Here is a 53,873-nt window from a genome sequence, read left to right as displayed (position 1 = left end):
CCCGGCAGGTGCGCTGGACCACGTAGAACGAGGTCGCGATCAGCGCATTGCCTCCAAAAGCGAAGATGACCGCGGAGGTGTGCAGCGGCCGGAGCCGGCCGAAGGTGGTGTACTCGGTGCCGAGGTTGAGCACCGGGTAGGCCAACTGCAGCGCGATGAACAGGCCGGCGGCGAAACCGGCCATGCCCCAGAACACCGTGGCGATCACGCCCCAGCGGATCGGGTCGTCATCATAGCGGCTGTGATCGGGGCCCTTGAGCGCCCCGCGGGCGATCGCCGCGTAGTCGGTCTTGGACAGGGTGACGAACAGCCCGATCGCCGCGGCGAGCGCGACGATCGTCATGTGGACCGCGAAGCCGGTATCAGCGGCGGCGGCGATGGCCAGAATGGCGAGGAACAGCACGACCAGCCAGATGCCGGCGCGCCCAGTCAGGGTAACCATGAGCCTTCCCTCTCATGTTGCAATCGGGAAGCCCTTGGGCCCGGCGCGACCGGGCGACATTGATGACGATCAAATTCTCTGAAATCGCTGACTTTATTAGACCAAAGTCTAAATGTTGCGCTCGATCAATGTTCCCAAGTAACGATCGCGCCATCCGCCCTGTCGACGCCGCCCGGATCAGGGTCTGCAAGGGGCAGTCCCGCGGCGCGAAGGATGAGGGACATGAAAAAGTTCGCGTATCTGGCCGCAACTGTCGCTGCCCTGGCCATGACCGGCACCGCCCACGCGGGCAATCCCGATGGCAAGCTCCAGGTCAAGCTGCTGGGCACTGCGGTGCTGGTGGACGGCAAGGTCAGCCAGGTGATCAGCGACGGCGCCCGCCTGGTGGCGACCGGCGGCGTGACCAACACCGACATCAACGACAACGTCGTCCCGACCGTGGCGGTGGAATACTTCTTCACCCCCAAGGTCTCGGTCGAGACGATCTGCTGCGTCACCAGCCATCACGTGACGGTGTCGTCGGGCACGCTCAAGGGGGTGGACGCGATCGACAACGTGCAGATCATCCCGGCGACCTTCACCGCCAAGTACCACCTGCCGCTGGGCGCCATCAAACCCTACGTCGGGGCGGGTCCGACCCTGTTCCTGATGATCAACGACCGCCCCAGCGCCGCGGTCCGCGGTCTCGGCGTGACCCGCACCAAGCTGAGCAGCCAGCTCGGCTTGGCGGTGCAGGCCGGCGCCGACGTGGCGATCGGCAACGGCTACAGCCTGACGCTCGATGCGAAGAAGTACTGGGTCAGCACCGAAGCCACCTTCTACACCGCCACCGGCACCGCCCTGCAGACGCGCCACAAGCTCGACCCCTGGGTGCTGAGCGCCGGGCTTGCCTACCGCTTCTAGGGGCTATCGCTTCTGACGCTCCATCGGGGCTGACAGGAAGGCGCTCCGGGGGAAGGCCCGGGGCGCCTTTTTGTGTGCGGAACAGCAAGCGGATGGCTGATTTGGGTGGGGAGCGGACATCTTCGATCCTCCCCTGTTTCATCCGCAGGATGCAACGGGGGAGGTGTCAGACGGCGAATGCCGGCTGACGGAGGGGGCCGGTTGCTGTCCCCCGCCACCCCGCTGCCTGCGGCAGCGCGGTTCCCCTCCCCCGTTGTGCTTCGCAAAACGGGGGAGGATCGGAATGTCCGATCCCGGGCGAGAACGGCCTTTCGCAGTTGGCCAAACCGTCTAAGGCTCCTGGTCGTGCAGCCTTCGCCGTGCCGCAGCAGCCGCGCTTTCCGTCTCGTGATACTCTTTGCTCAGACGGAACTTGCCGATGCGATCATAATGCCTGTCTCCCCGTCGCGACAAATCCTTCATTCGCGAAGATGTAGACCGGAAGAGCCGCCAGAAGACAAACGCGGCCCAAAGCCCACACCAGCCCAAAGCGGCATAATGCAGCCAAGCTGCGTTGCCCGATGCTGAGACAACGAAGAACGGGACTAAAACTGGCAGCAAAAGGAGCTTAACGCGCTGGCCCGATCCATCCCAACATCAGTCAACCCCGTTTGCGGCATGCCAGATACAGCCGGTTCATGCTTGCCCGGGTTCCACCGGACAGGCCCCTAGCCCGCCTCGGCCACAAGCGCGTGCCGATTGCGGATCACCACTTCGCGGCGCGAGGGAAGGTCGATCACGCCTTCGCCCTTGAGGCGGGTGAACTGGCGGCTGACGGTTTCGATGGTCAGGCCCAGCACGTCGGCGATCTGCTGGCGCGAAACGGGCAGGTCGAGACGGATTTCGCCGGCGGGCTCATGATGCTCGCAGCCCGGGCTGGCGGTCCGTTCGGCCATTTCCAGCAGGAAGCTTGCCACCTTCTCGCTGGCCGACTTGCGGCCGAGCAGCAGCATCCAGCGCCGCGTGCGGTCCAGCTCGGTCAGGGTCCGCTGCAGCAGCTTGTGTTCCAACGCGGGGTGTTCGCGGGCGAAGGCATCGAAATCGCGGCGGTTGAACACGCAGACGGTCGCCTCGGTCAGGGCGGTCACGCCGTGGCCGGTGGTGGCGCCGAACGGGCGGCCGATGAAATCGGACGCGAAGACCATGCCGACGATCTGTTCGCGACCATCCTCCGTGCCCGTGGACAGCTTGAGCACGCCATCGATCACGTTGGCGACAAGGACCGAATCGTCCCCTTCCCAGATCAGCGCCTCGCCCGGGGTCAGCGTGCGGGTGCGACCGATGGCGTTGAGGGCGCCGATCTCTTGCGCATCAAGCGCGGCACAGATCGCACGGTTGCGGACGACGCACGTTTCGCAGGAAGCCATCCCTATCCGGTATCACCACCACCCCGCAGACGCAATCCGCCGCCGCCAACCGATTGCCGCAAAAGCCCTTTCCCGCCAGGCGCGACCCGACACCGGCCACCGGGCCGGCGCGGGGGGACTCACAGGATGTCGGCCACACCCGCCAGCCCCTTGCGCAATTGCTCGAGCGCCTGGGCCTTCAACTGGTGGACCCGCGGGATCGACACCCCGAGCACCTCGGCGATCTCGGACAGGTTGAGCTCTTCGACGAAGTACAGCGAGACGACCAACTGAAGCCGTTCCGGCAGGGCGGCGATCGCCCCGGCCACGGCCTCGCGCATCTCGGCGTCGGCCAACTGGTTGAGCACGTCCGGGCGCTGGTCGGCGAAGGCCAAGTCGCTGTCGGAATAGGCATCGTCGATCGATTCGAACCGCATCGGCTCGCTGGCGGCGCGCAGGTCGGCCAGTTCGGTCTCGCTGATCTCCAGCGCCGCGGCGAGTTCCGCCGGGCTGGGATCGCGCCCGAGCTTGCCGCGCAGGGCATCTTCCTGCTCACGCAGTTGGCGCCGCCGCTCGGTGGCGCCCCGCGACAGCGGGATCGAGCGGCGGATCAGATCGACCATGGCCCCCCGCACGCGCATCTTGGCATAGGCCGCGAAGCCGTCCTCGCTGGGGCCCGAGTGGCGCTGGGCGCACTCGGTCAGGGCGACCAGGCCGGCCTGGATGAGGTCCTCCAGCTCGATGCCGGGACGGCCTGAACCATGGACGTGCCAGGCCAGTCGCCGGACCATCGGGAGGAAGCGGCGGACCCGGTCGTTCACGTCACCGCCATAGGCGGCACCGATCGCGGACTTGGCGCCAAAGGATCTGCTGCCAAAGGATGTGGGGTCGTGTTTCATGCGGCCAGCTCTTCTGCGAAGGGGCTATCGGAATGGGACTGGTGGGTCAGCGCGGGCGCCGGCGGTTGTTCGCCGCCGATCACCGCGATGACCTCGATCGGCTGCGCGGGTGGCAGCTCGGCGATCGACAGCACGGTGCATTGCGGGCAGCGCAGCCGCAGCAGGGCGGACAGCGCGCGGCGCGCACGCGGTTGCACGATCAGGGCTGGCGGCAGGGCCATGGGGCCCCGCCCGTCGATGATCGCGCCGATCTGTTCGCCAATCGCGCGGGCCAGGTCCGGCTCGACCATCGGCTGGCCTGTGGTCGGATCCTGCAGGCCCTGGACGATGGCGTTCTCCAGCTTGGCGTCGAGCGTCAGGACCGGCAGCCGTTCCTGCGGGCCGCACAGCCGGCCGACGATCAGCGCGCCAAGGTCGGCCCGGACCAGATCGACCAGGCGATCGTGCTCCAGCGTGATCTGCACCGCCTGCGACAGGCTCTGCAGGATCGGCACCGGATGGCCGAGGGGCACGCCGTCCTCGAGCAGGCTGCGCAGCAGGCGGGTGATGGCGGCAAGCGAGAGCGGTTGCGGATAGACCGTCTCGACCAGGCCGGCCGAATACTCCTTGACGCCCTCCAGGATGGCACGGACCTCGTCCGGGCCCAGCAGGGCCTGCGGCCGTTCGGCCAGGAGCTGGTTGAGGTGAGTGGCGATCACCGTGCTGGCATCGACCGTCAGGAACCCCTCGGCGATGGCATGGTCGCGCGCGGCCGGATCGATCCACAGCGCCGGACAGCCGAAGCTGGGGTCGCGGGTCGGTTCGCCGACCAGGGTGTGATTGTCGCGCGCCTCGCCGGCGTCGATCGCCAGCACCTTGTCCGACCGGATCGTGGCCGTGCCCAGCGGCACCCCGCCCAGCACGATGCGGTAATCGTGCGGCGCCACCTCCAGCGCGTCGCGCACGCGGAACTGGGGCACGATGAAGCCGAACGTCTGGCTGAGCTGCTTGCGCACCCCGGTCACCCGGGTCACGAGCGGCGAACCGCGCCGGTCGTCGACCAGATGGACCAGGCCATAGCCCAGCTCGATCGTGACCAGGGTGTGGTCCGACACGTCGCCCAGCGCGATCTTCTGCGGATCGACCACGGGGGGCAGTTCGAGCACGGGTGCGGGTCGCCGGGCCCGTTGTTGCAGCGTGCGATAAAGCCAGAAGGCGAGCCCCGCCGCGGGCAGGAAGATGGTCTGCGGCATGGCCGGGATCATCCCGATCGCGCCCAGGATCACCGCCACCGGGAGCCAGGTGCGCGGATCGGCGAACTGGCCGCCGATCTGGCCGGCCAGGTCGCGGGTGTCGGACACGCGGGTGACGATCACCGCCGCCGCAATCGACAGCAGCAGCGCGGGGACCTGCGCGACCAGCGCGTCGCCCACCGCCAGGGTGATATAGCGTTCCGCCGCCTCGCCTGCGCTCAGCCCGTGGCTGATCATGCCCAGCACGAAGCCGGCGATGATGTTGACCCCCAGGATCAGCAGCGCGGCGACCGCATCGCCCTTCACGAACTTGCTGGCACCATCCATCGAGCCATAGAAATCGGCCTCGGTCGCCACCTCGCGGCGGCGGGCCTTGGCTTCGTCGGCGGTCAGCAGCCCGGCGGCGAGATCGGCGTCGATCGCCATCTGCTTGCCCGGCAAGGCATCCAGGGTGAAACGCGCGGACACTTCCGACACGCGCCCGGCGCCCTTGGTGACGACCATCAGGTTGATGATCATCAGGATCATGAAGACGAACAGGCCAACCGCGAAGTTGCCGCCGACCAGGAAGGCACCGAAGGCCTCGATCACATGGCCCGCGGCGGCCCCGCCCTCGTGCCCGTTGACCAGCACGACGCGGGTCGAGGCGACGTTGAGCGCCAGGCGCAGCAAGGTGGCGAACAGCAGGACCGAAGGGAATGACGAGAAGTCGAGCGGTTTGGCCGCATTCATCGAGGCCATCAGCACCGCCACCGACAGCGCGATGTTGAGCACGAAGAACACGTCGAGCAGGATCGTCGGCACCGGCACGATCATCAGGCTGATGAGCGTCAGGATTCCTGCCGGAAGCGCGATTGCCGAAGGATTGGAGAGCCGGGCCAGCATTTACAGCCCCAGCGCCGAAAGCCGGCCATAGGCCGTACGGACATGGGCCGGCACGGCCGCGCCCGACGCCTCACCGATCGCGAAGGTCTGGCGCAGGGTCTCGGCCATCGACGGGCGGGCTCCGCTGTCGCTGCCCCCGCCGGCCGCCGCCTGGGCCGCCTGGAAGGCGCGCGCCATCGGACCGCCACTGAACGCCGGCGCGGACGATGGCGCCGCCATGGCGGGATAGGCGGCCCACTGGCCAGCCCACTGCGCGGCATCGCCCCCTTCCATGGCGCCCGCCAGGCGGGTGCGCATCAGGGTCATCACCTCATCGAGGGTGCGCGGCGCGCCATCGGCGCCAAAGAAGATCGCACGGTTGCTCGCCGCCGCCGTGGGCACCACCGAGGCGGCGCTCTGCTGGGGATCGACCGACAGCGCGGAGAGAAACTGGGTGGCGCCCTGGGCCCCCAGGAAATGGGCGAGGTAGAGCTCGGAGGGATCGGGGGCGCGCCCGAGGGCCGAGGTCAGGGCGACCTGGTTGTCGCCGGCCAGCTCCGCCGCCATCAGGGCCGAGGCCTGGGGATCGTGGCGCAGCGCCATCACCTGTGCCCGCATGGCCGGATCGCTGGCCGCCGCCCCGGCCCAGCCCAGGCCATGCTCGGCGCCGTGCTTGCGCAGGGTATCAACCCAGGTGCTGCCCAGGAACTGGTACAACCCGGTCGCGCTGGAGGTGCCGGCCCGCGCATTGGGGTCAAGCCCGGATTCGAGCTTGGCCTGGGCGAGCAGGAAGTTGAAGTCCACGCCAGTGGCCCGGGCAGCCCGCGCGATCGCGGCCCTTGCTGCAACCTGAGGGGCTGCGACCTGAGGGGCTGCGACCTGCGGGGCCGCAACCCGCGGCAGTGGGATGGAACTGTTTGCGATCTCGCTCAAGCGGCTTCCCCGGTTGCGTCGACCGCGGGAAGGCTTGGGCAGCATCCTCGCGACCATCGTCTGCGAGGCTCTTCAGCAAGGGTCGTGCCAAATGCCCTTGGCTCAGGCGTGGGACCCGGCGTAAGCGTAGGCCGGACGGGCGCGATAGAGTTGCGGCGAGCCGACCAGAGCATCGAGGCGCTGAGCCACATTGGCCGCGATCAGGTTGCGAACCTGCCGGTTTACCTCATTCAGACGGCGCGCCGCCTCAAGCAGGCCGCGGCACTCATCGTCGACCTGCGACGGATCACTGCCCTGCAGCAGATCGCACAGGCCCTGCTTGCTGACGGCCGCCCCCATGATGGCGTCCAGGTCGAGCCCGGCAAGCGCCTGCCGTTCTTCCTGCAGCACGGCAACCATCTGCCGGAGGCTGTCGCGCAGCGTGGGAGTCTTGCTCATGCAGGGGTCCTCAGCAGCAGGCCGGCCGCGATCATGGCGTCGGCGATCTTCGCAGGGATCAGGGGATAGTTGCCGGTCTCGATCGCGCGCCGGATGACCTGCACGCGGTCGGTGTCGACCGGGGCCTGGCCCGGGTCGAGCGCCTGGCTGGGCTGGAAGGTCGCCGCCGCGGTGGCTGCCGCGTCGGGCGCGCTTCCTACGGAAGCCTGATCCTTGGCGCCAGCCGTCAGTCTGACGGTTCGCGCATCGATCGTGCCGACTTGCCGCAGCCCAGCGACGCCGGGGCTCGGGATGTTAGGGCTGGATTCGATAGGCATGGTGCCGCTCCGTGTTCTCCACTGAGGCAGAACGGTGGGTTGCAGCGGCTTTTAAGGGGGTCCGACAATTTTTGCCGGAAAGCGGCAATGGCGTGCCGCAGGCCGGCCGACAATGGCCGACCGAGTCTCTGCAAATCAATACCTTGGGCTAGGTATCATTCCCCAGAGAGCTGAACCTCGACCAGGCCGGGACGGACAATCCGGGCGCGCATCGGCTGGCCTCCGGCGGTGGTCGACTTGACCCGGATCCAGGCGCCCACCGCACCTCCATCAAGCGCTTCGCCCGGTTGGGACACGCTGAAGCCGGGGCCGGTGACCGCGATGGTCACCCCTTCCCCGCGCAGCACGGCCGGCGCATCGGCCGGGCCGGCGGTGACCAGCAGCGGCACGAACAGGCGCCAACTGCCGACGTCGGGGCACTGCACCAGCACGGTGTCGCGGCGCGATCCGTACCAGCCGATGCTCAGCGGATTGGCGCAGGGCCGGAGCCGCAGGCGCCGGTCGACCGGCTGGGCTGCACCGCCGGTCGAGCCCAGCGGCACCCCAGTGAACTGGGCGACGGCGGCATCGATCGCGGCCGGATCGGCAAAGGGCGCGGCCCTGGCGGTCGGGACAGCGATCGGAGCCAGCAGCAGGGCGGCGGTGAAGACGAAGGGCTTCATGGCAGGATGTCCTCGCAGGGTCATGCCCGAGCCTGAAGCAAGGGTCATGCCATCAGCGCGACCCGACATCCCAGGTCAGCGTGGCGGACAGGCCATCGCTGGCGGCCGGCTCGACCACGATGCGCGTGGCGGGGGGCAGACGGGGCTGTTCACGCAGCGCGGTTTCGGCGCGGGCGAAGGCGGCCTGCGCCCGGCCCGCCGTGTAGTGCGCGACGATGGTCAGGCGCTGGCGCCGATCGATCGTCTGCGAGGCCAGCCACTCCTGCAGGCTCGGCATATCGGGCCCGGCGCGCCACACCGCGACCGGATCGGCCAGGGCCACGGCCTGAACCGCGGACGGCGGCGGCGGGGGCGGCACGGCGCGGGCATGGCTCTTCTGCTCGCGCGCGAGGGCGGCGGCACAGACCATGAAGAGGATCAGCGACAGGTCGGCCAGGGCAAATTGCCAGCCGACCCCGGCCCGCACCCGCATCACGCCACCTTGCGCGGTTGGTCGGCGCGGCTCTCGCCCCGCCCTTCGCGCCCATGCGGCAAGGCTCCGCCAACCTGTTCGGACAGCCAGTCGATCACCACCTGCCGCTCGCGTTCCTCGCGTTCGGCGGCGCGTTCGACCCAGCGCGCCAGGGGGGCGAGCACCAGATTGGCGGCGAGAATCCCGTACAGCGTGGTCACCACCGCCATGCCGATCGCTCCGGTCACGGCATCGCCGGTGGCCAGTTCGGCCGGCATGCGGTTGAGCGCGACCAGGGTTCCGACCATGCCGAACACCGGCGCCAGCTCGGATGCCTGCGCCAGGACGCGCACCCCGGTCTCGGCCTCGTCGCGGCGGGCCTGGCGATGCCGGGCATGGGCCTTGACCAGCGCCTCGAGCGAGCGGGTGTGGAACAGCGCCTCGGTCGCCTCGGCGAGTTCGCGGTCATCCAGCTTGCGCGGGTTTGCCCGGAGCAGCCCCTCACGGCGGATCTCGCGCACCTGCGGGGCCAGTTCGGCCTTGCCCGCATCGGCGCTGTAATGCGGGCCCCAGGCACGCCGCAAGGCGCGCAGGGTCGCGCCGATTTCGGCAAAGCCGCTGCGCAGCACGGTCGCCAGCACGGTTCCACCGAACACGATCAGCGCAGCCGTTCCATCGATCAGGGTGAGCGCCATCGTGCGGGAGGTCCTTCCGTTGCCCTCCTAAGAACGGCAGCGGCAGGCCGGTTTCAGGCGGGCCCGGCGATTTTTTGCCGCCTTCCGGCACCGGCTTGCCGTCCGCCCCGGTACGGACCGCGCGAACGCCCCTGTCATGAAACTTGGCACGGCCCTTGCAGACCCTCTTGGCACGCGGCGCGCCCGTCGCCCGCACCGGAGAACGCGAATGAGTGAAACCCTGTTCGGCATCCACGGCACCGCCCTGGCATTGCGCTCGCAACGCATGGGCCTGCTCACTTCGAACATCGCCAATGCCGCGACCCCTGGCTACAAGGCCCGCGACATCGATTTCGGCGCCGCACTGAAGGCGGCCGAAAGCGGCCAGAGCCAGAGCCAGGCGGTGAGCGGCGCGATCCGCTATCGGGTTCCGACCATGCCGAGCATGGACGGCAACACGGTCGAGATGATGACCGAGCAGACCGCCTTCGCCGAAAACGCGGTCGGCTACTCGGCAACGCTCCAGTTCATCAAGGGCCGGGTCGAAACCATCACCCGCGCGCTGAAGGGCGACTGACCATGGCCGGTCCCGCCCAGCTCTCGCTGTTCTCGCTCGCCCAGCGCAGCCTCTCCGCGCAGCTCGTGCGGATGAACGCCGCGGCCTCCAACCTGGCCAATGCCGGGACCGTCTCGGGCAGCGACGCCAGCGCCTACAAGCCGCTCCGCCCCGTGTTCCAGACCACGCTCGACCAGACCACCGGCCTTGCCGCCGCCGAGGTGCGGGGCGTGGTGCGCTCCACCGCCGCCGCGATCCGCCAGCACGAACCCGATCACCCGCTGGCCGATGCCAACGGCGATGTCTGGACCGCGCCGGTCGATGAGAATGCCGAGATGGTCGAGATGCTCGATTCCTCGCGCCAGTACCAGAACCTGGTCGAGGCGCTGTCCACCGCCAAGCAACTGATGCTCGAAACGATGAGGATGAAATGACCTCTGTGCTCTCCACCGCCACCGCCGCCGCCGCTTCATCCTCTTCGGCCAGCAAGTCGAAGAACAGCCTGAGCTCGCTGGGCGCAAACGACTTCCTCAAGCTGATGACCGCCCAGCTGCGGCAGCAGGATCCGACCAACCCGACCGACAACTCGGCCATGCTGGCCCAGATGGCCCAGTTCACCTCGCTCTCGCAAGCGACCGAGATGAACAAGGGCATCGCCGAGCTCAACCTCAAGATGGGCGAGATCGCCACCAAGCTCGATGCGGTGCTGACCGCGCAGCAGGCCGCCCAGACCACGTCAACCACTTCACCCAACACCTGACCGGAGACCTACGATGTCCTTCTACACTTCGCTGAACGGCCTCAAGAACGCTCAGGTCGAACTCAACGTGATCGCGCACAACATTGCCAACACCGAAACCAACGGCTTCAAGAAGAGCCGCGTGGAATTTGCCGACATCGTTGCAGGCAATTCGTACATCAACCCCAAGATGATCCAAGGAATTGGCTCATCGGTCGAGGCCATCAACCAGAACTTCACGCTTGGCCCGGTCGAACAGACCGGCGCAGCGCTGGATATGGCGATCAACGGGGACGGGTTCTTCTCAACGGTCAACGCCGTGACCGGCCAGACCTACTATACCCGCAACGGCAGCTTCGAGCTGGATGAATCCGGCTACGTCTCGGACAGCGGCAAGAATCGCCTGCAGGTCTTCGCGACGACCGGTACCGGTTTCGCGACGACCCCCAGTTCGGCCCGGATCAGCTCCACCAATGCGGCGGGCGCCCAGTTCGCCGGGGTCACGGTCAGTGCCACGGGCGAAATCAGCGCATCCTATGCCGATGGCACCAACACCATCGTGGGCAAGGTGGCCCTGGCCAGCTTCGTCGCGCCGGGTGGGCTCAAGCAGGTCGGATCGTCCAACTGGATTGCCACCGGGCTGTCGGGCGTGGCCACCTATGGCGATCCCGGCGACGAGCTTTACGGCGAACTGATGTCGGGCGCGCTCGAGCGGTCGAACGTCGACGTTTCGGAGGAACTGGTCGGCCTGATCACCGCCCAGCGCAACTTCCAGGCCAATGCCAAGGCCATCGATACCGCCACGCAGATCTCGCAGACCGTGATCAACCTGCGGACCTGAACCCCCGCCTGATCCCTGGCCTGATCACCCCCTGACCGTGCCGCCTGACGGAGCCAACCCATGGACCGCCTGATCTACACCGCCTTCTCCGGCCTGAACGCATCGATGGTGCGCCAGCGGGTGATCGCCGCCAACATGGCGAACACCCAGACCATCGGCTACCGCGAGGACACGCTGCAGTTCACGCCGATGACCGTGAAGGGCGACAGCATGGAGGTGCGCGCGCTGAGCGATGGCGAGGTGCGCGGCGCGAACATGGCCGAGGGTTCGCTGACCGAAACCGGGCGCATGCTCGACATCGCCATGGTCGGCAAGGCCATGCTGACGGTCCAGGGCCAGGACGGCCAGGAAGCCTACACCCGCCGGGGCGATCTTTCGATCTCCCCCAGCGGCGTGCTCGAGAACGGCGACGGGCGGCCGGTGATCGGCGAGAACGGACCGATCTCGATCCCGCCGGGCGGGCAGGTTAGCATCGGTCCCGACGGCCAGGTGCTGGTCCGTGATCCGGCAACGCCCAACGCCCCGCCCAACCGGGTGGACCGGCTGAAGCTCGCCACGCCCAACGGCACCCGGATCGAAAAGGGGCTCGACGGCCTGTTCCGCGTCTACGGCGGCGGCGCCCTGCCCAACGATCTCGAAGCCAGGGTCCTGCCCGGCTCGCTCGAGCAGTCCAACGTCAAGCCGAGCGAGGTCCTTGTCCAGATGGTCGAGGCCCAGCGGCTGTTCGATATCCGCACCAAGCTGATCAGCACCGCCAAGGACGTCGACCAGTCCAGCTCGGCCCTGATGCGCCTTACCTGACGGAGTAGTACCCCATGCCTTCCAGCGCCCTTCACGTCGCCCGCACCGGCCTCGAAGCCCAGGACCAGCGGATGCGCGTGATCGCCAACAACCTGGCCAACGTCGGGACCACCGCGTTCAAGCGCGACCGGGCCAACTTCGCCACACTGGCCTATCAGGACGCCCGCGTCGCCGGGCAGCAGTCCTCGACCGAGACCGCCTATGCGACCGGGCTCAACCTGGGCACGGGCGTGGGGGTCCAGTCGACCACCCGGATCGACACCCAGGGCACGCTGCAGACCACCAACAACTCGCTCGACCTGGCACTCGACGGTGACGGCTTCTTCCAGGTCGCCATGCCCGGCGGAGCGCTTGCCTATACCCGCGCCGGCAATTTCAGCCGCTCGGCCCAGGGCCAGCTGGTGACTGCGCAGGGCTATGTCGTGCAGCCGGCGATCACCATCCCGGAAGGGGCGATCTCGCTGACCATATCGGGCGACGGTCTGGTCACGGCCATCGCCCCGGGGCAGACCGAACCGACCCAGCTGGGCCAGCTCACTGTCGCCAGCTTCACCAATCCGGGCGGTCTCAAGGCCCTGGGCGATAACTTCCTGAGCGAGACCGCCGCCAGCGGCCAGGCCCAGATCGGCCTCGCCGGCACCCTGGGCCGCGGCAACATCCGCCAGGGGATGCTCGAAGCGTCAAACGTCAATGTCGTCGAGGAGCTGGTCGACATGATCGAATGCCAGCGCGCCTACGAGGTCAACTCGAAGATGATCTCGGCGGTCGACGAAATGCTCAGAAACGCGAACCAGACGCTGTGACCACCATGACCATGCCCTTCAAGCTCCACCTGCGCCTCTCGAGCGTCCACCTCGCCGGCCTGATGGCCCTGGCGCTTGCCGCCCCGGCCCTCGCCGGCAAGCCGAAGCCCGGGTTCGAGGCCGCCGTGCCGCCCGCGCCGGTCGCCGCCGCGCGCCCGGCCACCGGGGCGATCTTCGACAGCTCGCTCGGCTATGCCTCGCTGATCCAGGGCACCGTGGCCCGGCGCGTGGGGGATCCGGTGACGATCCTGCTGATCGAAAACACCATCACCAACAAGACCGCCGGCTCCAAGACCGGACGCAACGGCAACGTCTCGGTGACCCCGCCCTCGGCCGGGCCGCTGTCCTTCCTCGATCCCAATGCCCTTAATGCTGCCGGCCAATCGTCGTTCAAGGGCGATGGCAGCGCTACGCAGACCAGCCAGTTCAACGGCGCGGTGGGAGTCACCATCGCCGAGGTTCGGCCCAACGGAACCGCGCTGGTCAGAGGAGAAAAGCGCTTGCTGCTCAGCCAGGGTCAGGAATGGATCCAGTTCTCGGGGATCGTGCGCCTGATCGATATCGATCAGCAGAACCAGGTTCGGTCGAACCAGGTGGCCGACGTGCGCGTGGAGTATGCCGGCAACGGATCGATCCAGCGCGCCAGCCGCGAAGGCTGGCTGAGCCGCTTCTTCAACCTGATTACGCCGTTCTGATGGGGCCCGCGATGAACACTGCCCATCCCACCACCCATGTTTCGGCCGTCACCACCCTGCGGCGCAGCCTGGCCCAGGCCATTCGCTGGCTGGTCCTGTCGATCGCCTTCACGCTGATGGCCGCGCCGGTTCATGCCGAGCGTGTGCGCGATCTGGGCGAATTCCAGGGCGTCCGCTCGAACCAACTGACCGGCTATGGCATCGTCGTCGGGCTCGACGGCTCGGGGGACGACAACCTCGAATACCTGACCCAGGCGATGCGGGGCACAGCCGGGAGGATGGGCGTGCAACTGCCGCCCGGCATCTCGCCGGGGCTCAAGAACGCGGCGGCAGTGATGATCACAGCCGATCTGCCCGCCTTCGCCAAGCCCGGCCAGCACATCGATGTCACCGTCTCCGCCATCGGCAAGGCCAAGAGCCTGCGGGGCGGCGCACTGATTCTGTCGCCGCTCTATGGCGCCGACGGCCAGATCTACGCGATGGCCCAGGGCAACCTGGCGGTCGGCGGGCTCGGCGTATCGGGCCGCGACGGCTCGAAGCTGTCGGTCAACGTGCCCACCGTCGGGCGCATTCCGGAAGGGGCCAGCGTCGAGCGCGCGGTCGCGACCGGGTTCGACAGCAGCGCCGAACTGCGCTGGAACCTGTACCAGGCCGATTTCCTCACCGCCGCGCGGGTCCGTGACGCGATCAACGCGCGCTATCCCGGCACGGCCCGGGTGGAGGACGGGGTAACCCTGTCGCTCGCCCTGCCCGCCACGCCCGACAGCCGCGCCTCGGTGATGGCGGCGATCGAGATGCTCAACGTGGTCCCGGCCGAAACCCAGGCCAAGGTGATCGTCAACAGCCGCACCGGCACCGTGGTGATCAACAGCGCAGTGCGCCTGGCGCCGGCCGCGATCAGCCACGGCAAGCTGGTGCTGAAAGTGGACGAGAAGGTCCAGGTCAGCCAGCCCGCGCCGTTCAGCCAGGGTCAGACCGCGGTCACCCCGAACAGCCAGGTCAATGCCGAGGAACAGGGCAGCCACCTGGTCCTGACCAAGGGCGGTGCCTCGCTGGCCAAGGTGGTCGATGCGCTCAACCTCCTCGGAGTGGGGCCGTCCGACCTGGTCGAGATCCTCCAGGCGCTCAAGCAGGCCGGTGCGCTCAAGGCCGAGATGGAGGTGCTATGACCCCGCTCTCCGCCACCGCCAGCCCGCTCTCGCTGCAGCCCAGGGTCCCGAGTGACCGGGAGAAGCTGTCGCAGGCTGCCCAGCAGTTCGAGGCGATCTTCGTCCGCCAGATGCTGGCCAGCGCCCGCGCCGCGAAGCTGGGCGGCGACGATGCGCTGTTCGGTGGCCAGGGGCTCGACACCTTCCGCCAGATGCAGGACGAACACTTCGCCGACATCGCCGCCCGCCAGGGTGCGCTGGGTTTTGCCAAGTCGCTCGAAACCCAGCTGGCCGCGGCCGCCGGACTGGCTCCGGCCGCCCCGGCTCCGGGCAAGCAGGAGGGCTGACGCATGGCCTCCGATCTTCTCGCCATCGGCCGCAGCGGTGCCCAGGCGGCACGGGTGGCGCTGGACGTCACCGCCCAGAACATCGCCAATGCCTCGTCCGAAGGCTATGTCCGCCGCTCGGCCCGGATGGCCGAGGTCAGCTCGACCGGTGGCTTCGGCCGGGTTGGCGACGTTTCGCTGTCGGGCGTGCGGCTCGACGCTGTGGTCCGCAACGCCGACCTGTTCCGCCAGGCCGAAGTCCGCCGCACCGGGGCCGACGCCGCGCGGGCGGGCGCCGAAGTGGCCGGACTGGAGAACACCGAGGCCGCCATCGAGCAGTCGCGGGTCTACGATGCCGTGGTCAAGTTCGAGGGCTCGCTCCAGCAGCTCGTCGGCAACCCCACCTCGGAATCGCTGCGCGCCAGCGTCATCGAGGAAGCACGGACCATGGCCGGCAGCTTCAACATCGCCTCAAAGGCGCTGGATTCGGCCGGGGCCGGGCTGCGCTTCGAAGCCACCGACGGGATCGGTCAGGTCAACACCCTGGCCGCGCAGCTCAGCCAGGTGAACCTGCGGCTGGCCCGCGCGTCCGACGCCAGCAGCGACCAGACCGCCCTGCTCGACCAGCGCGACCGCCTGCTGCAGCAGCTGTCCAATTTCACCGACGTGACCACCACCGTGGCGGTGGACAACACGGTCAGCGTGCAGATCGGTGGCAGCACCGGACCGTTGCTGGTCCAGGGGGGAACCGCGCAGACCCTGGCCATGACCACGGCAACCGATGGCACGATCACCTTCAACCTGGGCGGCACGCCCGTGGCCCTGGTCGGGGGTTCGCTGGCCGGCAAGGGCCAGGCCCTGACCAAGCTCGCCGCGATCCGGACCAATCTCGACACGATCGCCAAGTCGGTGATCGATACGGTCAACGCGGCGCAGACCGCGGGTGTCACCCTGAATGGCACCGCCGGGCAGGCGATGTTCAGCGGCACCACGGCGGCAACCATGTCGCTGGTGCTGACCAACGGCACCGGGATCGCAACGGCTCCGGCCGGGGCCGCCGCCAACAGCCGCGACGCGACCAACCTCAACGCGCTGCGTTCGGCACTGGCCGCCAACGATCCGGCCAAGGCGCTCGACGCCTTGCTGTTCGACATCTCGGGCACGGTCGCCGGCCGCAAGGTCACGCGCGACGCGCTGCAGACCATCGCCAACACCGCCTCGGTCAGCCTCCAGTCGCAGGCCGGCGTGGATCTTGATCAGGAAGCGGTAAACCTTGTCCGCTATCAGCAGGCCTTTCAGGCTTCGGGCAAGGTCATGCAGACCGCCAAGGACATCTTCGACACCCTGCTCGCCATCCGCTGAGGACTAGACTGCCATGCCCATCGTCAGCACCAGCACCAGCGCCTTCTACGATCGCTCGACGATGGACATCGCCGATCTGCGCAAGCGTGCCGAGGGCCTCCAGGCCGACCTGTCGCGCGGGCAGCGGATCTCGCGGTCGTCCGACGACCCGGTCGGCGCCTCGCGCCTGCGCCAGCTGCAGCGGGCCGACTCGCTGTCGCAGATCGATGTCGCCAACGCTGCCAAGGCCACGGCCGACCTGCAGCTCACCGATGGCGCGCTGGGCTCGCTGGCCGACTATGTGATCCGCCTGAGGGAGCTCACCACCCAGGCCGCCAACGGCACGATGACCGCGGCCACCCGGTCGGGCATCGGCACCGAGATCGAGGCGATCCGCAACAACATCATCCAGCTTGCCAATTCGCGCGATGCCGCAGGGAACGCGCTGTTCGGCGGGCAATCGGCCGGCGATGCCTACAGCATCGACGCTGCCGGCAACGCCACCTACATCGGGACCGCCACGGCCGGCGACCTGCCGCTCGGCGATGGCCAGAACGTGACCCGCGCGCTGACCGGGCCGGAGGTGTTCAACTTCTCGGTCAACGGCAATCCGACCAACCTGCTCGACGCGTTGAAGACCCTGGCCGATGCGTTCAAGGCCGGCGGGGCGGGGGCGCAGCAGGCAGCGCAGGATGGCCTTGCCGCCCTCAACCAGGGGCTGGACGCGGTCACCACCGCGCAAACCGTGGTCGGCAGCCGGTTGTCGTGGATCGATCTCACCACCGAACGCCGGACCAACCTGGGCGAACTGCGCGCCAACGAGGAGAGCGACGTCGGCGGGACCGACATCGCCGCGACGGTGGCCAAGCTGCAGGAAACCATGACCGTGCTGGAGGCCAGCCAGGCCAGCTTCACCAAGCTGGCCAGCCTGTCGCTGTTCCAGCTGCTCCGCTGATGCCGGCCGCCCAGGCTGCGTGATCCTCTGACTTACGGGAATCTGATCGAATGTTCGCTGGTATCGGTATCGTTGTCCTGCTGGTCATGGTGTTTGGCGGCTTCGCCATCACGGGCGGTGCGCTGGGCCCGGTCATGGAGGCGATCCCGCACGAGATGCTGATCATCGGCGGTGCGGCGATCGGCGCGACGATCACCGGCAACTCGATGCACGAGCTCAAGCTGATCGGCGGCGCCTTCGGCAAGATCTTCAAGGGTCCCCAGCACACCAAGCAGGACCACATCGACGCGATCATCCTGGCCACGCGGCTGATGAAGCTGCTCCGCTCGGAAGGCCCGGTCGCGCTCGAAGCCCATGTCACCGATCCCAAGTCGTCGACCCTGTTCGCCGAGTTCCCGCGGCTCCTCGCCAACAAGGCGCTGATCGACCTTGTCTGCGACACGCTGACGCTGATCGTGGTCAGCTCGGGCACGCTGGAAGTCCATGCCGTGGAAGAGGTCATGGACAACGCCATGAAGACCCATTTCCACGAAATGCACGAACCGCAGCACGCGCTGCAGAACCTGGCCGATGCTCTCCCCGCCCTGGGGATCGTCGCGGCGGTGCTCGGCGTGGTGAAGACCATGGGCTCGATCGACAAGCCACCGGCGATCCTGGGGGCGATGATCGGTTCGGCGCTGGTCGGCACCTTCATGGGCGTGCTGCTCGCTTACGGCATGGTTGCGCCGATGGCCGGACGCCTCAAGCAGGTGATCGAGCAGGACGAGCAGATCTTCCACGCGGTCAAGCAGGTGATCATCGCCAGCCTGCACGGGTGGCCGCAGCCGCTGGTCGTCGAAAGCGCGCGTTCGGGGCTGGGCCACGCCTTCCGGCCCGGCCTGTCCGAGCTGCTCGACAGCCTGCGCGGCCGGTAAGGGGAACGCCCAGTCATGGCTGGACCCGCCAAGCGTGGCAAGAACGAGCCGCCGCCACCAATCATCGTCAAGAAGGTCACGGTCATCGCCGGGGGGCACCACGGTGGTGCCTGGAAGGTCGCCTATGCCGACTTCGTGACCGCCATGATGGCCTTCTTCCTGCTGATGTGGCTGCTGGGCGCCACAACCGAAAAGCAGCGCAAGGGCATCGCCGACTACTTCACCCCAACCCTGGTCAAGATGCGCCAGCAGAGCGCCGGGTCCAACGGGCTGCTGGGGGGGAGCTCTATCACCGATGCGGATAACTATCCTCATCGTGCGGGCCAAACTGGCATAAAAACCATGACCATCCCGCGGGACACCACCGGCGGGCCCAAGGAAGGTGCCGGGCGGATCAAGCGGATGCAGCAGAAGCTGGCGGAAAAGCTGGCCAAGTCGGACAGCCTGCGCCGGCTCGCCAACCAGGTGAAGATGGTCCAGACCGCCGAGGGAATCCGCATCGATCTGGTCGACAATGCCAACTTCTCGATGTTCCGGCTCGGCACCACGGTCCTGACCCCGGACGCGACGCAGCTGCTGATGGCGCTGGGCCAGACGATCTCGCCCGAACCCGGCACGCTGATGATCCGCGGCCACACCGATGCCATGCCCTACAAGGCGGCCGATCCGCTCGCCAACAACTGGTCGCTCTCCGCCGGCCGCGCCGAAGCGACCCGCCAATCGCTGATGCGCAACGGCATCCGCGAGGACCGCTTCAAGCGGATCGAGGGCGTGGCCGACCGCGAGTTGTTGATTCCCACCGATCCGCACGATCCGCGCAACCGCCGGATCTCGATCGTGATCGCGAACTGAGCGGACCAGACCGGGAACAAACCCGTCTTATTCTCACCTCTGCCCGGTTGCGCTACCGGTCGTCCCGTCAACGGGGGACCGGACCATGGCACGACGCAAGACAGCGCAGGATCACCTGAACAGCGGGCGCCAGCCGCACATCGTCGAGATGATTCCGCCCGGCGCACCCGGCTTCCGCGAGGCGGCCGGCGGGGCCATGGTGGTCTCGTCCCCCCACGAGGTCGATGGCCTGGTCCGGCAGCTGCGACCGGGCGAGGTGATCACCCTGGACGCGCTGCGCGCGGCCCTGGCGCGCCGCCACGGGGTGGCCGTGGCCTGCCCGGTCTCGACCGCCATTTTCCTCAACATGGCGGCCCGCGCGGCCGAGGAGCGGCGCGAGATGGGCGTTTCCGATCACGAGCTCACTCCGTGGTGGCGGGTGCTCAAGACCGGGGGCTTCCTCAACCCCAAGTTCCCCGGCGGGACCGATCGTCAGGCCGAGCTGCTCGCCGCCGAAGGGATTCGCGTCTCGCCGCTGCGCCGCCAGCCGGCCGTGTTCGACTTCGCCGAACGCCGGCCCTCCGATCCGATCGAGGAACGCGGATGACCTGGCCGTCCTCCGCCCGCGGGACTCAGTCGTAGATCGGCCGCAACACCTTATCGAGGTGGTAGCGGGTCAGCGCCATCGAGCCGAGCAGATCGGGCGAACCGTCGTACTCGATCGACATCCAGCCCTGGAAGCCGTGCTCCTTCAGCAGGCGGTACAAGCCGGGCAGGTCAAGCTCGCCCAGGCCCGGCTCCCAGAACCAGCGCGTGCCATCGTCGGTGATCTCCGGATCCTGGGCATAGCGCACGCTGTCCGGCTGCCGGGCCGAGGCCGTATCCTTCAGGTGGAACGTGCTGATCCGGTCATGATAGTCCGAATAGAAGGTCAGCAGGTCCTCGCCCATGATCGAGATCTGCGCGGTATCGATGCAGTAATGGACCAGGGCGGGGTCGGTCAGTTCGATCAGTTCGCGGTGGTTGGGCAGGTTGATGGCGCAGAAGAACTCGTTGTGCAGGCCGATCTTCACCCCGTGATCGGTGGCATAGCGGCCGATCTCGTTCATCACCCGCGCGCAGTGTTGCACCTCCTCGCGGCTGAGCGGCCCGGTGCCGAAATAGTTCTGGGTGGGGCAGGTGTTCATGTGGGTCCCGCCGAACCGCACGATCGTATCGACCGCCTCGCGCCCGGCGCGGACCGCTTCGTCAAAGTGGTCGGCAGCGTGCGAGGCGTGGGCCCCGTGGAACATGCCGATCACCTCGACCCCGCGCTCCCGGGCAAAGTCGGCGAAGGCCTCGGGCGAGCCGAACAGCGGCAGAATGTCCGCCAGGTCCCACGGCGCGATCTCGATCCCTTCGAACCCCAGCGCGGCCTGGTACTTCAGGATGGAGTCCCAGTCCGAATAGTAGGCGGTGTTGGTCTTGTCCTCATAGTAGAAGTCGCGGAAATTGGGGATCTGGCGATAAGGGATCGCCTTCCAGTGGCACATATTGGCGTAACGGATGTTGGGCATCGCGGGATCTCCGTACGGCGTTAGCGCGGCAGCTGGTCGAGCAGGTGCCGGATCCGCAGCAGCGCCCGGAACGGATCGCGGGTCTGGCGTGCGCTGCAGGTGATCGGACCGTCATAGCCGAGCGCATCGAGCCGGGCGGTTATGCCGGCAAGATCGACCGAGCCGGTGCCCGGATCGCGAAACACCTGGGTGGCCCGCTCGCGCGGGAATTCGGGGTTGGGACTTTTCCAGACCTCGCCGGGATCCACGAAGTCGGTGTCGGTCAGATGAACGCACCCGATCCGGCCGACATGCGCGTCGAGAAACGCGGCGGGATCGATCCCGGCGACGAACAGGTGGGCAGTATCGAGATCGATCCGGACCGAGGAGGGCAGGGCATCGGCCAGCTGCAGGATCCGCTCACCGCCGAACAGGCCCCAGTAGTCCGGACGCAGCGCCAGGGTGACCCCCAGCCCCTCGGCCCGCTCGGCCAGCCCCGTCAGCCAGGTCACGGTGCGATCGGTGAAGGCCGAGCGCTGGGCCTCCAGATCGGGGTGGTACTGCGCGATCCGGCCATAACCTGGCGTCGGGCTGATCGCGAGATAGTCGGCGCCCAGATCGGCGGCATGGGCCAGGGCCTCACCGGCGAAATGGCCACCGGCGCCGAAATAGAAGTCCAGGCTGGCGTTGCGCATGAACAGGTTGGGGTCGAAACAGACGCCGCGGACCCGATCAATTCCGCTCTCGGCCAGAACCCGGCGGTAACCGGCGGCGTCGCCATACTTGGCATTCACGCAATAGCGGTTGAACGGGACCCCGCTGCGGCCACCGAACTGCCAGACCGGCTCGTAGGGCAACTCGATTGCCGCAAACCCCGCGGCGGCGACCAGCGGATAGAGCTCTTCCCAGAAGTACCGGCTTTCGAAGCGGTTGCGGTTGGGCTCCTGGTAATGACGATTGATCAGGTCGAGGCTGATCGCGATCGCGGCGGTATCCATGGGCAGGCCTCGGGCTCCTCGGACGGGCCTGCTCGACCGGCGGGCCATCTGGTGGGACGGGCCGCGTTATGGGCGCCTCCCATCGCATCACATACAAATCAGAATTTTTATACTAATCTGAGGCGCGGGACAGTCAAGCCGGAAGCGGTGCGGCGACACTGGCCGGGCGGCGGCGTCCCGCCTACGCCCGCAGCGATGGCAGGTCGGCAAGGCCGCACCAAGAGAAGCCCGCCCGGCGCGCGGCCGGACGGGCTTGCCTGGTCTCCCCCGGAGACGGTGATGACTTTGCGGGAGCCGGGCTCAGCCGGCGAACGAACCCGTCGTGCTGCACTTGCCGAGGATCGCCGCGGCCAGCTCTTCGAGCGGGAGCGGGGTCTGCACCGCGCCGGCGGCGATCGCCGCGGCCGGGGCCTCGCCCACGGTGGCGCTCGCCGGATCCTGGGCGAAGGTGGCGGCGCCGGCATCGCGCAGCAGCTTGAGCCCCTTGGCGCCGTCCTCGCCCATGCCGGTCAGCACGGCGCCCACGGCGGGAACCCCCGCGCGGGCCATGGTGCCGAACAGCAGGGTGGCCGAAGGGCGCGCGCCTTCCACCGGATCGCGCGCGACCAGGCGGACCTTGGGCGGCTGGCCAGCCTCGATCAGGGCGTGGCAGCTCGGATCGGCGGCGATGTGGATCGTTCCCGCGGTCAGCGCAGCCCCATCGGTGGCGGCCTTGACCGTACAGGGCAGCTGGTCCGACATGCGGTTGACGAAGGCATCGACCACCATCGGTTCAAGCCCGAGGGTGATGATCGTCGGCGGGCACTGGGCCGGCCACGAGGCCAGGAGGTCACCCAGCGCGTCGATCCCGCCCATCGAGGCGGACAGCGCCACGACGTGGCCGTTCCAGTCGAACTGGGCCCCGGCCGCCGCGGCGACCTTGGCCTCGGCCGCGCGCTTGCGGGTGTTGGCATCCTTCACGTTGCTGTTGGCCGCGGCGAGCACGATCTTGCCGAGCTTGCCGACGGTCTTGGCGAACTGTTCCGGGGTGGCCTTCAACGGCTTGGGGAAGCATTCGACCGCGCCCAGCTCGTAGGCCTTGAGCGAGGTGTCGGTGCCGGCCTGGGTCAGCGAGCTCAGCATGACCACCGGCATCGGCTTGTCTTCCATGATCTCCTTGAGGAAATCGATCCCGCTCATCCCCGGCATCTCGACATCAAGGGTCAGCACGTTGGGCTTCAGCTCGACGATCTGCTTGCGCGCCTCGTCGGCGCTGGCGGCGGTGCCGACAACCACCACGTTCTTCGTCTGGTCGAGCAGATCGGAAAACAGCGCGCGCATCGCGGCAGAATCGTCGACAACGAGAACTCGGGCTTCGTGCATGGAATCACCTTGTTGGTCCGGGCCCCGGGCGAGCGGGGCACATGTCCAGCGTGTATCTGCGCAATTCATTCCATCCGCTTGCCCGCCCCCCCGCAAAGTTCCTTAACATGGGCGTAAGCCAGCCTTTGTGTCCCTTTTCCTATGACCCGTCGGAATGCCCGCCCCCGGTCCGGCCGGTGGCGTGGCAGAGACGGACTTAAGGCGGCCGCATCCAGCGGCCGAACACAGGGGTATTGATGCAGACGATCACCCTTCCCGAGCGCTGCGATCGCGCTGCCGCTGAGGCGCTGTTGCCCGAATTCGTCGCCGCGATCGGCAGCGGGCCGCTGCGCGTGGACGGCACGGGCACCAAGCAGTGCGGACAGGCCATGTTGCAACTACTGGTCAGCGCCCGCCGCACCGGCGAGGGCACGCGGATCGATCCCTCGCCCGCGCTGATCGACATCGCCCTGCTGACCGGGCTCGATCGCGAACTGTTCGACGAAGGGGCCGCGGCATGAACCCCGAGGAAATCCAGGGCATCTTCTTCGCCGAGTGCGACGAATCGCTGCAGGCCGCCGAGGCGGGCCTTGCCGCGTGCCAGGCCGGCACCCACGACAGCGAAACGATCAACGCCATCTTCCGCGCGGTCCATTCGATCAAGGGCGGCGCCGGGGCCTTCGGGTTCGAGGCCCTGCAGGGCTACACCCATGTGTTCGAGACCCTGCTGTCCGACGTGCGCGACGGCACCGTCGCGCTCACCGCTCCGCTGGTCGACCTGCTGCTGCGCGCGCTCGACACGCTGAGCGACCATGTCAGCGCCGCGCGCGGCGAGGGTGACACCCCGGCCGACGCCCGGCTGCTGGCCGAACTCGAGGCAGCCCAGGCGCGCAACGCCGGAGCCGCTCCGGCCGTGGTCGCCGAAGAGCCGGCCCCGACTTCCGCGCCGGTTGCGACGCCCGCATCATCGGGTGCGATCGCGATGGGGGATGACGACAATGCCGTGGCGGTCGATCTCGATTCGCTGCTGGATTCGCTGACCGACGATTTTGCCCCCGCGCCCGCGGCCGAGCCCGCCGAGGCGCCCGAATGGCTGGTCCATGTCCGTCCCCATGCCGGGGCCATGACCAATGGCGGCGAACCCGTGCTGCTGCTGCGCGAACTGGCGCGGCTGGGCGGACGCTGCGTCCAGGTCGATTGCGGCGCGGTCCCGGCGCTCGATCTGCTCGACTGGCGCACCGGCTACCTCGGCTGGACCTTCGCCATGCCCGGCTCGGTCGATGAGGCCGAGGTCCGCGACGTGTTCGACTTCGTCGGCGACGACTGCGGCGTGGCGATCGGCGCCGATGCGGCGATGCCCGCGGTCCGCCAGGCCGCGCCGGCTGCCCCGGCCGCGCCGCCCGTCGCCAGTGCCCCGGCCGCGGAGGCCGTGACTCCGGTCCCGGCCCAGCCGGGTGCACCCGCCAGCGAACAGGCCCAGTCGGCCGCCAACACCCCGGCACCGCCGGCACCGCCGGTCGCCGGCCAGTCGATCCGCATCGATCTGGTCAAGCTGGACCGGCTGATCGACACCGTGGGCGAGCTGGTGATCGCCCAGGCCATGCTGGCCCAGCGCCTGTCGAACGAGAATGTGACCGCGATCGAGGAGCTCGGCATGCTCGAGACCCTGACGCGCGACATCCAGGAAAGCGCGATGGCGATCCGCGCCCAGCCGATCGGATCGGTGTTCAGCCGCGTGCCGCGCATCCTGCGCGAACTGGCCGCGACTACCGGCAAGCACGTCCGGCTCGAGGTCTCGGGCGAGAGCACCGAGCTTGACAAGACCGTGATCGAGAAGCTGGGCGAGCCGCTCACCCACCTGATCCGCAACGCGGTCGACCACGGCATCGAAAGCGCCGAGGAGCGTGTCGCCGCGGGCAAGCCGGCCGAGGGCACGGTCTCGCTGTCGGCCGAGCATCGTTCGGGCCGGATCCACATCCGCATCGCCGACGACGGCAAGGGCATCGACCAGAAGCGCGTGCTCGCCAAGGCGATCGAAAAGGGCATCGTGGCTCCCGACGCGCAACTGACCCGCGAGGAAATCGATCACCTGATCTTCGCCCCCGGCTTCTCCACCGCCGAGCAGGTCTCGAACATTTCCGGCCGCGGCGTCGGCATGGACGTGGTGCGCCAGTCGGTGAAGGACCTGGGCGGTCGCATCACCATCGAGAGCGAACAGGGCAAGGGCACGGCCTTCATCCTGACCCTGCCGCTGACCCTCGCCATCTCCGAGGGCATGATCATCAACGTCGGCGATCAGTCGCTGGTCGTGCCGCTGGCCAATGTCGTGGAAAGCCTGCGCCCCGGCGCGGGAGACGTGAAGGGCCTGGGCGTGGGGCGGCAGATGCTCAACGTCCGCGGCAAGTTCCTCCCCATCCTGCCGCTGCACGACCTGGTCGGTGCAGCCGGCGAGCCGGCCTCGCCCGAGAACGGCGTGCTGGTGGTGGTCGAGACCGAGGCCGCGGGCCAGGCGGCCCTGCTGGTCGACGGCATTTCGGACCAGCGCCAGTTCGTGATCAAGAGCCTGGAGACGCACTACCGCTCGATGGAAGGCGTCGCCGGCGCGACGATCCTGGGCGACGGCTGCGTCGCGCTGATCCTTGATGTGGACAGCCTGGTCGCCAATGCGGCCATGACCCTGCTGCGCCAGCCGCTGCGGGACGCGGCCTGATGCTGGCAGACGATCTCTCGGGCGCGCTCGCCGGGATCAGTCCCGGCGTGTACAGCGCGCGCGACTTCGAGGCGATCAGCGCGATCGTCTACCGGGGTGCGGGAATCGTCCTGGCTCCGTCGAAGGCCATGCTGGTCTATTCGCGGCTCGCGCCGATGGTGCGCGACACGAACTGCGGCACTTTCGCGAACTATGTCGAGAAGATCGAGCATGACGCCACCGAACGCACCCGGGCGATCGAGGCGCTGACCACCAACCACACCTTCTTCTACCGCGAGGCCCATCATTTCGAGCATTTCGCCGCCGAGGTCCGCCCCGAACTGCTCCAGCGGATCGCCGCGCGCGAGCCGGTGCGGATGTGGAGCGCGGCCTGCTCGAGCGGCGAGGAGGTCTGGTCGCTGGTCCTGACGCTGCTGGGATCCGATCGCGCCGCGGCCCGTCCGATCCTGGGCTCGGACACGCTGGTGCTGGCCACCGACCTGGCCAGCCACGTGATCGCCAAGGCCAATGCCGCGAGCTATGCGGCGAGCGATCTCGAGCCGATCCCGGCCGAATTGCGCAACCCCTGGACCGAAGTGCGGGGCGCCACCGCGCAAATCTCGGGCGAGGCGCGCAACCTGGTGCGGTTCAAGCTGCTCAACCTGCTGGGCGAGTGGCCCCTGTCGCGTCCGTTCGACGTGATCTTCTGCCGCAACGTGATGATCTATTTCGACCAGCCGACCAAGGAACGGCTGGTCGCCCGCCTCGCGGCCCAGCTGCGCCCGGGCGGCTTTCTCTACATCGGCCATTCCGAGCGCGCCACCGGCCCCGCCGAACGCGAGCTCGTGCAGGTCGGACCCACGATTTACCAGCGGAGGGCTGCATGACCATTCGAGTCGTTGTCGTTGAGGATTCGCCCACCATGCGCGCGATCCTGATGGCGCGCCTGTCGGAGGAACCCGACATCAAGGTGGTGGCGACCGCCGCCAACGCCGCCGAGGGGCGCGAGCTGATCCGGCAGTTCGATCCCGACGTGGTCACGCTCGACATCGAGATGCCGGGCATGAACGGGCTCGACTTCCTCGACAAGATCATGGCGCTGCGGCCCACCCCGGTGATCATCATCTCGGGCGCGACCCAGGAGGGCGCCGCCACCACCGCCGAGGCGCTCGCCCGCGGCGCAGTGGCCTGCTACGCCAAGGCCCAGGGCGGCAGCGCCTTCAAGGACGGCCGCCTGGCCGACATGATCCGCGAAGCCTCGCAGGTGCGGTTCCAGCGTCCGGCCGTGGCACCGCGCCCGGCGGCGCCGGCCCCCGCCCCGGTCAGCAATGTCACCGCCATGCCGCGCCGTTCCGGTCCGCCCAGCCTGGTGGCGATCGGATCGTCGACCGGCGGGGTCGAGGCGCTCCACGCGGTGCTCTCGGCCTTCCCGATCGATTGCCCGCCCACGGTCATCGTCCAGCACGTCAACGCGCGCTTTGCCCCGTCGATCGCCCAGTCGCTGGACCAGGCCTGCCCGCCGCGCGTGCTGATCGCCGAGCCGGACATGCCGCTGCGCCCCGGCCACGTCTATCTTGCCCCCGGCGACGATCGCCACCTGACGGTTTCCGGCACGTCGAGCGGGTTCCACGCCCGCCTGCGGCCGGGCCAGCCGATCAGCGGCCACATGCCCAGCGTCGATGCCCTGTTCCTCTCGGTGGCCGAGCGGGTCGGCGCCGCCGCGGCCGGCATCCTCCTCACCGGGATGGGCAGCGACGGGGCCCAGGGCCTGCTCGCCATGCACCGCGCCGGGGCGCTGACTATCGCCCAGGACGAGGCGACCTGCACCGTGTTCGGCATGCCGCGGGCGGCGATCGCCCTGGGCGCGGCCGGCGTGGTCGCGCCGCTCACCAGCATCCCGGCCCAGATCTTCCGGATGGCAGCCTGATCCCATGAACATGATGACCCCGCCCCCGACGGCACCGGGCCTGCAGCCGACCACACGGCTGACCGTGCTCCAGGGCCAGGCGCGCGTCAGCGCCGGTCCGCGGGTGGAATTCTCCACGGTGCTCGGGTCCTGCGTCGCGACCTGCCTGTTCGATCCCGAGGAGCAGGTCGGCGGGATGAACCACTTCCTGCTGGCCGAGCCGCCCGCCGGCGGCCAGACCGTGGACGAGCATTACGGCGTCTACCTGATGGAGCTGCTGATCAACGAGATGCTCGCCAACGGTGCCGCCAAGCACCGGCTGCGCGCGAATCTCTATGGCGGCGCGAACCTCTATCCGGGCATGGCCCAGATCGGCAGCGCCAACGCCAGCTTCGCCAAGACCTTCCTGCTGCGCGAGCGGATCACGCTGGTGCGCGAGGATCTGGGCGGCAACAGCGCCCGCCGAGTCGATTTCCGCCCCGCCTCCGGACTGGTCCGGTGCCGGACCGTCGCCAACACCCTTGCCCCCGAGGAACGTCCGGTCGCCCGGCCGGTCGCCGCGGTCGGCGAGGTGGAACTGTTCTGACCTGCCGAGTGAGTGTGACCATGACCAAGACCACCCGCGTATTGACCGTGGACGACAGCGCGAGCATGCGCGCGCTGCTCAACCACGCCCTGACCACCCACGGCTTCGACGTGGCCCAGGCCGACGATGGGCAGTCCGCCCTCGAATGGCTCCAGCTCAACGAGGTCGATGTCGTCATCACCGACATCAACATGCCCCGGCTCGATGGCTTCGGCCTGATCGAGGCGCTGCGCAATGGCACCCGCCACCGCGACCGCCCGATCCTGGTGCTGACCACCGAAAGCTCGGACGAGAAGAAGAACCGCGCCCGGCAGATGGGCGCGACCGGCTGGATCGTGAAGCCGTTCGACGCCACCAAGCTGGTCGCCGCGGTCCGCCGCGTCTCGCACTGATCCGCGCCAACAAGGAGAACGCTCATGCTGCGTGAACTCATCACCTTCCAGGTCGAAGGCCAGGTCTTTGCCCTCGACATCATGGCGATCCGCGAGATCCGCGCGTGGACCCCGGCGACCCGCCTGCCGCGCGTGCCCGGCTATGTCGCCGGCGTGGTCAACCTGCGCGGGACGGTGCTGCCGGTGATCGATCTGGCCGCCCGGCTCGGCTGGACCCCGGTCGAGGCGACGCCGCGCCACGCCATCATCGTCACCCAGCTCGGCACCCGCCAGACCGGCCTGATCGTCGAATCGGTCAGCGATATCGTGACGATCGACACCGATACGCTGCAGGCGCCGCCGGCCACTGCCGACAGCTCGGTCCTGCCGTTCCTGCAGGGTCTGGCCGCGCTCGAGGACCAGATGGTCATGGTGCTCGATCTGACGGCTCTGGCGGACAACGAGACCCTCGAACTGGCGGCGTGAGTCCATGGTCACCTCACCCAGCCCTGCGACCGGCCCGGCAGGCGGGCCGCCCCCGCACCTGAAGGCGGCGGCCGGCATCCTTGCCGAGCTGGCCGCCCAGGTCGAGGCGCTCGGCGCGCAGCTCTGCACCAATCCCGAGGTGGTGGCGCACCACATCACCGAGCTTCAGGCCATCGACCTGATCGCGCAGAAACAACTGCATCTCGCCGATCTGCTGCTCGCCGACTGCCCGCACGCGGCGGTCGAGGCGATGCGCATCGAGGAAGTGAAGCGCCGCATCGGCAGCGCCTTTCCGGCCAAGGTGGCCTGACGCCCCTCCCGGCGCAGGCCCGCCCGGCCGCCTGGCGCCGCTCCCCACAGGTCCCACTGCGAACAGGCAGCGCGCTCGCTCCGATCGGGGCGGGCGCGTTGACATACGCGTCAATACTTATCGATCCGGATGGAATTCCCCCTGTTGTTACCGCCACGCCCATGAGACGCTACATCTAGGGTTTTCCGTGGGGGGACGATCGCGATGCAGGATGCGCGTACCCGGGCTCGCGGCCGCAAACGGTCCGTCGCCCGTCGGCTCGAGACCGAACCGGACGCCACCGTCGCCGTGTCCGCCCCGGCGCCTGGCGGCCCCAAATGGGCCCGCGGGCCGGCAGCCTTTCCCACCGAGATCCGCGTGCCGCCCCACCGCGGGGCGGTGATCGTCGCCGCTCCGCTCGAAGCCCGGCCCGATCAGCCCGCGCCAGCGACGGAGGGCGGTGCGGGGACCAAGGCCACCCCGCGGCGCCGGACCGGCCAGACCGCGGCCAGCGCTCCGACCAAGAAAACCGCGCCGAAACGGACAAAACCCACTCAGCGATCGGCAGGGAAACAGACCAATTCAGCCAAAACGGACCGGTCGACGCGCAAGGTCGCCAAAGGGACGCCCCGCACGGCATCGCGCCAGACCCGGGCCGCCGCCACGACTCCGGCGCTGCCCCTTCCCGCCGCGCCCGAAGCGCTGGTCCAGGCTCCGCCGGCCCCATCTGTCCCGGCCACCGAGGGCGCCCGGCCGGCTCCGATCGTCACACCAGCCGGGGCCGCGCCGGCCGGGCTCGCTCCCGCCGGGCTGCCGCGCAGCCGGGCACTGGTCCGTCCCCAGTCCAGCCTGGTCGCGCGGGTTGTCGCCTGGCTGGATCGGCTGATCCCGCGGCGCAAGCGCGCCGCCCTCCCCAAGGCCCGGACCCGCCTCGAGCGCAAGGCCGTTGCCCCGCCAGCCGCGACCGAACCGGCCGCCATGACCCCGGATCCCGCAGCTCCGCCCGAAAGTGCCAGCGATCTGGCCCGGCGGATGCTGCTGCAATTGTCGGAAGAGAACGAACGCCTGCGGCGCGAGATCGATCGCCTGCGGGCAGCGGCCAGCCAGCCGCAATCCTGACGCGGACCCCGCCCTCGATCCCGGTTCCCCAACGCCAAGCGGCGCCGGACGGGATCGTCCGGCGCCGCCGTGGGACCATGTCGAAGCCCGCGCTCCGGACACCCTAAAGCCCGGCGGCGATTGGCGCGCCGCCGGGCCAGGACGCCCGGGAGAGGGCGGTAGGGCGACTTAACGCAGCAGCGACAGCACGTTCTGCTGGCTCTGGTTGGCCTGGGCGATCATCGCGGTCGAAGCCTGCGAGAGGATCTGGGCCTTGGCCATCTGGGTCGTTTCAGCCGAGTAGTCGGCATCTTCGATCCGCGAACGGGCGTCGGACAGGTTGACGATGTTGTTGGTCTGGGCGTTGACCGCCGATTCCAGCTGGTTCTGGCTGGCACCGAGGCTGGCGCGGGTGTCCGACACCACGCCGAGGGCCGTGTCGATCGCGGTCAGGTCAGCCGAGGTGGAGGCCGAGAGGTCGACCGTGGTCGCAGCCGTGGTGCTGATGTTCGCGAAGGTCATCGTCACGGTGTCGGTGGTGTTCGCACCAGTCTGGATCTTGACCGCACCCGCGGTGCCGGCGGTGCCGTCGAACAGCTTGATGCCGTTGAACTGGGTCTTGGTCAGCACGTCGGTCATCTGGGTCTGCAGGGCGTCGGCTTCCGACTTCATGCGGGCCTTGTCGGCCGTGTCATAGGTGCCGCTGAGCGACTGGACGGTCAGCTCACGAACGCGCTGCAGCATGTTCGACACTTCGCCGAGCGCGCCTTCCGCGGTCTGCGCCATCGAGATGCCGTCGTTGGCGTTGCGGATGCCCTGGGCCATGCCCTTGATCTGCGAGGTCATCGAGGTCGAAATCGCGAGGCCCGCAGCGTCGTCCTTGGCGCTGTTGATGCGCTTGCCGGTCGACAGGCGCTCCATCGCCGTGCCCAGCATCTTGCCGGCAGCGGTCGAGGCATTCGAAGCGCGGATCGCGCTGACATTGGTGTTGATAACCGACATGGTCTACTCCCGTGTACGTTCCGGAATGATCCCGGCCGAGAAGGTCCCGGCGCCGACCGGCCCATCCGGCACGGCAACCGAGGCTAAGAGCGGCAACCGGGCGGCAAGTTTAAGCCGGGGCGGCAACGCGACCGGCAAGAAGCTGCCGGAATCCACGGGTTTCCACATACGCAAATATACAAGGACTTAAATTACCGAAGCCTTTGACGTTCCCGCGCCAAAACAAGGCCAGGGGATGGTTAATCCGCTTGGGGTCTCAAACGATGTCCGCTGTTGAATTTTCTGCTGCCACTGCTGCCAACCACGCTCCGCTGGTTCAGCGCGTCGACGGCATTTTCGCCGCAATGGGCATGATCACGGGGGGTCCCGGGCCGGATATCGTCCTGGCCGACCGCACCGAACCGGGCCGCGCCAGCGTGCGATTGACCCGCGGCCCACGGCCCGCCCTGCGCCGCGCCGAATCGGGTCTCGAGCTCGATTACCTCGATGGTTCGAACGAGACGACCCTGGCCGCCCTGCTCGCCGCGGCGACGCCGGCCGGGCTGCCGATCGCCGCGGACACCGAAAGCCTGACCGTGCTGGCCCTGGCCGAGCGCCTGGCCGCCAGCGACATCCCGGTCCTGATCAACGGCCCGACCGGCACCGGCAAGGAAGTGCTGTCGCGCTTCATCCACGCCCGCAGCCCGCGCCGCGATGGCCCCTTCATCGCGGTGAACTGCGCCGCCATGCCCGAGGCCATGCTGGAAGCGCTGCTGTTCGGCCACCAGAAGGGCGCCTTCACCGGCGCCAGCCAGTCCTCGGAAGGCTTCTTCCGCGCCGCAGACGGGGGCACGCTGCTGCTCGACGAAATCGCCGAGATGCCGCTGACGCTGCAGGCCAAGCTGCTGCGCGCGCTGCAGGAAGGCGAAGTCGTGCCGATCGGGGCGACCTCGCCGATCAAGGTCGACGTGCGGATCATCGCCTGCGCCAACCGCGACCTGCCGCTGGAAGTGCAGGAGGGCCGCTTCCGCGCCGACCTGTTCTATCGCCTCAACGTGTTCCCGCTGGCCCTGCTGCCGCTGCGCGAGCGCGGCGAGGATATCGCGCCGCTCGCCTTCGCCCTGCTGCTGCGCCATGCCGCGCCGGGCCAGCCGATCCCGTGGCTGTCCGAATCGGCGCTGGCCCTGCTCAAGGCCCATTCCTGGCCGGGCAATGTGCGCGAACTGGAGAATGTCATGCGCCGTGCCCTGCTGCTGGCCGGCAACGCGGACGAGATCGCTCCGCACCACATCCACTTCGACGGGATCGCCCGCCTGGTCGAGGCCGGTGCCACGGCCCAGCCGGGCGCACCGGCTGGCGGCTTCGGCGGCCTGCCTGGCGGTGGTCTGCCCGGGGGTGGCCTGCCGACCGCCGTGCCCGGGGCCGGGGGCAAGACCCTGTCGAACATCGTCCAGATGCACGAGGCGCGCGCCATCATGCAGGCCCTCGCCGAATGTGGCGGGAGCCGGGTCGCGGCGGCGCGGCGGCTCGGCATCTCGGAACGGACGCTGCGCTATCGCCTGGCCTCGTTCCGCGAGGCCGGGCTTGAAGTCGCGGCAGCGGGTGGCCGGTCATGAGCGGGGTCAGCGGGATTGGCGGCGCCGGGGGTCTTCAGCAGATCCTCGCCATGCGCCAGCAGATCATCGATCGCTCCAACCTGCTGCAGCAGGTCAAGGATGCGGCCCCAGCTTCCCAGGCGGCGACCCAGCCGGCAGAGGCCCAGGGCGATAGCTTTGCCGGGGCGCTGAAGAACGCGCTGGATAGCGTCAGTGCCACCCAGCAGAAGGCCTCGGCCCTGTCGGCCGCCTATGAACGCGGCGAGGAAACCGATGTCGCCAAGGTGATGCTGGCCCGTCAGGAAGCCGGGGTGGCATTCGAAGCCACGCTGCAGGTGCGCAACCGCCTGCTCTCGGCCTACCAGGACATCATGCGGATGGGGGTCTGATAGATGGCCGATCTCGTCGCCGCGGGGACCGCCCCGCTGCCCGCGCCTTCCCTGCTTGCCCCGCTGACCGATCCGGCCGGCGGGCCGTTCCTGTCGCGGATGGGCAGCTTCGTGAAGCAGCCGCCGGTGCGCAAGGTCCTGCCGGTGTTCGGCGGGGTCGCCGGCATCGGTCTGGTCGCCCTGGCCTGGGCCACGCTGGCCCCGCAGGCCCAGCGCACATTGTATTCGGAACTGGATGACGGCGAACGCGCCAAGGTTGTCGCCACGCTCGACAAGGCCGGCATCGCTTATCACATCGACAACCAGACCGGTTCGCTCACCGTGGGCGAGGACGATCTCTACAAGGCCAAGATGCTGGTCGCCTCGGACGGGGCTCTCGCCGCGCCGGACGATGCCAGCTCGATCGACAAGCTGCCGCTCGGCGCGAGTCGCGCAATCGAGGGGGACCGCCTGCGCGCCGCGCGCGAACATGACCTGACGCTGTCGATCATGGAGATCGACGGGGTCGAGGCGGTGCGGGTCCATCTCGCCGAGGCCGAAAAGTCGGTCTTCGTGCGCGACAACGTGCCGCCCTCGGCCTCGGTCATGGTGCGCCTGGCCCGGGGCCGGCAACTGTCGGACAGCCAGGTCGCCGCGATTGTCAACCTGGTCGCCGGATCGGTCCCGGGGCTCAGCCCGGACGCGGTCCGCGTGGTCGACCAGCATGGCCAGCTCCTGACCGAGAAGGCCGATGGCAATTCCGAACGGCTCGAACTGCAGGGGCGGCTGGAGAGCAAGCTGCGCACCCAGCTCGACCAGTTGCTGACCCCCATGGTCGGCGCGGGGAACTTCTCGAGCGAGGTCCAGGTCGAACTCGACATGGACCAGGTCACCTCCGCGCGCGAGTCTTATGATAAGCAGGGCGTGCTTCGCACCGAAACGCAGCAGCAGTCGCAGACCGCTGGCGCGCCGGGTGCGGTCGGGGTGCCGGGCGTCACCGCCAACACCCCACCGCCCGCCCCCACGGCCTCGCCCGGACCGCCGCAGGGCACCCAGCCCGCCGCCACGGCTCCCGGGGCCACGCCGACGAACGGGGAATCGAGCGCCACCCGCACTTATGAGCTGGGCCGCGAGGTCTCGGTGGCCAATGGCACGCCGGGCAAGATCAAGCGCCTGTCGGTCGCCGTCGCACTCAGCGCCACGGCGCTGAAGAAGGCCAAGCCGCAGGACATCGAACAGATGAAGCAGCTGGTCAGCGCTGCGGTCGGTGCCGATCCGGCGCGCGGTGACCAGGTGGCCGTGGTGCTCCGCCCGTTCGACGCCCCGGTGGTCGATACCATGCCGATGTGGCAGCAACCGTGGTTCCAGTCCTACGTCCGCTATGGCCTGGCCCTGCTCGGCGTGCTGCTGGTCCTGCTGCTGGGCGTACGTCCGCTGATCAATGCGCTCAAGCGCGAGCCCGCCGCCGCCCCGCGCCGCGAGGACGAGGACGAGGCCGAGGGCGCCGAGGGCCAGGGGCGCGCCGCCCGGCCGCTCCCGCCGCCGCCGGTCAGCGCCGAGGAGCTGGTCGAACAGGTCAGCCTGGCCCAGCGGATCGCCGCCGAACGCCCCGATGATGCCGTGCTCGCCCTGCGCGAAATGCTCAACCACACCCCCGCCGAACCGGAAGCCGCCGCATGAACGCCGTGACCACGCTGGACCCGGAGAGCCTGACCGAGGCCGATCGCGCTGCCGTCATGGTCATGCTGCTGGACGAACGGCAGGCCGCCCAGATCCTGTCCCGCCTCGAACCCGCCGAACTGCGGCTGCTGGGCGAAAAGATGTGCGCCCTGGGCGAGATCGCCCCCGAGGTGATCGCCAATGCCATCGCCTCGTTCGTCGACAAGACCGAACGGCTGGGCCTGAAGGCACATGATCGGCTGGGCCAGGTCCGCTCGCTGATGACCCGGGCAGTCGGCGGGGTGAAGGCCGACAACCTGATGCAGCGGATCATTCCGCCCGACCACAAGCCGCCGAGCGCGCTCGAGCTGGCGCGCTGGCTCAATCCCGACGCGCTGGTCCCGCTGATCAGCGAGGAACACCCCCAGGCGATCGCCGTGCTGCTGGTCCAGCTCGATCCCGAGATCGCCGCGGAAGTGCTGCACGCCCTGCCCTCGGACAAGCAGCCCCAGGTGGTGCACCGCATCGCCACGCTGGGCCCGGTCCAGCCCGAGGCCCTGGCCATGCTCGACGAACTGCTTGGCCAGCGTATCCGCGAGGCCCACGGCTCTGCGCCGCTCACCATGGGCGGCCCGCGCGAGGCGGCCGAGATCATCAATTCCGCGGGCAAGGCCGTGGAAAAGCGGGTCATGCCGGAGATCACCAAGCTCGACAAGGCGTTGGCCAAGCAGATCGAAAGCGAGATGTTCAAGTTCGAGCACCTCTTCGTGCTCGATCCGCAGGCGATGGGCGCGCTGCTGCGCGAGGTCGAGAGCGACACCCTGATCGATGCGCTGAAGGGCATCGCCGAGGATCAACGCACCGTGTTCTTCAAGGCCATGTCGAGCCGCGCCGCCGACGGCATCAAGGACGAGATCGCCAACCGCGGCCGCCTCAAGATGGCCGACGTGATCGCCGCGCAGAAGGCGATCGTCGCCGTGGCGCGCCGCCTCGCGGCCGAAGGGACGATCGTGTTCGGGGCCGGCGACGACGACTATGTCTAGTCTCGCGGCCCTGACAGGACTTCCGGCCGAGCACGGCTTCCGGCAGGATAGCCGCTTCGCCCCGGCCCCGTCGTCCGGCGCTTATCCGGCCTATGGGCTGCCGGGGGCAGCGCCGGAGCCGGTCGAGATCGAGGATCCGGTCGCCCTGGCCTGGGCGGAAGGCTATGCCCGCGGCGCCGAGGATGCCCGGGCCGAGGCCGAGGCCCAGATGGCCGCCGAGGCCGAGGCACGCACCGCGCTGGAATTCGCCTTCACCCGCTTCGATGCCGACATGGCCGAAACGCTGCGCCAGCGCCTGCAGGACACCGTGATGGCGCTGTGCGAGGCGACCCTGGTGCCTTATGCCCATGACGCCGCCGCGCTCGCCGCCCGGGTCGAACGGGCCGTCGCCATGCTGGCCCGCGCCGATGACGATCGCACGATCCGCCTCCACCCGGACGACTGGGCGCTGATCGGCAAGCAGTTGCCCAAGGACTGGAAGATCAGCCCCGATCCCTCGCTCGAACGCGGCGCGCTGCGGGTCGAGACCCAGAACGGCGGGGTCGAGGACGGCCCCGCGCAATGGCGCCGGGCCCTGGCCGAGGCGTTCCACGCGTGCTGAACCTGTTCGAGCCGCTGCTCGACGAGCTGGCCGCCGCCCAGCCGGATTTCACCCCGCACCGCTATGGCGTGGTCGCGGCCTGCGACGGCGGCCTGATCGAGGTCGCCGGCCTGTCGATCCCGGTCGGCGCGCTGTGCCGCGTCGCCCATGGCCGCGGCGAGCCGCTGGCCGAGGTGATCGGCTTCCGCAACGGCCGCACCCTGATGATGCTGCTGGGCGACACGGTGCTGCTGCGCCCCGGTTCGCGGGTCCGGCCCGAGGGTCACCCCGGCATGCTGCCGGTGGGCGAGGCTTTCCTGGGCCGCGCGGTCGATGGCGAGGGCCATCCGATCGATGGCATGGGCCCGATCCATTTCCGCGACGAATGGCCCGCCGGCGGCATCCGCACCGGTGCGCTCGACCGCGCCCCCGTGCGTGAGCCGTTCGACACCGGGGTGCGCGCACTCAATGCCCTGACCACCTTTGGGGTCGGCCAGCGCATCGGCGTGATGGCGGGATCGGGCGTGGGCAAGTCCGTCCTGCTCGACATGATCGCCAGCGGGGCCGAGGCGGAGATCGTCGTCGTCGGGCTGATCGGCGAGCGGGCGCGAGAGGTCTCGGACTTCGTCGAACGGCACATGGCGGGCGAAAAGCGCGAGCGCACCGTGGTGGTCGCCGTGCCGGCCGACCACGCCCCGAACTTGCGCATCCGCGGCGCCATGCTGGCGACATCCATCGCCGAGCACTTCCGCGCGACAGGCAAGCGGGTGTTGCTGATCATGGACAGCCTGACCCGCGTCGCCCATGCCGGGCGCGAGATCGCCCTGCTGCTGGGCGAACCCGGCGCGGCGCGGGGCTATCCGCCTTCCGCCCTCGCCACGATCACCAAGCTGGTCGAACGCGCGGGCAACTCGGTCGCTTCGGGCGGATCGATCACCGGGCTCTACACCGTGCTCGCCGATGGCGACAACCAGGACGATCCGGTGGTCGACACCGCGCGCTCGATCCTGGACGGCCACGTCGTGCTGTCGCGCGATCTGGCCCAGCGCGGGCAGTATCCGGCGATCGACATCGCTGCCTCGCTCTCACGCGTGATGAGCGACATCACCGATCCGGCCCATGCCCGCATGGCACGCACCTTCCGCGCGCTGGTGGCGAGCTATGAGGCGAACCGCGATCTGGTGCTGATGGGCGCCTATCGCGCGGGGGCCGATCCCCTGCTCGACCGGGCCATTGCCATGCAGGAGCCCATGCGCGCCTTCCTGGGCCAGGCCCAGCGCGAGGTTGTCCCGCTCGACCAGAGCATCGCCGCGCTGGCGGCGCTGATCGGCGATGGCGCCTGATCGCAAGCGCCTGGCGCGGTTGCAGCGGCTGGAAAAGGTCCGCGCGATCGCCAAGCAGACCGCCGCCGCCGAAGCGGCGCGGGCCGAGGGCACGCTCGCCCAGCTGCTCGCCCTGGCCGACCGCACCGGTCAACTGGTCCATGACTATGCCAGCCGCCGCGACATGGCCGATGGTCAGGCGCTGCGCCTGATGTCGAGCTTCCGCGAGGGGCTGGAAGGCGTCCGCCGCGATACCCGCGCCGATGCCGACCGCGCCCGCGGCGTGGCCGATGCCAAGCTGCTCCAGCTGTCCGAGGCCGAGCGGCGCCGCCAGGCCGTCGAGGACCGCGCCAGGGCAGAGGCCAGGGCCCTTTCGAGCCAGGGCCAGCAGCCCCCGCTCACCGCGCGCAAGTCACTTGGCACGGAGCTTGAATAGCAGTTCACGGACTATCTCTGGGGACCTGCCATAATGATCCAGTCAACCGCGCCAAACGTTGCCAGCGCGACCTCCCAAGTGTCGGGCCTGCTCTCTGGCCAGCCGGCCGAGAACGGCGTGCCGGGGGCGGAAACTGGAGGTTTCGCGCAGGTCCTGGCCGATCGCGAGGCACCCGCCCGCGGGCCCGGCGCGGCTCGGGCGCCAGCCGAACCCGACGAGCCCGACAGCATCGCCCCCGCCTCCTCCCCTGCCCTCGCCCAGCCGAACCTTGCCGCCGCCTTGCCGCTGACCGGCAAGATCTTGCCGGGTCTCTTGCCGGATGCCGGCACCGCGGCCGGTGGACCGGGCGAGCCGGCGCACGAACCGGGCGCGGAATCCGTTGGCCAGGCCGTCCCCGGCCTGCTCGCCGCGCTGCGCGCGCTGCGTCTGCCCTCGCAGGACACGGGGACCCGCAAGACCCCGCTCCGCGCGGACCAGCCGCAGACCGTCGCCGGACCCGACGGCGATGACGGCGAGCCCGCCGCCTCTGCCATTTGGGCCGGCTTCGCCATTCAGGCGAGCCCGACTCCCGCCATTCCCGTCACCACCGCTGCGGCCGATGCCGCCGCAGGCGCCCTGCCGCCGATGATCGAGGCCCAGTTGCTCGGTCGTCCGCTGCCCCAGGGCGAAGGCCTGCCGCCCGCTGCCGTGGGCGCGGAGACCAAGGGCAAGACTGCCGCCGATCCGGCCCTGGCGCTGCGGCTCGATCCGGCGCGGATCGATCCCCGGGCCGCCGGCGACCTGCGCTTCGAGGCGGGCTCGGCCCGGCCGATGAGCGCGGTGAGCCTGCGTCCGGAGCTGACGCTGGAGCGCGAAAACCCGTTGAACGCAGCGGCCTCGTCCAGCGATGGTGCCGGGCTGCTGGCCAGCCCGCTGGGCCAGAACGCTGCTCTCGCCACGCCAAACGCCCCGCTGGGCGCGACCCACGCCGCCCAGCCGCACGATTTCGCCGCGCTGATGGATCGCCTGATCGCGGCGCGCGACGCCGCGCAGACCGGGCTGCCGCAGTCGGTCCAGGTCGCGCTCAATCACGCCGAATTCGGCCAGGTCTCGCTGAGCTTCCAGCACGACCAGCGCGGGCTCGCGGTCTCGGTCGCGAGCGCCGATCCGGACTTCGCCCGGGCCGTCCAGGCAGCCATTCCGGCGGCTGGCGCCGCCACCTCCGCCGATGCCGGATCGCGCGACGGCGGCCAGGGCTCGGGCCAGACCGCATCCGGCTCCAACGGCCAGGGCCTCGGTCGCGGCGACGCCTCGGCCGCCGGTGGCGAGCCCGGCCAGCGCCAGGGCCGCACCGCCCGGTTCGATGCCGATGCGCCGCTCCCGGCGGCGAACCGCCGCGCCGAAGCGCGCGATTCCACCACCTCGCGGCCGCGCGGCATCTTCGCCTGATCCGCCCCGCCATCGCCTGACTCCGGAGAGATCCCGCCATGAGTTCTGACAAGGAAGACAAGCCCAAGAAGAAGAAGAAGGGCGGCATGCTGATGAAGCTGCTGATCCCCGTCGTGCTGATCGCGATCAGCGGCGGCGGCGTCTACGGCCTGGTCGTGGCCGGGGTGATCGGCGGTGGCCACGGCAAGGAGGAAAAGGAAGACAACAACCCCAAGCTGGTCCGCAAGGGCGAGGAAGATCCCTACGCGCCCAAGAAGGAAGGCGAGAAGGAAGGCGAAGGCGGGGCCGAGGTCGAGGGCGAAGGCGGCAGCCTGTACAAGACCAGCTACTTCACCTTCTCCGAGGAATTCACCTCGAACCTCAAGAACTCGGACGCGCTGGTCCAGGTTTCGGTCGCCTGCTCCACCCGCCGCGACGGGCGCGTGCTGATGTGGCTGAAGAAGCACGAGCTGGCGATCCGCTCGGCCATGCTCAACGTCCTGGCCGACACCCCCGAGGAGGATATCGGCTCGCTCGCCGGCAAGGAGAAGCTGCAGAAGCGGCTGACCCAGGCGATCAACCAGGTCCTGACCAAGGAAGAAGGGTTCGGCGGGGTCGATCAGGTCTACTTCAAGTCGTTCCTGGTGCAGTGAGGCCAAGCCGGTGAAACCCGAACGCCAGCTTGTTGCCGAACGCCCGGTCGCCCAGCATTGCCCCGAGCTGCTGCGCGCCGCGCCGGGGGCCGAGGAGCTGCTGCCCCTGCTGACGCGCGCCGGCGAGCGCCTGACGCGTCCGCTGCTGGCCGCGCTCGCGCCCTTCGCAGGCGGCAAGGGCCTGGCGGTCAAGGCCAAGCCGGCGCGAACCAGCACGCTGGACGATATCGCCATGTTCGCCCCCGATCTGGCCGCCAACAGCCTGATCGGCGTGGGTGCGGACAGCCTGCCGTTGCTGGCCACGCTGGATGCCGCCGCCGTGCTGCGCATGGTCGATCGCACCTTCGGCGGCCGTGGCGAGGCGCCCTCGCCGCTGCCAGCCGAGTTTCCGGTCTCGGCCGAGCTGATGATCGTCCGCCTCGAAACCATCCTGATCCGCGAGCTCGCCGAGGTCCTCCTGCCGGGCCAGCCCGAGGCGCTGCAGCCGCTGCGCCGCAACGGCAACCTGAACCTGCTGGAACCCTTCGCCCGCGATGCCACGGTGGCTCACCTCGAGCTCGACGTGACCGAACCGGGCGGCGACACCTGGCAGGTCAGCCTGGCCGTGCCGCTGCCCACGCTGGGCGCGCTGTTCGGCGCGGCGCCGCAACGGACAGTGGCCGTGCGCCATCCGATGGCCGATCCGCTCAGCGAACCCTTCGGCGACCTGCCGCTGCAGCTGTCGGCGATCCTGGTCGACATGCGCATGTCGATGGCCACGGTCGCCGCGATCGAGCCCGGCATGGTCCTGCCCGTCGCCGTCGCCCGCCAGGTGCCGCTCCGGCTGGGTCAGGCCACCGTCGCGACCGGAACCGTCGGCGCCGCCGACGATCGGGTCGCCCTGCAGATCCGCACCGCCTTCTGAACGCCTTTCAGCTTACCTCGAGGAACACCCCAATGAACCTTCCCACCCGCGGCTTCGATCTCCTCAAGGATGTCGACGTGCGCGTCACGGTCGAACTCGGCCGGACGGAGATGAAGCTGAAGGACGTCCTCTCGCTGGGCGAGGAGAGCGTGGTCATGCTCGACCGCCTGACCGACGAGCTGCTGGACGTGATGGTCAACGGCAAGCTGATCGCCAAGGGCGAGATCGTGGCCGAGAACGGCCGCTTCGGGCTGCGCATCGTCGAGCTGGCGGGCGGGACGGAGAGCGCCTGATGCTCTGGTACATCGTCAAGCTGTTCATCGTGCTCCCGCTGATCGGCGCGCTGATCTGGGGCACGCTGAAGCTGCTCCAGAAGATGCAGGCGCGCTATGGCGCCGCGCCGGGCCAGGCCAAGTCGGTGCGGATCATCGAGACCACCATGCTGTCACCCACGCTGAAGCTGGCAGTGATCGAGTTCCATGGCCGGGAAATCCTCGTCTCGGCTTCGCGCCATGGCCTGACCCGTCTCGCCGAAGCTCCGGCGCGCAGCGCCGCCACGGCCATCGCACCGGCCACGGAGAGCGCGGCATGAAGCGTTCGACCCGGATCATCGCGGGGCTGCAGTTGCTGGTCACGCCGTCGATCGCGCACGCCCAGGCGGCCACCGGCTCGGCCATCCCCGGCGCGCTCGACCGCGCCTTCCAGTCCATGAATGGCGGCCCCGGCGGCGGGCTGACGCTGTCGCTCCAGTTGCTCCTGATCATGGGGCTGCTGACCATCCTGCCCAGCCTCGTGCTGATGATGACCAGCTTCACCCGCGTGCTGGTGGTGCTGGGCATCCTGCGCCAGGCGCTGGGCCTGCAGCAGAGCCCGCCCAACCAGGTGCTGATCGGGCTGTCGCTGTTCCTGTCGTTGTTCATCATGGCGCCCACGCTGGACCAGGTCAGCAAGCAGGCGCTCCAGCCCTATGCTGCCGGGCAGATCAACGCCGAGCAGGCGATCGCCACGGCCGGCATGCAGTTCCATGGCTTCATGATCCGCCAGACCCGCGAGCATGACCTGGCGATGTTCGCCGACATGGCCAAGGCGCCGAAGTTCGCCCGGACCCAGGACGTGCCCTTTTCGATCCTGCTCCCGGCCTTCGTCACCAGCGAGCTCAAGACCGCCTTCCAGATCGGCTTCATGCTGTTCCTGCCCTTCCTGGTGATCGATCTGGTGGTCTCGTCGGTGCTGATGAGCCTGGGCATGATGATGATGAGCCCGACGATCGTCTCGTTGCCCTTCAAGCTGCTGCTGTTCGTCCTCGTCGATGGCTGGGCCCTGCTGATGGGCAGCCTGGCGGCGAGCTTCGGATGATGGGGTTTATGGGGAGAGGCGGGCGCGTGGCCTTCGACAGGCTCAGGCTGAGCGGATCTTGGGATGGGGGTAAGGTGGAACCATCTGGTCCGTTGCTAAAGATAGGGACTTCAACCCAAACCCCGCTCAGCCTGAGCCTGTCGAAGGCCGCGCGCGACACCAAACCCGCGCGAACAACCCGCACCACCAGCCCCGGGCACCCTTGACCATGGAAGACACCGCCTCCCTCCTCTCGCTGGCCGACCGGATGCTGTACATCACCGCGCTGGTCGCCGCGCCGGTGCTGATTGCCAGCCTGGCCGTGGGCATCGTCATCGGCATCGTCCAGGCGGCAACCTCGGTCAACGAACAGACGCTGACCTTCGTCCCCAAGTTGGGCGTGATCGCGCTGGTGCTGGTGCTGATGGGCGCCTCTATGCTGGGCCTGGTCGGCGATTTCACCCAGGAGATCTTCGGCGAGATCGCCCGCATGGGCAAGGTCTGAGCGCCGCGCATGATCTCGCTGACCTTCGGCCTGGGCGCGCTTGAAGCCGAGTTCTGGCGCTGGTTGTTCATCATGACCCGGATCGGCGCGGCCCTGCTCGCGGCGCCGTTCTTCGGGGCAACGGGTGTGCCGCCGCAGGCGCGGATCGTGGTCACCGGGGCGGTCGGCGTGCTGGTCTGCAACTGGACCGGAGTCCAGGCCCCGCCGGCGCTGTTCTCGCTGGACGGCATGCTCGCCGTCGCGGGCGAAGTGCTGGTCGGCGCATCGCTGGGCTTCGTGCTGCAATTGTCCTTCGCGGCCCCGACGATTGCCGCAGAGGTGATCGGCGCGGGGATGGGGATGTCGATCGCCGCCGCGGCCGATCCCCAGACCGGCGCGCATTCCCCGGCCCTGGGCCAGTACTACGGCGTGGTCCTGACCCTGGTCTTTCTGGGTCTGGGCGGGCACCTGATGTTCATCGACCTGGTCATCAAGTCCTATGCCAGCTTCCCGCCTGGCCACACCTGGCTGGGGCCCGAACGGATCGGGGCGATCACCGGGTTCGGCACCCAGATGTTCATCACCGCGGTGGCGATCGCCCTGCCGGTCACGCTGATCCTGCTGCTGGTGCAGTTCGCCGCCGGGGTGGTCAGCCGCGCCGCGCCCTCGCTCAACCTGTTCTCGCTGGGGCTTCCGGCCGGAGTCCTCGCCGGCCTTGCCGCGCTGATCGTCTCGGCCCCGCTGACCGGTGACATGATGGCCGATCTCTCGGCCCAGGCGCTTCGGCAGGCGGAAGGAGTGCTGCTGAAATGAACGATGACGGCGGCGAGAAAACCTTAGCCCCAACCGAAAAGCGCAAACGCGACGCGGCGCGCGAAGGCGATGTCCTCCGCTCGCGCGAACTCTCGACCGCCGTCGCGATGCTGGCCGGGGCCGCCTGGCTCAAGCTGGCTGGCCCGTGGATGTTCGGGCTGCTGACCGGCACCCTGGCCGGCGGCCTGCGCTTCGGCCGCGCCGAGGTGGTCGATTTCGCGCCCGGCGCCATGATGCTGAAGGCGACGATCGCGGTCGCTCCGCCTGTGCTGGTGCTGGGGGTGATGGTGGCCTTCGCCTCGATCGCCTCGCAACTCGGCTTCGGCGAAGGCCGCTGGATCGGCACCAACCTGCTGCCCAAGGGCAGCCGCATGAACCCGCTCTCCGGGCTCAAGCGGATGTTCGGAACCCAGGGCCTGGTCGAACTGGGCAAGAGCCTGGCCAAGGCCGGGCTGCTCGGAGCGATCACCTATTCCTGGGCGCGCGACCATCTGGGCGGGCTGATCGATCTGGCCCGCGCGCCGCTGTCCGGCCAGCTGGTCGAAGCCTGGGATGCGATCACCTCGCTGCTCTTCGCGCTGACCGCCGGGCTGGTGCTGATCGCGATGATCGACTTCCCGATCCAGTGGGTCCGGCGCTTCCTGCGCCTGCGGATGAGCCTGCAGGAGGTCAAGGACGAGCACAAGGAGAGCGAAGGCAGCCCCGAACGCAAGGCCGCGATCCGCCAGCGCCAGCGCCAGCTGGCGATGGGATCGATGCAGAAGGTCATGCGTGAGGCCCAGTTCGTCCTGACCAACCCGACCCATTTCTCCGTGGCCATGGTCTACGATCCCGACAAGGCCGCCGCGCCCATCGTGCTGGCCAAGGGGCGCGGGGAAAAGGCCCTGGCCATGCGCGAACTCGCCCGGGAATTCGATGTGCCGCTGCTCGAGTATCCGGCACTCGCCCGCTCGGTCTATTTCACCACCCGCGAGAACCAGGTGATCCGCGAAGAGCTCTATGCCGCCGTGGCCGGCGTGCTGGGCTTCGTCATGGCCCTGAAGCGGGGCGAGACCCGCCCGATGCCGCGTATCGAGGTGCCGCTGGAGCTGCGCTTCGACCCCGAGGGCCGGCCCGATCCGGTGGCGGCCTGAGGCGATGGCCAGCGCAGCGATAGCCGTGATGCCAGCCCGCGCCAGCATGACGGTTTGTTTTCAAGGGTTTGATAGACGCGCCCGGGTGCTGCTGGCGCCTTCCCGCGCGGCCCTCACACCACGGCCATAACCCCTCCGGAAAAATCCGCAGTTTTTCCGTCCTCGTCCCCGGAAGCCCATTAAATCCCATCCGAGAAGGTCGTTCTTTCCATCATGTCGAGCACCACGGCCGCCACCACGAAGAGCTCCGCGTCCAGCGCGATCCTCACGTCGTTGAACGGCAGCAACTCGATTGACTGGAACACCCTGGCGGCCAATCTCTCGGTCGCCCAGTTCGCCGGCCAGACCGACCGGCTCACCACCCGGTCCGAAACGCTCGACAAGCAGATCAGCGCGGTCGGCAATCTCCGCTCCAGCCTGCTCTCGCTCGCCACCTCGGTGGGGGACCGCGTGCGCAACGGCGATCTGTCACCACAGCCCTCGCTGTCGGCCGCCATTGCCACGCCCAAGCTGTCGGGCGCGGCGACCCCGAAGGGCAGCTACACGCTCGAGGTGACCCAGCTTGCCGCCGCGCAGTCGCTGGTCAGCCCGGCGGTGGCCTCCACCACGGCGACGGTCGGTTCGGGATCGCTGACGATCCGCTTCGGCACCGTCGCGGGCGGCACCTTCACCGAGGATACCGGCAAGACCGCAGCCAACATCACGATCCCCGCCGGGTCCAAGGTCGGCGACGTGGCGGCGGCGATCAATGCGGCGAAGGTGGGCCTGACCGCCTATGTCGCCAACACCACCGATGGCCCCAAGCTGATGGTCAAGGGCCCGCAGGGCGCCACCAACGGCTTTGTCATCGACGCCACCGAGGAGCCCACCGATCCGGGCCTTGCCCAGTTCGCGTGGAACCCGGCGATGGGCACCACCAACCGCCTGATCTCCGCTGCGCAGGACGCCACCTACAAGCTCGACGGGCTGGCCATGTCCTCGGCCAGCAACACCGTCAACGAGATCATCCCCGGCCTCAACCTGACGCTCACCGCCACCAACGTCGGGGCCCCGGCGACTCTCAGCTTCGCCGACAACACCTCGGCCATCAGCGCGTTCATGACCGACTTCGTCTCGGCCCTGAACGAACTGGCCTCGCAGGTCCGCGCCGCGACCGACCCGCTGTCGGGCGACCTGGCCCGCGATGGCGGGGCGCTGGCGCTCAAGCGGTCGCTGTCGGGGCTGACCGGACAGGTCATCATGCCGTCCGCGCCCGCGGGATCGCCGCGCACCCTTTCCGACCTGGGGGTCTCGATCCAGCGCGACGGCTCCTACGCCTTCGACAGTGCCCGGTTGACGGCTGCGCTGAAAGCCGATCCGACCTCGGTCGCGGCCATGTTCACCAACGGCCTCGACGGCGTTTACGGCACCGTGGACGCCTTGTCCCGCCGGATGAGCGCAAGCGGCGACGCCTTCTCGCTGGCCGCGTCGGTCAACCGCTACACCGGGCTCAAGGCCAAGGTGAAGACCGACCTGACCTCGCTGACCGACAAGCAGGAACTGCTGCGCCAGCAGCTCGTGACCCGCTTCTCCAAGACCCAGACCACCGTATCGGCCTCCACCTCGACCCTGACGTTCCTCAAGAACCAGATCGATGCGTGGAATTCGAGCCGCAACTGAACCGCCTGAGGACGCTGCACCATGACCATGCTCGCCCGCCACAATCCCCAGGACGCCTACCGCCGGGTCGATTTCGACGCCCGCGTTACCGGTTGCGATCCGATGGAGCTGGTGAGCCTGTGCTACGAGCACCTGATCGGTGCGCTCGGCTCGGCGTTGTTCGCGCACGAGCGCGGCGACATTACGACCAAGAGCAAGGCCCTGACCCGCGCGATCTCCGCGATCACCGCGCTCCAACTGGGCGTCAACGGCACCGAGGGCGTCGCCGCCGCTCTCCACCAGTTCTACCAGGCTGCGCGTTCGGCGATGCTGGACAGCGTGCTGAACTTCAATCCCGAGCAGATCGCACGGGTTCGGGCCGATTTCGTGGACATCGCATCGGCGATGACCGCCGGGGCTCAGCGGAACTGATGCCCGCCGCTCGGCCCGTCTCGATCCTGCAACCGGGCCTGGACACAGATGTGTTCAAAACGGTTTTAAAATTGCTCCATTGCGGAGCCGTCTCCGTCTTAACCCTTAGGCACAAATCGGTAAGCTGAACCCATGAGCCGACGCAACAACCTCCTCCTCGTCGACAGCGACTTCCGGCGCCGTGCCGCGATCTCCCACTGCCTGTCGGGCAGCGGGCTCCACGTCGAACCGTTCGAGGACACGTCCGAACTGTTCACCCGCTGGCCGCGCGACGGCCTGCTGCTGGTGCATGACAGCGGCACGTCGATTGCCGACCTGCTGCAGCACATGGGGCAGACCGGCGACTGGCTGCCGATCATCGCCTTCGCCGAAGAGCCTTCCCCCCGGCGGATCGTCGAGGCGGTGCTGCACGGCGCGGTGGACTACATGGTCTGGCCGTTCGACGAACGCCAACTGATCGAAAGCATGGACGTCGCCGAGGAGCGCGCCAAGTCGGTCGCCGGGGCCAAGCTGCGCGAGGCCGTGGCCCGCAGCCGGGTCGAACGGCTGACCAAGCGCGAGCGCGAGGTTCTCGCCGGGGTCGCGGGTGGCCTGTCCAACCGCCTGATCGGGGAAAAGCTGAACATCTCGCCGCGCACGGTCGAGATTCACCGCGCCAACATGCTCAACAAGATGGGCGCAACTCACACCTCCGAGGCGATCCGCATCGCGATCGAGGCTTCGCTGGTCGGCTGATTGGGACTGATCGGCTGACCTGGACTGGACGGCCGATTAGGTCTGCTCGGCCGGTCCGGCTCGACCAGGGCCTATGCTCCGGTCCCGCTGGCCCGATGAACCAGAGTCAGTTGAGCGCGGTTCCGCCCGGTCCCGCTGCGGCCAGCGCCGTGGCGATGGCGCCCACCAGGGCCAGCGCCGGGGTGTCGCCACAAGCCGAAACGTCCTGCGCAGACCCTGGCAGCACCACGCTGGCCAGGTGCCCGCCCCCGCTGCCACACGACAGCAGGTAGCCGCTGCCCTCGCCGAGCAGGGCCATCGCCGCGCTGGTCGGGGCGCCGGCGGCGATCATCCCGTCGATGCGGCTTTCGGGCGGGACGGCCAGCCCGGCGATCAGCGTCGGGTTCGGCGCCGAAGCCAGCAGCTCGTGCGCGTCGCGGATGCGATCGCCCTCGTCTTCCGGATAGGCACCGGCGCAGGCATTGGCGAGGTCGGCCAAGCGCCGGCGCCAGGCTTGCTGCGCGCGCCGCACGGTCCAGCCGGAGGGCTCCCCGTCGATTGGCCCAAGGGCCTCGGCATTGTTCCGCTTCATCACCGGAGCGAATCTCCCTGCTGCGATGCCACTGTCCTTCCGGGGCGGGACCGGGCGGTCAATCACGGGAATCCCCGCGAGGCATGCGCCCGTATCATTTCGCAACATTCGCTGAAGCGCCCGTGAACGCCCGTCCACGAGAACCCCTAATTTGACCAAATAACTTTGTTTTACAAAGTCTTCATTCGCCATTTATGTGCGGCTGGGCGGCAAACCAGGGGATCATTCGGGCGATCGCCTGCTCGATCAGGTCGGTCGAGACGGCAAAACTGAACCGCATGAAGCGGTGGCCCTCGACCGGGTCGAAATCGATCCCCGGGGCGGTGCAGACCCCGGTGTCGCGCAGCAGCCGCTCGCAAAAGCCCAGGCTGTCGGCGGTCAGGTGGCCGATATCGGCGTAGAGATAGAAGGCGCCGTCGGGGGGCGCCACCTTGTCCAGCCCCAGTTGCGGCAGGACGGCCAGCATCAGCGCACGGTTGCGGGCATAGGTCGCGATATGCTGCTCCAGCTCGTCACGGCAGCCGAAAGCGGTCAGCCCCGCGCGCTGGGCGATCACGGGCGGGGTCAGGAACAGGTTACCCATCCGCGCGCGCGCCGCGCCCACGCTCTCGCGCGGGACCACCGCCCAGCCCAGGCGCCAGCCCGGCATGCTGAAGTACTTGGAGAAACTGTTGACCACAAAGGCGTCGGGGGCATGTTCCAGCAGCGATCGCGCCGGGCCGACGAAGCTGAGCCCGTGGTAGATCTCGTCCGATACGATGCGGATCCCGCGGGCCCGGCAGACCGCCGCGATGGCGGCCAATTCGTCGGGCGCAATGATCGTGCCGGTGGGATTGGCCGGGCTGGCGATGATCACCCCGTCCGGCGCCGGATCGAGCGCGGCTAGCGCCGCCGCGGTCAACTGATAGCGCTCGGCCGGACCGCACGGCAGCTCGACCGGTTCGAGGTACAGCGCGCGCAGCGTGTTGCGATAGGCGACGTAGCCGGGCCGGGCGAGCGCCACACGTGCGCCCGGTGCGAACAGGCAGGACAGGGCCAGAACCAGCGCGGGCGAGGCGCCGCAGGTCAGGATCACCTGCTCGCGCTCGATCGTCACGCCATAGGTCTCCGCATAATGCGCGGCGATCCGCTCCTTCAGCGGGTTGCTTTCCCAATAGCCCATCGCCTCGGTATCGAGCACCCGGTGAGCCTCGGCGATCGCGGCGGCGGGCGCCCCGGTCGAGGGCTGGCCAAACTCCATGTGGATGATGTCCCGCCCGGCATCGGCCAGTTCATGCGCGACCCGGCTGACGGCGATGGCATGGAACGGTTCGACCGCGGCAATCGGGGCGTGGCGCTGACGATCGGGGGCGAGTTCGGCGGTCTGGCTCATCCCCTCTGGCTAGGGCGCGCCGGCCATCGAAACAAGTCCGATGGTGGTCCGGCCGGAAAGCCCCGTGACCCCGGACCGGAATGGCGCGCCTGCGACAAATTGATGCGCCTTGGGAACAGATTTTGCGCTAAGACGTTTCAGCGTCAGGCAGCCACAATCGTTTCACGGCGATGCGGGTGTGGCTTGTGTCCGGGTCATCGATTGATTGCACGGTGACAGGGGCGTAAGCCATTGCAAAACAGGCCATAGCTGCCTCGACCGCAAGAGGGGGACAGTGATCGCATGAGCGGAGAGATCGACGCCAAGCCGCGCCGGATTCGCAACATCTCAGAGCTGGCCAAGCTGGCCGGCGTGTCGGCCGGGACCGTCTCTCGGGCCCTCGCCGGCAAGGACCTGGTCAACAGCCAGACGCGCGAGCGCATCCAGGCGCTGGCGCGGGAACACGGGTTCCGCCCCAACCAGATGGCCAGCCGCCTGCGGACCGGCCAGACCGGGGTGATCGGCGTGGTCATCCCGCTGGGCCACGAAAAGAAGCAGCACATCTCGGACCCCTTTTTCATGACCATGCTCGGCCACCTGGCCGATGGCCTGACCGAGGTCGGCTATGACCTGATGCTCAGCCGGGTGATCCCGTCGGACGGGGACGACTGGCTCGAGCGGATTGTCGATTCGGGCATGCTCGACGGCGTGGTGATGATCGGCCAGTCTGATCAGTTCGATACGATCGAGCGCACCGCCGAGGTCTATCGCCCGCTGGTCGTCTGGGGAACGCGCCGGTCGGGGCAGCGCCATTGCGTGGTCGGCACCGACAGCTTCGTCGGCGGCGAACTGGCAGTGCGCCACCTGCTCGCGCGGGGGCGGCGCAAGCTGGCCTTCTTCGGCGACACCAAGGGTCTGGAGATCGAGCAGCGCCTGGCTGGATCGCGCAGCGCGATTGCCCAGAGCGGCACCGGCGCCACGCTGGACATCTATCCCACACATCTCTCGCAGCAGGAGATGTCCGAACAGATTGCCGCCGATCTGGACGCCATGGATCCGGCAATCGACGGGATCTTCGCCGCATCGGACGTAATCGCGATGGGCACGCTGCGGCTGCTGCACGAACGCGGCCGCAAGGTGCCCGAGGATGTGGCGATCGTCGGCTTCGACGATCTGCCGCTGGCCACGCAGACCGTGCCGCAGTTGACCACGGTGCGGCAGGATATCGCCGGCGGCGCGCGCACGCTGGTTACCAGCCTGCTCAAGCGGATTGCCGGCGACGAGGTACCCTCGACAGTGATGACCCCGACCCTGGTGGTCCGCGAAAGCGCCTGAGCCCGCAGCGGCGCAGCGACAGATGGGCCCGCAGGCCACGGTCAACGCGCGGAACCGGGCCGCCGGCCTCGACCCGCCGCAGCGTCACCTCGCCCTGCGGCAAAATCTTGCCGCCTTAACCCGGTGTTATCCCTGAGCTGCGTAGCTTTCCCCCGACGCCGGCACTGAGACCGGCGCAGGAGAACCATCGGTGTCGTCGCTTCCCGCTCGCCTGCCATCCCGTGCCCAATGCCTTGATGACCGTCTGTCCGGTGCCACTCCCACGCCGCTGGAAGCCCAGGCGGATGACCGCCGGCGCAGCGCCCGCATCGCGCGGATCGATGCCCTGATCCAGCCTGCGGGCCGACTCGCGCTGGTTGACGTGTCCTCGTTCGGCTGCTGCGTGCGCTATGCCGATCCGACGATCGGCCCCGGCCATTTCATCGCGCTGAACTTTGCCGGACTGGGCGCGATCTCGGGCTATGTCCGCTGGCGCGAGGACGAGAACATGGGCGTCGAATTCTGCCGCGCCATTCCCCCCGCGACCGAACGCGCGTTGGCCACTCACGAAATCCTGGAAAGCGTGCGCCGCCTCTGACGCGGCATCGGGCCGCAACCGGTCTCGTTCGCACCCGTTCGCGCAACGCGTCTGGACATCGCCGCGCCCTAGGCCGTAAACGCATAAACAGCGCCATCGAGGTTTGAGGCAGAAAGGCCCAGCGCAAGGCGGATAGGCGCAGGAATAGTGGTTCTATTTCAAGCCTATCCAATGCGGCGATGGGCCTTTCTGGGCAAATCCCTGCGGGACGCCCAAATGGCTTCCATCTCGGCCAAACCCGCCCTTGGAAAGGCAACCAGCCTTCCCCGCGGGCGGCTTCGCCCGATCTGTTCGCCATTTGGGCGCCTCGATGGCACTGTTTATGAGTTTACGGCCTAGCCACAGACGAGGCCGGGGGTAGCATGGACCAGCGACATAGCCGAGGACCCGAGCAGCCAATCCCCGATCGCGGGATGATCGCCCAGGCGGCCGCCAGCATGATCGGCGCGCCGCTGCAAAACCTCAAGCGCACCCTGGTCTACATGATTGCCGTGTTCGCCGCGGCCACCGCCGGTTTCGTGGCGGCCGGATGGTCGGTCGGCGACGCCGCCTACATGGTGACCCTGACGATCTTCTCGGTCGGCTATGGCGAGGTCCGCCCGATCGATACCCCCTACCTGCGGGGCCTTGCCATCGCCACGATCATGCTCGGCTGCACCGGGATGATCGTGCTGACCGGTGCCCTGGTGCAGGTCTTTGCCCACTATCAACTGAAGCGCCTTCTCGGGATGGACCGCATGCAGACCCAGATCGAACGCCTGACCGACCACGCCATCGTCTGCGGCTTCGGCCGGATCGGGTTGCAGCTCGCCAAGGAACTGGCCGCCGCCCGCACCCCGTTTATCATCGTCGAGCGCAGCCCGGCCAAGTGTGACGAGGTTCGTGCCGCCGGCTACCTGGCCCTCTGCGCCGACGCGACCGACGAGGCCTCGCTGCAGGAGGCCGGGATCGCGCGGGCCCGGGTGCTGGCCACGGTCCTGCCCGATGACGCGACGAACGTGTTCATCACCCTGTCGGCCCGCAACCTCAATCCACGGCTCGAAATCATCGCCCGGGGCGAGGCGCCGAGCACCGAGGGCAAGCTGATCCACGCCGGGGCCGACAAGGTGGTCCTGCCCACCCACATCGGGGCCGAGCGCATCGCCGAGCTGATCATCTATCCCCGCACCGCGCGCTTCGTGGGCGAAAGCACCGAACTGCGCGAGCTCAAGCGCGGGCTCAACGATTTCGGGCTCGAGCTCGAGGCGGTCACCGTGCCGCGCCACTCGGCCCTCGCCGGGGCGAGCGTGGCCGAGGCCGAGCGGCGTGGGAACGGCGGGTTCTTCATCGTCCAGATCGACCGGGCGGCCACCGGCGAAGGCCCGGCGCAGAGCTTCGTCCATCCCGGCGAGGACGTGCGGATCGAGGCCGGTGACACCCTGGTCCTGGTGATCCGGGGCAGCCGGGTGGCGGCCGGAGCCGTGTTCAACGCGCCGAAAGGCCCCGGTCCGGTCGGTCGCGGCTACCGCGTCACCGAATAGAGTCCTGGCCAAACATCGATCCGGCTGGCAGGGCGGCCCGGCGAGGAGGCGCACCATGGCGGCCGATGACGAAGACTACGTGTATGACGAGGACAGTGGCGAATGGCTTCCCGCATCGGAACTGGCTGTCCGGCAGGCCGCCGCCGACACGATCGCGGTGCGCGATGCGGTCGGCAACCTGCTGGCCGACGGCGATCAGGTGACGCTGATCAAGGACCTTGAGGTCAAGGGCGCCGGGAAGACGCTGAAGCAGGGCACGCTGATCAAGTCGATCCGCCTGACCGGCGACCCGCAGGAGATCGACTGCAAGTATCCCGGGATCAAAGGCCTGGTCCTGCGCGCGGAGTTCGTGCGCAAGCGCTAAGCCGCGCGGACTTGTTCGGAGCCGGTGAAAGCAAAGGTCGGGTGGGGGGCTGCCGTTCCTGATCCTCCCCCACCGGGGGAGGGGGACCATCCCCTTCGGCTGGCCGGCAGGCCGGCCGCTCAGGGTAAACTGCCCTGCGGGCAGGATGGTGGAGGGGCACCCCGCCTTGACCAGCTGCCGTGCCCCAA

63 protein-coding genes (1 of these 63 running past the window's edge) are annotated in these 53,873 nt (G+C 68.8%); 47 read left to right on the top strand and 16 right to left on the bottom strand.

Annotated features, from left to right (window positions below):
- Window positions 1-442: the 5' end (the start) of a cytochrome-c oxidase, cbb3-type subunit I gene (gene ccoN / locus H7F49_RS10715; RefSeq protein ID WP_185683593.1), read on the bottom strand. Its footprint begins 1,223 nt before the window's first position; 442 of the gene's 1,665 nt are visible here — the first part of the coding sequence; it begins with the start codon at window positions 440-442; its stop codon lies off the left edge, out of view.
- 222 nt (window positions 443-664) lie between these two features.
- On the opposite strand from ccoN, the gene H7F49_RS10710 reads away from it, so the two are divergent.
- A complete protein-coding gene (locus H7F49_RS10710) occupies window positions 665-1,345 on the top strand; it encodes an OmpW/AlkL family protein (protein WP_185683592.1) in 681 nt (226 codons plus the stop codon).
- 707 nt (window positions 1,346-2,052) lie between these two features.
- Here the strand turns inward: H7F49_RS10710 and H7F49_RS10705 are convergent.
- From H7F49_RS10705 to H7F49_RS10665, 9 genes are all read right to left on the bottom strand, one after another.
- Complete coding sequence (locus H7F49_RS10705; protein WP_185683591.1) at window positions 2,053-2,751, bottom strand: Crp/Fnr family transcriptional regulator; 699 nt, start codon at window positions 2,749-2,751, stop codon at window positions 2,053-2,055.
- Window positions 2,752-2,870: 119 nt separating this feature from the next.
- Window positions 2,871-3,629, bottom strand: a complete 759-nt coding sequence (locus H7F49_RS10700; RefSeq protein WP_185683590.1) for a sigma-70 family RNA polymerase sigma factor — start codon at window positions 3,627-3,629, stop codon at window positions 2,871-2,873.
- Window positions 3,626-5,746, bottom strand: a complete 2,121-nt coding sequence (locus H7F49_RS10695) for a flagellar biosynthesis protein FlhA (RefSeq protein ID WP_185683589.1) — start codon at window positions 5,744-5,746, stop codon at window positions 3,626-3,628. The genes H7F49_RS10700 and H7F49_RS10695 overlap by 4 nt, the downstream gene beginning before the upstream one ends.
- On the bottom strand, window positions 5,747-6,529 hold the full coding sequence (locus tag H7F49_RS10690) for a lytic transglycosylase domain-containing protein (RefSeq protein WP_328806670.1): 783 nt from the start codon (window positions 6,527-6,529) through the stop codon (window positions 5,747-5,749). It lies immediately after the preceding gene.
- 231 nt (window positions 6,530-6,760) lie between these two features.
- Window positions 6,761-7,096, bottom strand: coding sequence for a flagellar protein FlgN (locus H7F49_RS10685; protein ID WP_235982085.1), 336 nt, complete (start codon window positions 7,094-7,096; stop codon window positions 6,761-6,763).
- Window positions 7,093-7,413 carry a flagellar biosynthesis anti-sigma factor FlgM gene (locus tag H7F49_RS10680; protein ID WP_185683588.1) on the bottom strand — a complete coding sequence of 107 codons (321 nt, stop codon included), beginning with the start codon at window positions 7,411-7,413 and terminating at the stop codon, window positions 7,093-7,095. Before H7F49_RS10680 ends, H7F49_RS10685 begins: the two co-directional genes overlap by 4 nt.
- Before the next feature lie 155 nt (window positions 7,414-7,568).
- Window positions 7,569-8,075 (bottom strand): flagella basal body P-ring formation protein FlgA, encoded by a 507-nt coding sequence (locus H7F49_RS10675; protein WP_185683587.1) that lies wholly within the window; start codon window positions 8,073-8,075, stop codon window positions 7,569-7,571.
- A gap of 52 nt (window positions 8,076-8,127) precedes the next feature.
- Window positions 8,128-8,547: a hypothetical protein gene (locus tag H7F49_RS10670; RefSeq protein ID WP_185683586.1), complete on the bottom strand. Its 420-nt coding sequence runs from the start codon at window positions 8,545-8,547 to the stop codon at window positions 8,128-8,130.
- Window positions 8,547-9,221 (bottom strand): MotA/TolQ/ExbB proton channel family protein, encoded by a 675-nt coding sequence (locus H7F49_RS10665; RefSeq protein ID WP_185683585.1) that lies wholly within the window; start codon window positions 9,219-9,221, stop codon window positions 8,547-8,549. The genes H7F49_RS10670 and H7F49_RS10665 overlap by 1 nt, the downstream gene beginning before the upstream one ends.
- A 208-nt stretch (window positions 9,222-9,429) precedes the next feature.
- Between H7F49_RS10665 and flgB the strand changes: the two genes are divergently transcribed.
- The 14 genes from flgB to H7F49_RS10595 all read left to right on the top strand — a co-directional run bounded on the left by flgB (window position 9,430) and on the right by H7F49_RS10595 (window position 19,757).
- Window positions 9,430-9,777, top strand: coding sequence for a flagellar basal body rod protein FlgB (gene flgB / locus H7F49_RS10660; RefSeq protein ID WP_185683584.1), 348 nt, complete (start codon window positions 9,430-9,432; stop codon window positions 9,775-9,777).
- 2 nt (window positions 9,778-9,779) lie between these two features.
- On the top strand, window positions 9,780-10,190 hold the full coding sequence (flgC, locus tag H7F49_RS10655; protein ID WP_185683583.1) for a flagellar basal body rod protein FlgC: 411 nt from the start codon (window positions 9,780-9,782) through the stop codon (window positions 10,188-10,190).
- Window positions 10,187-10,516 (top strand): flagellar hook assembly protein FlgD, encoded by a 330-nt coding sequence (locus tag H7F49_RS10650; RefSeq protein WP_185683582.1) that lies wholly within the window; start codon window positions 10,187-10,189, stop codon window positions 10,514-10,516. Before flgC ends, H7F49_RS10650 begins: the two co-directional genes overlap by 4 nt.
- A 13-nt stretch (window positions 10,517-10,529) precedes the next feature.
- The gene (locus H7F49_RS10645) at window positions 10,530-11,336 is read left to right on the top strand and encodes a flagellar hook-basal body protein (RefSeq protein ID WP_185683581.1); all 807 of its coding nucleotides are present in this window, start codon (window positions 10,530-10,532) and stop codon (window positions 11,334-11,336) included.
- 60 nt (window positions 11,337-11,396) lie between these two features.
- Window positions 11,397-12,137 carry a flagellar basal body rod protein FlgF gene (locus H7F49_RS10640; RefSeq protein ID WP_185683580.1) on the top strand — a complete coding sequence of 247 codons (741 nt, stop codon included), beginning with the start codon at window positions 11,397-11,399 and terminating at the stop codon, window positions 12,135-12,137.
- Window positions 12,138-12,151: 14 nt separating this feature from the next.
- Entirely contained in the window at window positions 12,152-12,940 is a 789-nt protein-coding gene (gene flgG / locus H7F49_RS10635; RefSeq protein ID WP_185683579.1) for a flagellar basal-body rod protein FlgG, read from the top strand.
- A 5-nt stretch (window positions 12,941-12,945) separates the two neighbouring features.
- On the top strand, window positions 12,946-13,635 hold the full coding sequence (locus H7F49_RS10630) for a flagellar basal body L-ring protein FlgH (RefSeq protein WP_235982084.1): 690 nt from the start codon (window positions 12,946-12,948) through the stop codon (window positions 13,633-13,635).
- A gap of 11 nt (window positions 13,636-13,646) precedes the next feature.
- Window positions 13,647-14,804 (top strand): flagellar basal body P-ring protein FlgI, encoded by a 1,158-nt coding sequence (locus tag H7F49_RS10625; RefSeq protein WP_185683578.1) that lies wholly within the window; start codon window positions 13,647-13,649, stop codon window positions 14,802-14,804.
- Window positions 14,801-15,130: a rod-binding protein gene (locus H7F49_RS10620; RefSeq protein ID WP_185683577.1), complete on the top strand. Its 330-nt coding sequence runs from the start codon at window positions 14,801-14,803 to the stop codon at window positions 15,128-15,130. Before H7F49_RS10625 ends, H7F49_RS10620 begins: the two co-directional genes overlap by 4 nt.
- A 3-nt stretch (window positions 15,131-15,133) precedes the next feature.
- Window positions 15,134-16,471: a flagellar hook-associated protein FlgK gene (gene flgK / locus H7F49_RS10615; protein ID WP_185683576.1), complete on the top strand. Its 1,338-nt coding sequence runs from the start codon at window positions 15,134-15,136 to the stop codon at window positions 16,469-16,471.
- A 13-nt stretch (window positions 16,472-16,484) separates the two neighbouring features.
- Window positions 16,485-17,405, top strand: coding sequence for a flagellin N-terminal helical domain-containing protein (locus H7F49_RS10610; protein ID WP_185683575.1), 921 nt, complete (start codon window positions 16,485-16,487; stop codon window positions 17,403-17,405).
- A gap of 50 nt (window positions 17,406-17,455) precedes the next feature.
- Window positions 17,456-18,319 carry a flagellar motor stator protein MotA gene (motA, locus tag H7F49_RS10605; RefSeq protein WP_185683574.1) on the top strand — a complete coding sequence of 288 codons (864 nt, stop codon included), beginning with the start codon at window positions 17,456-17,458 and terminating at the stop codon, window positions 18,317-18,319.
- 15 nt (window positions 18,320-18,334) lie between these two features.
- Window positions 18,335-19,171, top strand: a complete 837-nt coding sequence (locus H7F49_RS10600; protein WP_185683573.1) for a flagellar motor protein MotB — start codon at window positions 18,335-18,337, stop codon at window positions 19,169-19,171.
- Between the two features lie 85 nt (window positions 19,172-19,256).
- Entirely contained in the window at window positions 19,257-19,757 is a 501-nt protein-coding gene (locus H7F49_RS10595) for an MGMT family protein (protein ID WP_185683572.1), read from the top strand.
- Between the two features lie 25 nt (window positions 19,758-19,782).
- On the opposite strand, the gene H7F49_RS10590 is transcribed toward H7F49_RS10595, so the two are convergent.
- The 3 genes from H7F49_RS10590 to H7F49_RS10580 form a co-directional block, all read right to left on the bottom strand.
- Entirely contained in the window at window positions 19,783-20,706 is a 924-nt protein-coding gene (locus H7F49_RS10590) for a sugar phosphate isomerase/epimerase family protein (protein WP_185683571.1), read from the bottom strand.
- Window positions 20,707-20,726: 20 nt separating this feature from the next.
- Complete coding sequence (locus tag H7F49_RS10585) at window positions 20,727-21,683, bottom strand: sugar phosphate isomerase/epimerase family protein (protein WP_185683570.1); 957 nt, start codon at window positions 21,681-21,683, stop codon at window positions 20,727-20,729.
- 300 nt (window positions 21,684-21,983) lie between these two features.
- Window positions 21,984-23,045 carry a chemotaxis protein CheB gene (locus H7F49_RS10580; RefSeq protein WP_185683569.1) on the bottom strand — a complete coding sequence of 354 codons (1,062 nt, stop codon included), beginning with the start codon at window positions 23,043-23,045 and terminating at the stop codon, window positions 21,984-21,986.
- A gap of 236 nt (window positions 23,046-23,281) precedes the next feature.
- Here H7F49_RS10580 and H7F49_RS10575 point away from each other — a divergent pair, with 236 nt between their 5' ends.
- The 9 genes from H7F49_RS10575 (at window position 23,282) to H7F49_RS10535 (ending at window position 30,470) form a co-directional block, all read left to right on the top strand.
- Window positions 23,282-23,545, top strand: coding sequence for an STAS domain-containing protein (locus H7F49_RS10575; protein WP_185683568.1), 264 nt, complete (start codon window positions 23,282-23,284; stop codon window positions 23,543-23,545).
- Entirely contained in the window at window positions 23,542-25,734 is a 2,193-nt protein-coding gene (locus H7F49_RS10570; protein ID WP_185683567.1) for a chemotaxis protein CheA, read from the top strand. The genes H7F49_RS10575 and H7F49_RS10570 overlap by 4 nt, the downstream gene beginning before the upstream one ends.
- Window positions 25,734-26,600, top strand: a complete 867-nt coding sequence (locus tag H7F49_RS10565) for a CheR family methyltransferase (RefSeq protein WP_185683566.1) — start codon at window positions 25,734-25,736, stop codon at window positions 26,598-26,600. Before H7F49_RS10570 ends, H7F49_RS10565 begins: the two co-directional genes overlap by 1 nt.
- Window positions 26,597-27,640, top strand: coding sequence for a chemotaxis-specific protein-glutamate methyltransferase CheB (gene cheB / locus H7F49_RS10560; protein WP_185683565.1), 1,044 nt, complete (start codon window positions 26,597-26,599; stop codon window positions 27,638-27,640). Before H7F49_RS10565 ends, cheB begins: the two co-directional genes overlap by 4 nt.
- A 13-nt stretch (window positions 27,641-27,653) precedes the next feature.
- Window positions 27,654-28,205, top strand: coding sequence for a chemotaxis protein CheD (locus H7F49_RS10555; protein WP_185683564.1), 552 nt, complete (start codon window positions 27,654-27,656; stop codon window positions 28,203-28,205).
- A gap of 20 nt (window positions 28,206-28,225) precedes the next feature.
- Window positions 28,226-28,597 (top strand): response regulator, encoded by a 372-nt coding sequence (locus tag H7F49_RS10550; RefSeq protein ID WP_185683563.1) that lies wholly within the window; start codon window positions 28,226-28,228, stop codon window positions 28,595-28,597.
- A 24-nt stretch (window positions 28,598-28,621) separates the two neighbouring features.
- Window positions 28,622-29,062 (top strand): chemotaxis protein CheW, encoded by a 441-nt coding sequence (locus H7F49_RS10545; RefSeq protein WP_185683562.1) that lies wholly within the window; start codon window positions 28,622-28,624, stop codon window positions 29,060-29,062.
- A gap of 4 nt (window positions 29,063-29,066) precedes the next feature.
- Entirely contained in the window at window positions 29,067-29,372 is a 306-nt protein-coding gene (locus tag H7F49_RS10540) for a hypothetical protein (protein ID WP_235982082.1), read from the top strand.
- Window positions 29,373-29,576: 204 nt separating this feature from the next.
- Entirely contained in the window at window positions 29,577-30,470 is an 894-nt protein-coding gene (locus tag H7F49_RS10535; protein WP_185683561.1) for a hypothetical protein, read from the top strand.
- Window positions 30,471-30,638: 168 nt separating this feature from the next.
- Here the strand turns inward: H7F49_RS10535 and H7F49_RS10530 are convergent, their stop codons facing one another.
- Window positions 30,639-31,451: a flagellin N-terminal helical domain-containing protein gene (locus H7F49_RS10530; RefSeq protein ID WP_185683560.1), complete on the bottom strand. Its 813-nt coding sequence runs from the start codon at window positions 31,449-31,451 to the stop codon at window positions 30,639-30,641.
- Window positions 31,452-31,714: 263 nt separating this feature from the next.
- Between H7F49_RS10530 and H7F49_RS10525 the strand changes: the two genes are divergently transcribed.
- The 19 genes from H7F49_RS10525 to H7F49_RS10435 all read left to right on the top strand — a co-directional run bounded on the left by H7F49_RS10525 (window position 31,715) and on the right by H7F49_RS10435 (window position 47,967).
- Window positions 31,715-33,046 carry a sigma-54 interaction domain-containing protein gene (locus H7F49_RS10525; RefSeq protein WP_185683559.1) on the top strand — a complete coding sequence of 444 codons (1,332 nt, stop codon included), beginning with the start codon at window positions 31,715-31,717 and terminating at the stop codon, window positions 33,044-33,046.
- A complete protein-coding gene (fliE, locus tag H7F49_RS10520; protein WP_185683558.1) occupies window positions 33,043-33,414 on the top strand; it encodes a flagellar hook-basal body complex protein FliE in 372 nt (123 codons plus the stop codon). Before H7F49_RS10525 ends, fliE begins: the two co-directional genes overlap by 4 nt.
- A gap of 3 nt (window positions 33,415-33,417) precedes the next feature.
- Window positions 33,418-35,073 carry a flagellar basal-body MS-ring/collar protein FliF gene (gene fliF, locus H7F49_RS10515; RefSeq protein ID WP_185683557.1) on the top strand — a complete coding sequence of 552 codons (1,656 nt, stop codon included), beginning with the start codon at window positions 33,418-33,420 and terminating at the stop codon, window positions 35,071-35,073.
- Window positions 35,070-36,095 carry a flagellar motor switch protein FliG gene (gene fliG / locus H7F49_RS10510; RefSeq protein ID WP_185683556.1) on the top strand — a complete coding sequence of 342 codons (1,026 nt, stop codon included), beginning with the start codon at window positions 35,070-35,072 and terminating at the stop codon, window positions 36,093-36,095. The genes fliF and fliG overlap by 4 nt, the downstream gene beginning before the upstream one ends.
- Window positions 36,088-36,696, top strand: coding sequence for a FliH/SctL family protein (locus H7F49_RS10505; RefSeq protein WP_185683555.1), 609 nt, complete (start codon window positions 36,088-36,090; stop codon window positions 36,694-36,696). The genes fliG and H7F49_RS10505 overlap by 8 nt, the downstream gene beginning before the upstream one ends.
- The gene (locus H7F49_RS10500; RefSeq protein WP_328806667.1) at window positions 36,690-38,018 is read left to right on the top strand and encodes a FliI/YscN family ATPase; all 1,329 of its coding nucleotides are present in this window, start codon (window positions 36,690-36,692) and stop codon (window positions 38,016-38,018) included. Before H7F49_RS10505 ends, H7F49_RS10500 begins: the two co-directional genes overlap by 7 nt.
- On the top strand, window positions 38,008-38,433 hold the full coding sequence (locus H7F49_RS10495) for a hypothetical protein (protein WP_185683553.1): 426 nt from the start codon (window positions 38,008-38,010) through the stop codon (window positions 38,431-38,433). The genes H7F49_RS10500 and H7F49_RS10495 overlap by 11 nt, the downstream gene beginning before the upstream one ends.
- Window positions 38,434-38,511: 78 nt before the next feature.
- Entirely contained in the window at window positions 38,512-39,861 is a 1,350-nt protein-coding gene (locus tag H7F49_RS10490) for a hypothetical protein (protein ID WP_185683552.1), read from the top strand.
- Between the two features lie 38 nt (window positions 39,862-39,899).
- The gene (locus H7F49_RS10485; RefSeq protein ID WP_185683551.1) at window positions 39,900-40,493 is read left to right on the top strand and encodes a flagellar basal body-associated FliL family protein; all 594 of its coding nucleotides are present in this window, start codon (window positions 39,900-39,902) and stop codon (window positions 40,491-40,493) included.
- A 10-nt stretch (window positions 40,494-40,503) separates the two neighbouring features.
- On the top strand, window positions 40,504-41,397 hold the full coding sequence (locus H7F49_RS19885) for a FliM/FliN family flagellar motor switch protein (protein WP_185683550.1): 894 nt from the start codon (window positions 40,504-40,506) through the stop codon (window positions 41,395-41,397).
- A 32-nt stretch (window positions 41,398-41,429) separates the two neighbouring features.
- Entirely contained in the window at window positions 41,430-41,690 is a 261-nt protein-coding gene (fliN, locus tag H7F49_RS10475; protein ID WP_185683549.1) for a flagellar motor switch protein FliN, read from the top strand.
- Window positions 41,690-41,989 carry a flagellar biosynthetic protein FliO gene (locus tag H7F49_RS10470; protein ID WP_185683548.1) on the top strand — a complete coding sequence of 100 codons (300 nt, stop codon included), beginning with the start codon at window positions 41,690-41,692 and terminating at the stop codon, window positions 41,987-41,989. The genes fliN and H7F49_RS10470 overlap by 1 nt, the downstream gene beginning before the upstream one ends.
- Entirely contained in the window at window positions 41,986-42,753 is a 768-nt protein-coding gene (gene fliP, locus H7F49_RS10465) for a flagellar type III secretion system pore protein FliP (RefSeq protein ID WP_185683547.1), read from the top strand. Before H7F49_RS10470 ends, fliP begins: the two co-directional genes overlap by 4 nt.
- A 208-nt stretch (window positions 42,754-42,961) precedes the next feature.
- On the top strand, window positions 42,962-43,237 hold the full coding sequence (locus tag H7F49_RS10460) for a flagellar biosynthetic protein FliQ (protein WP_185683546.1): 276 nt from the start codon (window positions 42,962-42,964) through the stop codon (window positions 43,235-43,237).
- A gap of 9 nt (window positions 43,238-43,246) precedes the next feature.
- Window positions 43,247-44,029 carry a flagellar biosynthetic protein FliR gene (gene fliR / locus H7F49_RS10455; protein ID WP_185683545.1) on the top strand — a complete coding sequence of 261 codons (783 nt, stop codon included), beginning with the start codon at window positions 43,247-43,249 and terminating at the stop codon, window positions 44,027-44,029.
- Window positions 44,026-45,162, top strand: a complete 1,137-nt coding sequence (locus tag H7F49_RS10450; RefSeq protein WP_185683544.1) for an EscU/YscU/HrcU family type III secretion system export apparatus switch protein — start codon at window positions 44,026-44,028, stop codon at window positions 45,160-45,162. The genes fliR and H7F49_RS10450 overlap by 4 nt, the downstream gene beginning before the upstream one ends.
- A 213-nt stretch (window positions 45,163-45,375) precedes the next feature.
- Complete coding sequence (fliD, locus tag H7F49_RS10445; RefSeq protein WP_185683543.1) at window positions 45,376-46,821, top strand: flagellar filament capping protein FliD; 1,446 nt, start codon at window positions 45,376-45,378, stop codon at window positions 46,819-46,821.
- A 21-nt stretch (window positions 46,822-46,842) separates the two neighbouring features.
- Window positions 46,843-47,232, top strand: coding sequence for a flagellar export chaperone FliS (locus H7F49_RS10440; RefSeq protein WP_235982081.1), 390 nt, complete (start codon window positions 46,843-46,845; stop codon window positions 47,230-47,232).
- Between the two features lie 132 nt (window positions 47,233-47,364).
- Entirely contained in the window at window positions 47,365-47,967 is a 603-nt protein-coding gene (locus H7F49_RS10435) for a response regulator transcription factor (protein ID WP_185683542.1), read from the top strand.
- A gap of 106 nt (window positions 47,968-48,073) precedes the next feature.
- Here H7F49_RS10435 and H7F49_RS10430 read toward each other — a convergent pair whose 3' ends face one another.
- On the bottom strand, window positions 48,074-48,538 hold the full coding sequence (locus H7F49_RS10430) for a hypothetical protein (RefSeq protein ID WP_185683541.1): 465 nt from the start codon (window positions 48,536-48,538) through the stop codon (window positions 48,074-48,076).
- Window positions 48,539-48,719: 181 nt separating this feature from the next.
- Complete coding sequence (locus H7F49_RS10425; RefSeq protein ID WP_185683540.1) at window positions 48,720-49,910, bottom strand: aminotransferase class I/II-fold pyridoxal phosphate-dependent enzyme; 1,191 nt, start codon at window positions 49,908-49,910, stop codon at window positions 48,720-48,722.
- A gap of 282 nt (window positions 49,911-50,192) precedes the next feature.
- Between H7F49_RS10425 and H7F49_RS10420 the strand changes: the two genes are divergently transcribed.
- From H7F49_RS10420 to H7F49_RS10405, 4 genes are all read left to right on the top strand, one after another.
- Window positions 50,193-51,224: a LacI family DNA-binding transcriptional regulator gene (locus H7F49_RS10420; protein WP_185683539.1), complete on the top strand. Its 1,032-nt coding sequence runs from the start codon at window positions 50,193-50,195 to the stop codon at window positions 51,222-51,224.
- A gap of 190 nt (window positions 51,225-51,414) precedes the next feature.
- Window positions 51,415-51,801 carry a PilZ domain-containing protein gene (locus H7F49_RS10415; protein ID WP_185683538.1) on the top strand — a complete coding sequence of 129 codons (387 nt, stop codon included), beginning with the start codon at window positions 51,415-51,417 and terminating at the stop codon, window positions 51,799-51,801.
- Window positions 51,802-52,214: 413 nt separating this feature from the next.
- The gene (locus tag H7F49_RS10410) at window positions 52,215-53,321 is read left to right on the top strand and encodes a potassium channel family protein (protein ID WP_185683607.1); all 1,107 of its coding nucleotides are present in this window, start codon (window positions 52,215-52,217) and stop codon (window positions 53,319-53,321) included.
- Between the two features lie 55 nt (window positions 53,322-53,376).
- Window positions 53,377-53,685, top strand: a complete 309-nt coding sequence (locus H7F49_RS10405) for an alkylphosphonate utilization protein (RefSeq protein WP_185683537.1) — start codon at window positions 53,377-53,379, stop codon at window positions 53,683-53,685.
- Window positions 53,686-53,873 lie beyond the last annotated feature (188 nt).

It is taken from the genome of Novosphingobium aerophilum (assembly GCF_014230305.1).
GTDB classification, from domain to species: Bacteria; Pseudomonadota; Alphaproteobacteria; order Sphingomonadales; family Sphingomonadaceae; genus Novosphingobium; species Novosphingobium aerophilum.
This window is presented reverse-complemented; position numbering and strand designations above follow the sequence as displayed.

Bases quoted from the DNA above. Each gene is read 5' to 3' on its own strand.
- H7F49_RS10440 (WP_235982081.1), top strand. From the start codon at position 46,843: ATGACCATGCTCGCCCGCCACAATCCCCAGGACGCCTACCGCCGGGTC.
- H7F49_RS10645 (WP_185683581.1), top strand. From the start codon at position 10,530: ATGTCCTTCTACACTTCGCTGAACGGCCTCAAGAACGCTCAGGTCGAA.
- H7F49_RS10680 (WP_185683588.1), bottom strand. From the start codon at position 7,413: ATGCCTATCGAATCCAGCCCTAACATCCCGAGCCCCGGCGTCGCTGGG.
- H7F49_RS10405 (WP_185683537.1), top strand. From the start codon at position 53,377: ATGGCGGCCGATGACGAAGACTACGTGTATGACGAGGACAGTGGCGAA.
- H7F49_RS10495 (WP_185683553.1), top strand. From the start codon at position 38,008: ATGGCGCCTGATCGCAAGCGCCTGGCGCGGTTGCAGCGGCTGGAAAAG.
- H7F49_RS10550 (WP_185683563.1), top strand. From the start codon at position 28,226: ATGACCAAGACCACCCGCGTATTGACCGTGGACGACAGCGCGAGCATG.
- flgK (WP_185683576.1), top strand. From the start codon at position 15,134: ATGGCCTCCGATCTTCTCGCCATCGGCCGCAGCGGTGCCCAGGCGGCA.
- H7F49_RS10630 (WP_235982084.1), top strand. From the start codon at position 12,946: ATGACCATGCCCTTCAAGCTCCACCTGCGCCTCTCGAGCGTCCACCTC.
- H7F49_RS10585 (WP_185683570.1), bottom strand. From the start codon at position 21,683: ATGGATACCGCCGCGATCGCGATCAGCCTCGACCTGATCAATCGTCAT.
- H7F49_RS10620 (WP_185683577.1), top strand. From the start codon at position 14,801: ATGACCCCGCTCTCCGCCACCGCCAGCCCGCTCTCGCTGCAGCCCAGG.
- fliN (WP_185683549.1), top strand. From the start codon at position 41,430: ATGAACCTTCCCACCCGCGGCTTCGATCTCCTCAAGGATGTCGACGTG.
- H7F49_RS10570 (WP_185683567.1), top strand. From the start codon at position 23,542: ATGAACCCCGAGGAAATCCAGGGCATCTTCTTCGCCGAGTGCGACGAA.
- H7F49_RS10545 (WP_185683562.1), top strand. From the start codon at position 28,622: ATGCTGCGTGAACTCATCACCTTCCAGGTCGAAGGCCAGGTCTTTGCC.
- fliG (WP_185683556.1), top strand. From the start codon at position 35,070: ATGAACGCCGTGACCACGCTGGACCCGGAGAGCCTGACCGAGGCCGAT.
- H7F49_RS10470 (WP_185683548.1), top strand. From the start codon at position 41,690: ATGCTCTGGTACATCGTCAAGCTGTTCATCGTGCTCCCGCTGATCGGC.
- flgG (WP_185683579.1), top strand. From the start codon at position 12,152: ATGCCTTCCAGCGCCCTTCACGTCGCCCGCACCGGCCTCGAAGCCCAG.
- H7F49_RS10435 (WP_185683542.1), top strand. From the start codon at position 47,365: ATGAGCCGACGCAACAACCTCCTCCTCGTCGACAGCGACTTCCGGCGC.
- H7F49_RS10565 (WP_185683566.1), top strand. From the start codon at position 25,734: ATGCTGGCAGACGATCTCTCGGGCGCGCTCGCCGGGATCAGTCCCGGC.
- fliD (WP_185683543.1), top strand. From the start codon at position 45,376: ATGTCGAGCACCACGGCCGCCACCACGAAGAGCTCCGCGTCCAGCGCG.
- H7F49_RS10555 (WP_185683564.1), top strand. From the start codon at position 27,654: ATGACCCCGCCCCCGACGGCACCGGGCCTGCAGCCGACCACACGGCTG.
- H7F49_RS10670 (WP_185683586.1), bottom strand. From the start codon at position 8,547: ATGCGGGTGCGGGCCGGGGTCGGCTGGCAATTTGCCCTGGCCGACCTG.
- H7F49_RS10525 (WP_185683559.1), top strand. From the start codon at position 31,715: ATGTCCGCTGTTGAATTTTCTGCTGCCACTGCTGCCAACCACGCTCCG.
- H7F49_RS10675 (WP_185683587.1), bottom strand. From the start codon at position 8,075: ATGAAGCCCTTCGTCTTCACCGCCGCCCTGCTGCTGGCTCCGATCGCT.
- H7F49_RS10580 (WP_185683569.1), bottom strand. From the start codon at position 23,045: ATGCACGAAGCCCGAGTTCTCGTTGTCGACGATTCTGCCGCGATGCGC.
- H7F49_RS10695 (WP_185683589.1), bottom strand. From the start codon at position 5,746: ATGCTGGCCCGGCTCTCCAATCCTTCGGCAATCGCGCTTCCGGCAGGA.
- H7F49_RS10505 (WP_185683555.1), top strand. From the start codon at position 36,088: ATGTCTAGTCTCGCGGCCCTGACAGGACTTCCGGCCGAGCACGGCTTC.
- H7F49_RS10485 (WP_185683551.1), top strand. From the start codon at position 39,900: ATGAGTTCTGACAAGGAAGACAAGCCCAAGAAGAAGAAGAAGGGCGGC.
- H7F49_RS10460 (WP_185683546.1), top strand. From the start codon at position 42,962: ATGGAAGACACCGCCTCCCTCCTCTCGCTGGCCGACCGGATGCTGTAC.
- H7F49_RS10410 (WP_185683607.1), top strand. From the start codon at position 52,215: ATGATCGCCCAGGCGGCCGCCAGCATGATCGGCGCGCCGCTGCAAAAC.
- fliP (WP_185683547.1), top strand. From the start codon at position 41,986: ATGAAGCGTTCGACCCGGATCATCGCGGGGCTGCAGTTGCTGGTCACG.
- H7F49_RS10665 (WP_185683585.1), bottom strand. From the start codon at position 9,221: ATGGCGCTCACCCTGATCGATGGAACGGCTGCGCTGATCGTGTTCGGT.
- flgC (WP_185683583.1), top strand. From the start codon at position 9,780: ATGGCCGGTCCCGCCCAGCTCTCGCTGTTCTCGCTCGCCCAGCGCAGC.
- H7F49_RS10425 (WP_185683540.1), bottom strand. From the start codon at position 49,910: ATGAGCCAGACCGCCGAACTCGCCCCCGATCGTCAGCGCCACGCCCCG.
- H7F49_RS10710 (WP_185683592.1), top strand. From the start codon at position 665: ATGAAAAAGTTCGCGTATCTGGCCGCAACTGTCGCTGCCCTGGCCATG.
- H7F49_RS10610 (WP_185683575.1), top strand. From the start codon at position 16,485: ATGCCCATCGTCAGCACCAGCACCAGCGCCTTCTACGATCGCTCGACG.
- H7F49_RS10705 (WP_185683591.1), bottom strand. From the start codon at position 2,751: ATGGCTTCCTGCGAAACGTGCGTCGTCCGCAACCGTGCGATCTGTGCC.
- H7F49_RS10590 (WP_185683571.1), bottom strand. From the start codon at position 20,706: ATGCCCAACATCCGTTACGCCAATATGTGCCACTGGAAGGCGATCCCT.
- H7F49_RS10700 (WP_185683590.1), bottom strand. From the start codon at position 3,629: ATGAAACACGACCCCACATCCTTTGGCAGCAGATCCTTTGGCGCCAAG.
- H7F49_RS10530 (WP_185683560.1), bottom strand. From the start codon at position 31,451: ATGTCGGTTATCAACACCAATGTCAGCGCGATCCGCGCTTCGAATGCC.
- H7F49_RS10420 (WP_185683539.1), top strand. From the start codon at position 50,193: ATGAGCGGAGAGATCGACGCCAAGCCGCGCCGGATTCGCAACATCTCA.
- fliR (WP_185683545.1), top strand. From the start codon at position 43,247: ATGATCTCGCTGACCTTCGGCCTGGGCGCGCTTGAAGCCGAGTTCTGG.
- H7F49_RS10625 (WP_185683578.1), top strand. From the start codon at position 13,647: ATGAACACTGCCCATCCCACCACCCATGTTTCGGCCGTCACCACCCTG.
- motA (WP_185683574.1), top strand. From the start codon at position 17,456: ATGTTCGCTGGTATCGGTATCGTTGTCCTGCTGGTCATGGTGTTTGGC.
- H7F49_RS10640 (WP_185683580.1), top strand. From the start codon at position 11,397: ATGGACCGCCTGATCTACACCGCCTTCTCCGGCCTGAACGCATCGATG.
- H7F49_RS10685 (WP_235982085.1), bottom strand. From the start codon at position 7,096: ATGAGCAAGACTCCCACGCTGCGCGACAGCCTCCGGCAGATGGTTGCC.
- H7F49_RS10600 (WP_185683573.1), top strand. From the start codon at position 18,335: ATGGCTGGACCCGCCAAGCGTGGCAAGAACGAGCCGCCGCCACCAATC.
- H7F49_RS10650 (WP_185683582.1), top strand. From the start codon at position 10,187: ATGACCTCTGTGCTCTCCACCGCCACCGCCGCCGCCGCTTCATCCTCT.
- H7F49_RS10595 (WP_185683572.1), top strand. From the start codon at position 19,257: ATGGCACGACGCAAGACAGCGCAGGATCACCTGAACAGCGGGCGCCAG.
- fliF (WP_185683557.1), top strand. From the start codon at position 33,418: ATGGCCGATCTCGTCGCCGCGGGGACCGCCCCGCTGCCCGCGCCTTCC.
- H7F49_RS10450 (WP_185683544.1), top strand. From the start codon at position 44,026: ATGAACGATGACGGCGGCGAGAAAACCTTAGCCCCAACCGAAAAGCGC.
- H7F49_RS10430 (WP_185683541.1), bottom strand. From the start codon at position 48,538: ATGAAGCGGAACAATGCCGAGGCCCTTGGGCCAATCGACGGGGAGCCC.
- H7F49_RS10575 (WP_185683568.1), top strand. From the start codon at position 23,282: ATGCAGACGATCACCCTTCCCGAGCGCTGCGATCGCGCTGCCGCTGAG.
- fliE (WP_185683558.1), top strand. From the start codon at position 33,043: ATGAGCGGGGTCAGCGGGATTGGCGGCGCCGGGGGTCTTCAGCAGATC.
- H7F49_RS10535 (WP_185683561.1), top strand. From the start codon at position 29,577: ATGCAGGATGCGCGTACCCGGGCTCGCGGCCGCAAACGGTCCGTCGCC.
- cheB (WP_185683565.1), top strand. From the start codon at position 26,597: ATGACCATTCGAGTCGTTGTCGTTGAGGATTCGCCCACCATGCGCGCG.
- flgB (WP_185683584.1), top strand. From the start codon at position 9,430: ATGAGTGAAACCCTGTTCGGCATCCACGGCACCGCCCTGGCATTGCGC.
- H7F49_RS10540 (WP_235982082.1), top strand. From the start codon at position 29,067: ATGGTCACCTCACCCAGCCCTGCGACCGGCCCGGCAGGCGGGCCGCCC.